The 57,671-nt window shown below is 38.7% G+C and carries 52 protein-coding genes and 1 tRNA gene (1 of these 53 running past the window's edge); 29 read left to right on the top strand and 24 right to left on the bottom strand.

Going from position 1 to position 57,671, the window contains the following annotated elements; genetic code table 11:
* From BUB91_RS18830 to BUB91_RS18805, 6 genes are all read left to right on the top strand, one after another.
* A protein-coding gene (locus BUB91_RS18830) for a hypothetical protein (RefSeq protein ID WP_128759402.1) crosses the window boundary here: on the top strand, nt 1–415 show its 3' portion. The gene continues 125 nt to the left of window position 1, outside the view; 415 of the gene's 540 nt are visible here — the last part of the coding sequence; the start codon falls outside the window, past its left edge; it ends in the stop codon at nt 413–415.
* A 132-nt stretch (nt 416–547) separates the two neighbouring features.
* Complete coding sequence (locus BUB91_RS18825; protein ID WP_073100746.1) at nt 548–808, top strand: DUF4212 domain-containing protein; 261 nt, start codon at nt 548–550, stop codon at nt 806–808.
* A gap of 79 nt (nt 809–887) precedes the next feature.
* A complete protein-coding gene (locus BUB91_RS18820; RefSeq protein WP_073100745.1) occupies nt 888–2,660 on the top strand; it encodes a sodium:solute symporter family protein in 1,773 nt (590 codons plus the stop codon).
* A 111-nt stretch (nt 2,661–2,771) separates the two neighbouring features.
* Complete coding sequence (acs, locus tag BUB91_RS18815; protein WP_073100744.1) at nt 2,772–4,682, top strand: acetate--CoA ligase; 1,911 nt, start codon at nt 2,772–2,774, stop codon at nt 4,680–4,682.
* Between the two features lie 124 nt (nt 4,683–4,806).
* On the top strand, nt 4,807–5,076 hold the full coding sequence (locus BUB91_RS18810) for a CD225/dispanin family protein (protein WP_073100743.1): 270 nt from the start codon (nt 4,807–4,809) through the stop codon (nt 5,074–5,076).
* Nucleotides 5,057–5,446, top strand: coding sequence for a DUF2752 domain-containing protein (locus tag BUB91_RS18805; protein WP_073100742.1), 390 nt, complete (start codon nt 5,057–5,059; stop codon nt 5,444–5,446). The genes BUB91_RS18810 and BUB91_RS18805 overlap by 20 nt, the downstream gene beginning before the upstream one ends.
* A gap of 85 nt (nt 5,447–5,531) precedes the next feature.
* Here BUB91_RS18805 and BUB91_RS18800 read toward each other — a convergent pair whose 3' ends face one another.
* Nucleotides 5,532–5,864, bottom strand: coding sequence for a single-stranded DNA-binding protein (locus BUB91_RS18800; protein ID WP_073100741.1), 333 nt, complete (start codon nt 5,862–5,864; stop codon nt 5,532–5,534).
* A gap of 514 nt (nt 5,865–6,378) precedes the next feature.
* Here BUB91_RS18800 and BUB91_RS18795 point away from each other — a divergent pair.
* The 4 genes from BUB91_RS18795 to BUB91_RS18780 all read left to right on the top strand — a co-directional run bounded on the left by BUB91_RS18795 (nt 6,379) and on the right by BUB91_RS18780 (nt 10,474).
* Nucleotides 6,379–7,653 carry a ribonucleotide-diphosphate reductase subunit beta gene (locus tag BUB91_RS18795; protein ID WP_073100740.1) on the top strand — a complete coding sequence of 425 codons (1,275 nt, stop codon included), beginning with the start codon at nt 6,379–6,381 and terminating at the stop codon, nt 7,651–7,653.
* A gap of 4 nt (nt 7,654–7,657) precedes the next feature.
* On the top strand, nt 7,658–9,454 hold the full coding sequence (locus BUB91_RS18790; protein WP_073100739.1) for a ribonucleoside-diphosphate reductase subunit alpha: 1,797 nt from the start codon (nt 7,658–7,660) through the stop codon (nt 9,452–9,454).
* A gap of 128 nt (nt 9,455–9,582) precedes the next feature.
* Nucleotides 9,583–10,107 carry a YfiT family bacillithiol transferase gene (locus BUB91_RS18785; protein WP_073100738.1) on the top strand — a complete coding sequence of 175 codons (525 nt, stop codon included), beginning with the start codon at nt 9,583–9,585 and terminating at the stop codon, nt 10,105–10,107.
* Nucleotides 10,108–10,126: 19 nt separating this feature from the next.
* The gene (locus BUB91_RS18780; RefSeq protein WP_073100737.1) at nt 10,127–10,474 is read left to right on the top strand and encodes a hypothetical protein; all 348 of its coding nucleotides are present in this window, start codon (nt 10,127–10,129) and stop codon (nt 10,472–10,474) included.
* Between the two features lie 44 nt (nt 10,475–10,518).
* Here BUB91_RS18780 and BUB91_RS18775 read toward each other — a convergent pair whose 3' ends face one another.
* Nucleotides 10,519–10,980 carry a CBS domain-containing protein gene (locus BUB91_RS18775; protein ID WP_073100736.1) on the bottom strand — a complete coding sequence of 154 codons (462 nt, stop codon included), beginning with the start codon at nt 10,978–10,980 and terminating at the stop codon, nt 10,519–10,521.
* A gap of 139 nt (nt 10,981–11,119) precedes the next feature.
* On the opposite strand from BUB91_RS18775, the gene BUB91_RS18770 reads away from it, so the two are divergent.
* Together BUB91_RS18770 and BUB91_RS18765 are read left to right on the top strand one after the other, a co-directional pair.
* Nucleotides 11,120–13,426 (top strand): M20/M25/M40 family metallo-hydrolase, encoded by a 2,307-nt coding sequence (locus tag BUB91_RS18770; RefSeq protein WP_073100735.1) that lies wholly within the window; start codon nt 11,120–11,122, stop codon nt 13,424–13,426.
* Between the two features lie 25 nt (nt 13,427–13,451).
* Nucleotides 13,452–14,252 (top strand): NAD(P)H-binding protein, encoded by an 801-nt coding sequence (locus BUB91_RS18765; RefSeq protein WP_073100734.1) that lies wholly within the window; start codon nt 13,452–13,454, stop codon nt 14,250–14,252.
* Between the two features lie 202 nt (nt 14,253–14,454).
* Here the strand turns inward: BUB91_RS18765 and BUB91_RS18760 are convergent, their stop codons facing one another.
* Nucleotides 14,455–15,780, bottom strand: coding sequence for an aspartate kinase (locus tag BUB91_RS18760; RefSeq protein ID WP_073100733.1), 1,326 nt, complete (start codon nt 15,778–15,780; stop codon nt 14,455–14,457).
* A gap of 100 nt (nt 15,781–15,880) precedes the next feature.
* On the opposite strand from BUB91_RS18760, the gene BUB91_RS18755 reads away from it, so the two are divergent.
* Complete coding sequence (locus BUB91_RS18755; protein WP_073100732.1) at nt 15,881–16,522, top strand: hypothetical protein; 642 nt, start codon at nt 15,881–15,883, stop codon at nt 16,520–16,522.
* Nucleotides 16,523–16,576: 54 nt separating this feature from the next.
* On the opposite strand, the gene BUB91_RS18750 is transcribed toward BUB91_RS18755, so the two are convergent.
* From BUB91_RS18750 to BUB91_RS18730, 5 genes are all read right to left on the bottom strand, one after another.
* On the bottom strand, nt 16,577–18,643 hold the full coding sequence (locus BUB91_RS18750; protein WP_073100731.1) for a M13 family metallopeptidase: 2,067 nt from the start codon (nt 18,641–18,643) through the stop codon (nt 16,577–16,579).
* A 27-nt stretch (nt 18,644–18,670) separates the two neighbouring features.
* A complete protein-coding gene (locus BUB91_RS18745) occupies nt 18,671–19,171 on the bottom strand; it encodes a nuclear transport factor 2 family protein (RefSeq protein ID WP_073100730.1) in 501 nt (166 codons plus the stop codon).
* A 5-nt stretch (nt 19,172–19,176) separates the two neighbouring features.
* Nucleotides 19,177–19,779, bottom strand: a complete 603-nt coding sequence (locus BUB91_RS18740) for a hypothetical protein (protein WP_128759401.1) — start codon at nt 19,777–19,779, stop codon at nt 19,177–19,179.
* A gap of 77 nt (nt 19,780–19,856) precedes the next feature.
* Nucleotides 19,857–20,300, bottom strand: a complete 444-nt coding sequence (locus tag BUB91_RS18735; RefSeq protein WP_073100728.1) for a hypothetical protein — start codon at nt 20,298–20,300, stop codon at nt 19,857–19,859.
* A gap of 180 nt (nt 20,301–20,480) precedes the next feature.
* Complete coding sequence (locus BUB91_RS18730) at nt 20,481–21,080, bottom strand: hypothetical protein (RefSeq protein WP_073100727.1); 600 nt, start codon at nt 21,078–21,080, stop codon at nt 20,481–20,483.
* 224 nt (nt 21,081–21,304) lie between these two features.
* Here BUB91_RS18730 and BUB91_RS18725 point away from each other — a divergent pair, with 224 nt between their 5' ends.
* From BUB91_RS18725 to BUB91_RS18715, 3 genes are all read left to right on the top strand, one after another.
* Nucleotides 21,305–21,598 (top strand): TIGR03643 family protein, encoded by a 294-nt coding sequence (locus BUB91_RS18725; protein WP_073100760.1) that lies wholly within the window; start codon nt 21,305–21,307, stop codon nt 21,596–21,598.
* Nucleotides 21,599–21,888: 290 nt separating this feature from the next.
* Nucleotides 21,889–25,011 (top strand): SusC/RagA family TonB-linked outer membrane protein, encoded by a 3,123-nt coding sequence (locus tag BUB91_RS18720; RefSeq protein WP_073100726.1) that lies wholly within the window; start codon nt 21,889–21,891, stop codon nt 25,009–25,011.
* A gap of 10 nt (nt 25,012–25,021) precedes the next feature.
* A complete protein-coding gene (locus tag BUB91_RS18715; protein ID WP_073100725.1) occupies nt 25,022–26,485 on the top strand; it encodes a SusD/RagB family nutrient-binding outer membrane lipoprotein in 1,464 nt (487 codons plus the stop codon).
* Between the two features lie 188 nt (nt 26,486–26,673).
* On the opposite strand, the gene BUB91_RS18710 is transcribed toward BUB91_RS18715, so the two are convergent.
* On the bottom strand, nt 26,674–27,033 hold the full coding sequence (locus BUB91_RS18710) for a toxin-antitoxin system YwqK family antitoxin (protein ID WP_073100724.1): 360 nt from the start codon (nt 27,031–27,033) through the stop codon (nt 26,674–26,676).
* A 275-nt stretch (nt 27,034–27,308) separates the two neighbouring features.
* Here BUB91_RS18710 and BUB91_RS18705 point away from each other — a divergent pair, with 275 nt between their 5' ends.
* The gene (locus tag BUB91_RS18705; RefSeq protein ID WP_073100723.1) at nt 27,309–29,552 is read left to right on the top strand and encodes an inorganic phosphate transporter; all 2,244 of its coding nucleotides are present in this window, start codon (nt 27,309–27,311) and stop codon (nt 29,550–29,552) included.
* A gap of 66 nt (nt 29,553–29,618) precedes the next feature.
* Here the strand turns inward: BUB91_RS18705 and BUB91_RS18700 are convergent, their stop codons facing one another.
* On the bottom strand, nt 29,619–30,296 hold the full coding sequence (locus BUB91_RS18700; protein WP_073100722.1) for an HD domain-containing protein: 678 nt from the start codon (nt 30,294–30,296) through the stop codon (nt 29,619–29,621).
* Nucleotides 30,297–30,298: 2 nt separating this feature from the next.
* Nucleotides 30,299–31,066, bottom strand: a complete 768-nt coding sequence (locus tag BUB91_RS18695; protein ID WP_073100721.1) for a lysophospholipid acyltransferase family protein — start codon at nt 31,064–31,066, stop codon at nt 30,299–30,301.
* A gap of 151 nt (nt 31,067–31,217) precedes the next feature.
* On the opposite strand from BUB91_RS18695, the gene BUB91_RS18690 reads away from it, so the two are divergent.
* Nucleotides 31,218–31,580 carry a hypothetical protein gene (locus BUB91_RS18690; RefSeq protein ID WP_128759400.1) on the top strand — a complete coding sequence of 121 codons (363 nt, stop codon included), beginning with the start codon at nt 31,218–31,220 and terminating at the stop codon, nt 31,578–31,580.
* Here the strand turns inward: BUB91_RS18690 and BUB91_RS18685 are convergent, their stop codons facing one another.
* The 3 genes from BUB91_RS18685 to BUB91_RS18675 form a co-directional block, all read right to left on the bottom strand.
* Entirely contained in the window at nt 31,581–32,273 is a 693-nt protein-coding gene (locus BUB91_RS18685; protein ID WP_073100719.1) for a TVP38/TMEM64 family protein, read from the bottom strand.
* An 8-nt stretch (nt 32,274–32,281) separates the two neighbouring features.
* Nucleotides 32,282–32,476 (bottom strand): helix-turn-helix transcriptional regulator, encoded by a 195-nt coding sequence (locus BUB91_RS18680; protein WP_073100718.1) that lies wholly within the window; start codon nt 32,474–32,476, stop codon nt 32,282–32,284.
* 70 nt (nt 32,477–32,546) lie between these two features.
* Nucleotides 32,547–32,828 carry a hypothetical protein gene (locus tag BUB91_RS18675; protein ID WP_083558048.1) on the bottom strand — a complete coding sequence of 94 codons (282 nt, stop codon included), beginning with the start codon at nt 32,826–32,828 and terminating at the stop codon, nt 32,547–32,549.
* 219 nt (nt 32,829–33,047) lie between these two features.
* Between BUB91_RS18675 and BUB91_RS18670 the strand changes: the two genes are divergently transcribed.
* Nucleotides 33,048–34,175 (top strand): glycerate kinase family protein, encoded by a 1,128-nt coding sequence (locus BUB91_RS18670; RefSeq protein ID WP_083558046.1) that lies wholly within the window; start codon nt 33,048–33,050, stop codon nt 34,173–34,175.
* A gap of 3 nt (nt 34,176–34,178) precedes the next feature.
* Complete coding sequence (locus BUB91_RS18665; protein WP_073100716.1) at nt 34,179–35,516, top strand: GntP family permease; 1,338 nt, start codon at nt 34,179–34,181, stop codon at nt 35,514–35,516.
* A gap of 113 nt (nt 35,517–35,629) precedes the next feature.
* On the opposite strand, the gene BUB91_RS18660 is transcribed toward BUB91_RS18665, so the two are convergent.
* Both BUB91_RS18660 and rseP read right to left on the bottom strand, forming a co-directional pair.
* Nucleotides 35,630–35,703 (bottom strand) — tRNA-Asn (locus BUB91_RS18660).
* Between the two features lie 177 nt (nt 35,704–35,880).
* Nucleotides 35,881–37,215, bottom strand: coding sequence for an RIP metalloprotease RseP (gene rseP / locus BUB91_RS18655; RefSeq protein ID WP_073100715.1), 1,335 nt, complete (start codon nt 37,213–37,215; stop codon nt 35,881–35,883).
* Nucleotides 37,216–37,453: 238 nt separating this feature from the next.
* On the opposite strand from rseP, the gene BUB91_RS18650 reads away from it, so the two are divergent.
* The 4 genes from BUB91_RS18650 (at nt 37,454) to BUB91_RS21095 (ending at nt 40,840) form a co-directional block, all read left to right on the top strand.
* Nucleotides 37,454–38,134, top strand: coding sequence for an SCO family protein (locus BUB91_RS18650; protein WP_073100714.1), 681 nt, complete (start codon nt 37,454–37,456; stop codon nt 38,132–38,134).
* 184 nt (nt 38,135–38,318) lie between these two features.
* On the top strand, nt 38,319–38,552 hold the full coding sequence (locus BUB91_RS18645; RefSeq protein ID WP_073100759.1) for a FeoA family protein: 234 nt from the start codon (nt 38,319–38,321) through the stop codon (nt 38,550–38,552).
* Complete coding sequence (feoB, locus tag BUB91_RS18640; protein ID WP_073100713.1) at nt 38,549–40,651, top strand: ferrous iron transport protein B; 2,103 nt, start codon at nt 38,549–38,551, stop codon at nt 40,649–40,651. Before BUB91_RS18645 ends, feoB begins: the two co-directional genes overlap by 4 nt.
* Before the next feature lie 48 nt (nt 40,652–40,699).
* Nucleotides 40,700–40,840, top strand: coding sequence for a FeoB-associated Cys-rich membrane protein (locus BUB91_RS21095; RefSeq protein ID WP_164917883.1), 141 nt, complete (start codon nt 40,700–40,702; stop codon nt 40,838–40,840).
* A 1-nt stretch (nt 40,841) separates the two neighbouring features.
* Here BUB91_RS21095 and BUB91_RS18635 read toward each other — a convergent pair whose 3' ends face one another.
* From BUB91_RS18635 to BUB91_RS18620, 4 genes are read right to left on the bottom strand one after another with little or no spacing between them, the layout of a single operon-like run.
* The gene (locus BUB91_RS18635) at nt 40,842–41,273 is read right to left on the bottom strand and encodes a hypothetical protein (protein ID WP_073100712.1); all 432 of its coding nucleotides are present in this window, start codon (nt 41,271–41,273) and stop codon (nt 40,842–40,844) included.
* Nucleotides 41,274–41,332: 59 nt separating this feature from the next.
* Nucleotides 41,333–42,154 carry a ZIP family metal transporter gene (locus tag BUB91_RS18630; protein WP_073100711.1) on the bottom strand — a complete coding sequence of 274 codons (822 nt, stop codon included), beginning with the start codon at nt 42,152–42,154 and terminating at the stop codon, nt 41,333–41,335.
* Between the two features lie 11 nt (nt 42,155–42,165).
* Entirely contained in the window at nt 42,166–44,046 is a 1,881-nt protein-coding gene (locus tag BUB91_RS18625) for an Nramp family divalent metal transporter (protein ID WP_073100710.1), read from the bottom strand.
* A 17-nt stretch (nt 44,047–44,063) separates the two neighbouring features.
* Nucleotides 44,064–44,714 (bottom strand): metal-dependent transcriptional regulator, encoded by a 651-nt coding sequence (locus BUB91_RS18620; RefSeq protein WP_073100709.1) that lies wholly within the window; start codon nt 44,712–44,714, stop codon nt 44,064–44,066.
* A gap of 89 nt (nt 44,715–44,803) precedes the next feature.
* Here BUB91_RS18620 and BUB91_RS18615 point away from each other — a divergent pair, with 89 nt between their 5' ends.
* The 5 genes from BUB91_RS18615 (at nt 44,804) to BUB91_RS18595 (ending at nt 50,732) form a co-directional block, all read left to right on the top strand.
* Entirely contained in the window at nt 44,804–47,164 is a 2,361-nt protein-coding gene (locus BUB91_RS18615) for a TonB-dependent receptor (RefSeq protein WP_073100708.1), read from the top strand.
* 53 nt (nt 47,165–47,217) lie between these two features.
* The gene (locus BUB91_RS18610; protein ID WP_073100707.1) at nt 47,218–47,685 is read left to right on the top strand and encodes a thioredoxin family protein; all 468 of its coding nucleotides are present in this window, start codon (nt 47,218–47,220) and stop codon (nt 47,683–47,685) included.
* Nucleotides 47,686–47,735: 50 nt separating this feature from the next.
* Nucleotides 47,736–48,884 carry a lycopene cyclase family protein gene (locus BUB91_RS18605; RefSeq protein ID WP_073100706.1) on the top strand — a complete coding sequence of 383 codons (1,149 nt, stop codon included), beginning with the start codon at nt 47,736–47,738 and terminating at the stop codon, nt 48,882–48,884.
* 46 nt (nt 48,885–48,930) lie between these two features.
* Entirely contained in the window at nt 48,931–49,866 is a 936-nt protein-coding gene (locus tag BUB91_RS18600) for a helix-turn-helix domain-containing protein (protein ID WP_073100705.1), read from the top strand.
* 101 nt (nt 49,867–49,967) lie between these two features.
* On the top strand, nt 49,968–50,732 hold the full coding sequence (locus BUB91_RS18595; protein ID WP_073100704.1) for an SDR family NAD(P)-dependent oxidoreductase: 765 nt from the start codon (nt 49,968–49,970) through the stop codon (nt 50,730–50,732).
* A gap of 51 nt (nt 50,733–50,783) precedes the next feature.
* On the opposite strand, the gene BUB91_RS18590 is transcribed toward BUB91_RS18595, so the two are convergent.
* The 4 genes from BUB91_RS18590 to BUB91_RS18575 all read right to left on the bottom strand — a co-directional run bounded on the left by BUB91_RS18590 (nt 50,784) and on the right by BUB91_RS18575 (nt 57,661).
* Nucleotides 50,784–51,773 (bottom strand): glycoside hydrolase family 43 protein, encoded by a 990-nt coding sequence (locus tag BUB91_RS18590; RefSeq protein ID WP_073100703.1) that lies wholly within the window; start codon nt 51,771–51,773, stop codon nt 50,784–50,786.
* A gap of 54 nt (nt 51,774–51,827) precedes the next feature.
* Nucleotides 51,828–52,994 carry an efflux RND transporter periplasmic adaptor subunit gene (locus BUB91_RS18585; RefSeq protein ID WP_073100702.1) on the bottom strand — a complete coding sequence of 389 codons (1,167 nt, stop codon included), beginning with the start codon at nt 52,992–52,994 and terminating at the stop codon, nt 51,828–51,830.
* A 10-nt stretch (nt 52,995–53,004) separates the two neighbouring features.
* Nucleotides 53,005–57,333, bottom strand: a complete 4,329-nt coding sequence (locus tag BUB91_RS18580; protein WP_073100701.1) for a CusA/CzcA family heavy metal efflux RND transporter — start codon at nt 57,331–57,333, stop codon at nt 53,005–53,007.
* A gap of 64 nt (nt 57,334–57,397) precedes the next feature.
* Nucleotides 57,398–57,661 carry an IS110 family transposase gene (locus BUB91_RS18575; protein WP_254796114.1) on the bottom strand — a complete coding sequence of 88 codons (264 nt, stop codon included), beginning with the start codon at nt 57,659–57,661 and terminating at the stop codon, nt 57,398–57,400.
* Nucleotides 57,662–57,671 lie beyond the last annotated feature (10 nt).

The raw sequence follows: 57,671 nt of genomic DNA, 5'->3' as shown, positions 1-57,671 counted from the left end.
TATTGCTGAGGGAGAAACCACTTTTTCAGAAAGTGCTTCTATCAGTATAGATGATGATGATGTTCAAGACAACCTTGATAAAATAGAAGACTTACAAATCACAAAACTTACATACGAGATTGTTAGTGTAACTGGCACTGCAGATGTGATCGCATCAGGTAGTTTTACTGCTCAAAGTAGCACTTACCCATGGTTTCAAGCTACTGACGGTACTACGGTTAATTTAACTACTGCTGCTAATGCAGGAACTGTTTATGAGATTGAAGTAGATCAATCTTTAGTTGATGCTTTTGAAGCAGATTTAAAAAGTGGTGCAACGGCAACACTTAGTGCATCAGGAACTGTATCTGCTGCTCCAGTAACTTTTACTGTTCGTGTAACTGCAGATGTTAAAGTAACAGTTGACGCTATCTAAACAATATTCGACTTAAAGTCAGCCCGGTGCTAACGCACCGGGTTTTTTTTCAATAATCACAAATACAGGCAGGTGCAGGTAACTATTTAAGACTTTATCTACTATATTCGTAATCATTTTTAAACAACAAGCATGTCAAAAATCGAAAAACACAAAGCCTACTGGCGCCAAAACATTAAATATCTTAGTATTCTACTCTTCGTATGGTTTGCAGTTTCTTTTGGCTGTGGCATTCTTCTTAAAGACTTTCTCAATCGATATAGTTTAGGCGGATTCAAACTAGGATTTTGGTTTGCCCAGCAAGGAAGCATCTATGTTTTTGTTGTGCTCATCTTTCTCTACATGTATCTAATGAATCGTTTGGATAAAAAATATGGATATATCGACAACTGATTTCATCACAAATACAATCGATTACTATTCTTTTTGTTTTAAACAAATTTGCTTTCTAACTAATTAAATAACCTAAATTATGAGCGTTCAACTCTGGACATGGATTTTAGTAGGCATCTCTTTTGCCCTTTATTTTGGTATTGCTATTTGGGCTCGTGCCGGTTCTACCAAAGAATTTTATGTCGCTGGTGGTGGCGTTTCACCTTTAGCTAATGGTATGGCAACCGCCGCAGACTGGATGAGTGCCGCATCGTTTATCTCCATGGCCGGTATTATTTCTTTTGCAGGTTATGACGGTTCTGTCTATTTGATGGGATGGACCGGAGGTTATGTGTTACTCGCATTATTACTCGCTCCCTATCTGCGCAAGTTTGGCAAGTTCACCGTGCCTGATTTCATTGGCGATCGCTATTACTCCAATACAGCACGTACCGTTGCGGTGATCTGTGCGCTCATTGTTTCATTTACCTATGTTGCCGGGCAAATGCGCGGTGTGGGTATTGTCTTCTCCCAATTTCTTCAGGTTGAAATTACAACCGGTGTGATCATCGGGATGGCAGTGGTTCTTGTTTTTGCTTTTTTAGGCGGAATGAAAGGTATCACGTATACACAAGTTGCTCAGTATTGTGTGTTGATCTTTGCTTTTATGGTGCCCGCTATTTTTATTTCGATACAAATGACCGGGAGTATTATCCCACAAATTGGGATGGGAGGACGCGTGGAAGACGGCACCTATCTTCTTGAAAAGCTAGACAATCTGCATACACAACTGGGATTTAAAGAATATACTGAAGGATCAAAATCCACTTGGGATGTATTTGCAATTACCCTTGCATTGATGGCAGGTACCGCTGGTTTACCTCACGTGATTGTTCGGTTTTTTACCGTTCCTAATGTAAAAGATGCGCGTAAATCTGCAGGATACGCCTTATTGCTTATTGCTATTTTATATACCACAGCCCCGGCCGTTTCGGTATTTGCGCGTACCAATTTAATTGAGACAGTTAGTAATCAGGAATATTCTACCATGCCAGAATGGTTTAAGAACTGGGAAAACATGGGACTCATCGCCTGGTCTGATAAAAATGAAGATGGAAAAATTCAATATGTAAATGGAGAAGCCACTACCGGTAAGCCTGAGTTTACAGAAGAACGCGGCGCAAATGGCGAACGCATTATTGTAAATGCTTCAACCGAAACTAACGAACTTTACGTGGACCGCGATATTATGGTACTTGCAAACCCTGAAATAGCACAGCTTCCTGCTTGGGTAATTGCACTTGTTGCGGCTGGCGGTCTGGCTGCTGCGCTATCTACTGCTGCAGGCTTGCTGCTTGTGATTTCAACTTCTGTATCTCACGATTTGATCAAAAAACAATTGAAACCCGATATTTCTGATAAAGGAGAATTATTAGCCGCCCGTCTAAGTATCTTAGTTGCGGTTATCGTTGCAGGTCTTTTTGGTATTTATCCACCAGGGTTTGTTGCAGCTGTTGTGGCGCTAGCTTTTGGACTTGCTGCTGCATCCTTTTTTCCTGCTATAGTTCTGGGAATTTTTGATAAACGAATGAATAAACAAGGTGCCATTAGCGGAATGGTAGTAGGTATTATTTTGATGCTCTTTTATATGATTCGATTTAAAACCGGATTGATTGGTGTTTTAGAACCACTCCCGGAATCAAAATGGTGGTTTGGCACTTCGCCTGAAGGTTTTGGTACGGTTGCTATGTTTATCAACGTCATTATTTCAGTAATTATATCGAGATTAACTCCTGCCCCACCAAAAAGTGTTCTAAAAATTGTAGAAAGCATACGTATACCCAGTGGAGCCGGTGAAGCACAGAGTCATTAATGTGATAGAAGTTTAACAAAAAAATTAATTCAAATGCAGAATTGTTCAAATGCAAACCGATAACGATTTAGTAATTTTATAGAAGATTATAAGAACAATCCTAATTCAACTATGAGTAATTACCATATAAAACACTTAGAAGAATATTTTCAAGTATATCGTAAATCTGTAAGAAATCCTGAAAGCTACTGGGAAGAAATTGCTGAAGAGCATTTTATGTGGCACAAACGCTGGGATAACGTATTGAGTTACGACTTTGACAAACCCGAATTTAAATGGTTTGAAGGCGCAAAACTCAACATTACCGAAAACTGTATTGACCGCCATCTGCGTACGCGTGGTGATAAAACGGCTATACTTTTTGAACCCAACGATCCTAAAGAAAAAGCAGTACACATAACCTATAACGAACTCCACGATCGAGTTTGTAAAATGGCAAATGTGCTTAAATCCCAAGGCATAAAAAAAGGAGACCGTGTTTGTATCTACTTACCTATGATCCCAGAACTTGCGGTTTCAGTGTTGGCTTGTGCGCGTATTGGAGCCATACATTCTGTAGTATTTGCAGGGTTTTCTTCAACTGCTCTTGCAACGCGAATTAATGATTCAGACTGCAAAATGGTTATCACGAGCGACGGTTCTTTCCGCGGAAGCAAAACAATAGACCTTAAAGGTATTGTAGATGAAGGTCTCAAAAAATGCGATTGTGTAGAACATGTACTGGTTGTAAAACGCATCAATTCTGATATTAAACTACAAGAAGGTCGCGACAAATGGTTGCAACCTTTGCTCGATAATGCTGAAGCTTTTTGCGATCCAGAAATTATGGACGCTGAAGATCCTTTATTCATCTTATATACTTCTGGTTCTACCGGCACACCAAAAGGTATGGTACACACCACTGCCGGCTATATGGTGTATTCTGCATTTACGTTCAAGAACGTATTTCAATATCGAGAAGATGATGTCTATTGGTGTACAGCAGACATCGGTTGGATCACCGGCCACAGTTACATAGTTTATGGGCCGTTAGCTAACGGCGCTACAACAGTAATGTTTGAAGGTGTTCCCAGTTATCCTGATTACGGGCGTTTTTGGGAAATTGTAGAAAAGCACAAAGTAACTCAGTTTTATACAGCACCTACTGCAATACGCGCTTTAGGAAAAGAAAAACTGGAGTATGTAGAAAAATATGACCTGTCTTCTTTAAAAGTTTTAGGAACCGTAGGTGAACCTATTAATGAGGAAGCATGGCATTGGTATGACGAAAATATAGGAAAGAGAAATTGTCCTATCGTAGATACTTGGTGGCAAACCGAAACCGGAGGAATCATGATATCTCCTATTCCTTACTCGACTCCTGCAATACCCACTTTTGCAACGCTTCCGCTACCGGGAATTCAACCGGCTCTAATGGATGAAGAAGGTAAAGAGATTAAAGGTAATCAGGTAGATGGTAGATTGTGCATCAAATTTCCGTGGCCTTCAATGGCAAGAACCATTTGGGGAAATCATCAGCGTTATAAAGACACCTATTTTTCAGCATTTAAAAATATGTACTTCACCGGTGACGGTGCTTTAAGAGACAGTGTCGGTTATTACAGGATTACCGGTCGTGTGGATGATGTGGTTATTGTAAGTGGTCATAACCTAGGTACCGCTCCAATTGAAGATGCTATTAACGAGCACCCTGCTGTAGCAGAAAGTGCTATTGTTGGGTATCCTCACGATGTGAAAGGAAACGCGCTTTACGGTTATGTGATTCTAAAAGAAACCGGCGAAAGCAGAAATCAAGACAATTTGAGAAAAGAGATCAATCAGTTGATTTCAGACCGAATTGGTCCTATTGCTAAGCTTGATAAAATTCAGTTTACAAGCGGACTTCCTAAAACACGAAGTGGTAAAATTATGCGTCGTATTCTGCGTAAAATTGCTTCTAATGACACGTCAAACCTTGGAGACACCAGCACCTTATTGAATCCTGAAATTGTTCAGGAAGTGATGGATAATGTGATTAAATAAAGCATTCTTCATTTTTTAAGCTTTAAAAGTCCTTTGGTATCACACTAAAGGACTTTTTGTGTTAGTCTATATTTATATGAAGTAAAATGAATAATTTTAAAAATTAATCTAAATCAATAAAATCTTGGAAAATTTAAACAACCAAAGACCTCCTAAGACTTGGCTCGTTGAATCTATTTTAGCTACTGTTTTGTGCTGCTTGCCTTTTGGCATTGCAGGTATTGTTAACGCTGCTAAAGTTGAGTCTCGTTTTTATGCAGGCGATATTGAAGGCGCAGAACGTGCTTCAAAAGAAGCCAAAAAATGGACAATTGTAAGCGCTGTAGTAGCTCTAAGCTTTGCATTCTTATATGTAATTCTAATTGTTGTAGGTGTTGCCAGTAGTCAGTTTTAAGCAATTAATCTATATAGGCAGTGCATTTTTAATAGTATCTGCCGCCTATATTTACAAAACATACAATCCGCTGGAAGTAGGCTTTTTCCCCAAATGCCCTTTTCACACATTAACTGGGTTTTTATGTCCCGGCTGTGGCTCCCAAAGAGCGCTACATCATTTGCTAAATGGAAATATAGCACTTGCGCTTGACAAAAACGCATTGTTTTTGATTGCTTTACCTTACATAGGCTTTGGCGCTTTTTTAGATTTAAAGAATAATTGTAATAGCAAGCTTATTCAAATTCGAAAAACACTGTATGGAACATCAGCCATTTGGATTGTTTTGTCTATAATAATCATCTTCTGGCTTGTTCGAAATTTGCTTTAAAATCTCTTTTCTTTGAACCTCTATAAAAAACAAAATGCCACGATATAAAAACATCGTGGCATTTTTAATTACAATTGTGAGAATTCTACTTCCCCAACATCAGCAACTCGTCACATAAAACTTCTGTGATGTAGCGTTTTTCTCCTTGTTTGGTTTCATAAGAGCGCGAAGTCAGCTTCCCTTCAATTGCTACTTCTTTACCTTTGGTCACATAGTTCTCAATGATATCTGCGATTTTTCCCCAGGCAACTACATTATGCCATTGTGTATCGGTCACACGCTCACCTTTATTATTCTTATAGGTTTCATTAGTTGCAATACTAAATTTCGCCAGCTTGGTACCTGATTCAAGGTTTACGATTTCAGGATCATTTCCTAAGTTTCCAATCAACTGTACTTTGTTTCTTAATGTGCTCATGATTTTTGTCTTTACGTTAAACAGTTACTAATTATTTACAAGGCAAAGATGCTAGGAATCACAAATAATAATCGGTTGCGAAACAGTTACTTTCATTTATAGTCGTTTGTAAACGTTTAAAATTAGATATTACTCAAAAAAGGATAATCGAATAACGAAGAGAATTCCTTTAAAATTTCAACTGAATTTATCCACAATTTTATGAGTTATGAACGTTCATAAGATTAACCTCACTTTTAAAGTTAAGTACTTCGTTCAGAGCCTTTGCAAGCTTTTGACCCAAAACACAAAAATTAATTTAAAATTAAATTTCTGTAAACTTTTTCAATTTTTAAAAAACATTAAATATTCATTATCAGTATTTTAAATGTATTTTTTTGATAACTTTTAGCCTGTTCAAAAATGCAATGTTGATAACAATGTTGAAAAAGTTAGTAGCACCACTCCCCATGCAAGCCATTAAAATTTCAACTTTATACTTCTCAAAAGCTATCATTTTTTAACGTCTACTTGTATGGAAATTACCGAGGTAATAAAAAGGGATTTTACGACAAAAACCTTTCATTTACACAAAATCACAAACGCTATTTTAAAGGCCATGACCGCAGTTGAACACGGTGGCCCAGCCGATGCAGAAGAAATCTCTCAAAATGTTTATGCAGCTCTTCTAGAGCGTAAAAATGCAGATGCAGCCTACAAACCTACGGTAGAAGAGGTTCAGGATTTTGTTGAAAACAAACTCATGGAAGGCGGCTTTTTTGACGTTGCTAAAGGTTATATTCTATATAGAAACGAGCAGGCTCAAAAAAGAAAGTCTAACATTTTTGAAAAACGAATCAATCTAAAACCATACGATTATCCTGCGCTTTATGAATATGTGCCTGCAATTAGACACTCGTATTGGATTCATACTGAATTTAATTTCACAAGCGACATACAAGATTTTAAAACCCGCCTTTCCGATACAGAACGTAGCGCTATAAAAAACACCATGCTTGCTATTTCTCAAATCGAAGTAGCTGTAAAAAGCTTTTGGGGAGATATTTATCACAAAATGCCCAAACCAGAAATTGGTTCTGTAGGTGCAACGTTTGCAGAAAGTGAAGTAAGACACCATGACGCTTACTCACATCTTCTAGAAATTTTAGGTCTTAACCAAGAGTTTAAAAATCTAAAGAAGAAGCCGGTGATTATGAAGCGTGTTCACTATCTAGAAACCGCTTTAAAAAATGCAAAAAGTGATGACAACAAAGAATATGCTGAGTCAGTTTTATTGTTCTCTCTGTTTATAGAGCATGTATCATTGTTCTCGCAGTTCTTGATCATCATGGCTTTCAACAAGCACAGAAACGTCTTAAAAGGTATTTCTAATGTGGTAGAGGCTACTTCTAAAGAAGAACAAATTCACGGAGATTTTGGTATCGATATCATCAATATTATTAAAGATGAGAATCCAGAATGGTTTGACGAGGCCTATCACAAGATGATTCAAGACATGTGTAAAGACGCCTTTGTAGCAGAGAGCGATATTATAGACTGGATCTTTGAAGCAGGCGAAATAGATTTCTTACCCAAAGTCTTAGTTAAAGAATTTATCAAAAAGAGATTCAACGATTCACTAGAAAGTATAGGAATCGAAAAAATATTTGAGGTTGATGAAAAACTTCTCGCAGAAACCGAATGGTTTGACGATGAGATTATAGGCACCAAACACGGAGACTTTTTTGTAAAACGCTCCATCAACTACAGCAAAAGAACACAAAGTATAACCAGCGACGACTTATTTTAAGAACATGAACGAATCAAAATTACACCCAGGAGAAGATTTACAACAAAAGACAACTACAAGTACGACTGATACCCTTGCTCAAGCAAGAAAAGAAGCGCTTAAAAATTCATCTGAAAAGAAAGAACAAAAGTTTGAATGGTTAAATGATTTCAGTAGAAACTTTTTAGCTTCAGGCTACCTTACAAAAGGAGCCACGCCAGAAGGACGTATCCGTGAGATTGCAGATCACGCTGAAAACATCTTAGGAATCGAAGGTTTCTCAGATAAGTTCTATGGCTATATGAGCGAAGGTTTTTACTCGCTGGCTTCTCCGGTTTGGTCAAACTTTGGTAAAAAACGCGGTCTGCCAATTAGCTGCTTTGGTTCTCATATAGACGATGACATGGGGAATATTTTATACACCCAGTCTGAAGTTGGTATGATGTCAAAACTAGGTGGTGGTACTTCTGGATATTTCGGTAAAATAAGACATCGCGGTGCCGATGTAAAAAATAACGGCCAGGCTTCTGGAGCTGTACATATTATGCAGCTTTTTGAATCTATGGTTGATGTTGTAAGCCAAGGTTCTGTACGTCGTGGTCGCTTTTCTCCCTACTTACCGGTTGAACACCCGGACATTGAAGAGTTCTTAGAAATAGGTACCGAAGGGAATCCTATTCAAGAATTAACTCACGGCGTAACGGTAACCAACCAGTGGATGGAAGATATGGTTGCCGGTGACGACAAAAAACGCTCTATCTGGGCTAAAGTATTGCAACGTCGCGGAGAGATGGGATATCCTTATATCTTCTTCAAAGACAATGCAAACAATGGTGCTGCAGATGTGTTTAGAGACAATAACCATACGATCTACGCCAGCAACCTGTGTACAGAGATCATGTTACCTTCTAACGAAAACTGGTCGTTTGTTTGTGTACTTTCTTCAGTTAATGTTTTACACTACGATAAGTGGAAAGACACAGATGCTGTAGAAACTATGGTTCAATTTTTAGATGCTGTTATTACAGAATTCTGTGAAAAACTTGAAGTTTATCGCGATTCTGAAAGCCGTGAAGATCGCCAGACTTTCTTATTTATGGAAAGAGCCTATAATTTTGCTAAGGAAAACCGTGCATTAGGATTAGGTGTTCTAGGATGGCACTCGCTATTACAATCTAAAATGTTACCGTTTAACAGTCAGGAAGCATATGATTTAAACAGTGAAATCTTTAGAACTATTAAAGAGAAATCGTACGAGGCTTCAGCTGATTTAGCAGATCGTTTTGGAGAACCGGAAGCTTTAAAGGGCTACGGAAGACGTAATGCCACTTTAAATGCAATTGCACCTACAACCTCATCTGCATTTATATTAGGCCAAGTTTCACAAGGTATAGAACCTATCTGGTCTAACACTTATGTAAAAGATATTGCTAAGGTAAAAACCACCATTAGAAACCCGTTTTTAGTTGATTTACTAGAAGAGAAAGGTAAGAACACTACAGAAGTTTGGAGAAGCATCAGAGAGTTTGATGGTTCGGTACAACATCTAGACTTCTTATCAGACTTAGAAAAAGATGTGTTTAAAACCTATTCTGAAATTGATCAGTTAGACATCATCTATCAAGCTGCAAACAGACAAAATCATATAGATCAGGGACAATCTGTAAACATCATTGTTCACCCGGATATGCCGGTTAAAGAAATCAACAAAATTCATATTACTGCCTGGAAACTAGGATTAAAATCTCTGTATTACCAGCACAGTATGAATGCTGCTCAAAAATTCAAGCAGAAAAAAGCCTGCGTAAGTTGTGAGGCTTAATCAATAGAATTTTTTATTTAAGTAAGTGTTGCAAGGGCTGGTATTTCTACCAGCCCTTGCTTTTAATACAGAACTAATTTTCAATTTAAATTATCACTTAACTTTAGGTACACAAACAGGACAGAACTATGAACCTTCAAGAACTAAAATATCCAATCGGAATTTTTGAAAAACCCGAAACCATCACAGCATCCCATATTGCAGAATGGACTCACACGATTAAAGATTTTCCAGCATTAATTACTCAATTAACCGAAAACCTTTCCGAAGAAAGTCTAGCTAAAACCTATCGCCCCGATGGTTGGAATATCAAGCAGCTTGTGCACCACTGTGCCGACAGTCATATGAATGCTTTTATAAGATTTAAACTGGCATTAACCGAAGAAACTCCTAAAATTAAACCCTATTTCGAAGATAAATGGGCTGAGCTACCTGATACTGTAACTACACCTATAAAAGCTTCCCTTAAACTTATTGAAGGCTTACACACGCGCTGGGCGATTCTGATTCAATTATTGCACTCTGAAGATCTCGAACGCATTTACATTCACCCGGAACATGCTAAGCAGTTTACCCTAGCAGAAACTATTGGGATGTATGACTGGCACTGCAGGCATCATCTGGCACATATTAAAAATGCGCTCAACTCCTAGAAAATCATTATTTTAGACTATGCAAAAGACTTGTCCGGAATGTGGTGATAAAATTATAGGCCGCGCAGATAAAAAATACTGCAGCGATTCGTGTAGAAATGCTGCAAATAATAAACTTAACAGTGACCGAAAGAATCTGATACGAAATACCAATAACAAACTGCGCAAAAATTACCGTATCCTCGAATCTTTAAACCCTGATGACAAAACCAAAACCACAAAAAGTAAATTAGTTTTAGCTGGTTTTGATTTCAATTTATTTACCAGCATTTATACAACTAAAGCCGGTACGGTTTATTATTTTATTTATGATCAAGGCTATCTTCCACTAGACAATGATTTTTATGCGCTGGTAAGACGCAAGTAGGTCACTTCAGTCAAGTTGAAACTTCAAAACACAAAAAACAAACCCTACTTCCAGGTTGCTCCTTTTAGCTTTAAAGCAGCTTTAATCACATCCATCTGACTGATTTGCCCTACTAGTTTTCCATTTTCAACAATAGGGAAACGGCGGTGTTTACGCTCAATAAAAAAACGCGCAGCGTCCAGCACATTCATATTTCCGTCTATAGTTTCTACATCAATTGCCATATTTTGCCCCACAGTTGCATTGAGCATCGGCAGGTTATGATACCGGCTGTCTGATATGTGTTTGATACAATCCCCTTCAGAAATAACACCTAACAGTTCGTTGTTTTCATTAACAACCGGCGCGCCAGAAATACGATGCTTAATCAGTTTTTGCATGACATCCATAATCGATTCTTCAGGTGTAAATGTGATAAGCCTTGTTGTCATGTAATCTGAAACTTTAATATTTACCTCTTCGGCAACAACCTTAGATCGTTTGCCCATAAAACTCTTGATTCCCATACGCTTATATTTTTAGAATCTTTAAATTAGACAAAATATTCGAGATATCGAAAACGTTTTCTTTATCAAATTTTCAAATCTACTCAAGCTTGTACATAACAGCGATTCCCACTACCTTTAACCGAATCTTGACCTGCCTATGAAAACGCATTACTCCGCCGTACTTTCTTTTTTGTTCATTTTGGGACTTATTTATTTTAGTTTCTACACACACAAACCACAAAACGTTTCTGATGCCAGCACTCCGCTAACAGCATTTTCTGCTGCCCGTGCCCAAGAGTATGTAAACAGTATAGCTCAAGAAGCACATGGAGTAGGAATGCCTGCACATCTCACTACACAAAACTATATTGTAAAAACGCTACAAGGTTTTGGCCTTGAGACGGAAATACAAAGTGATTTTGCATACAAACCGGGCTGGGGTGCTTTAAGCAGAGCCGAAAATATAATAACCCGTATTCCCGGTACAGGTTCTGGTCAGACGCTTTTGCTGATGTCTCATTATGATAGTGCGCCACACACAGCTTCACACGGTGCGAGTGATGCAGGGAGTGGTGTTGCTTCGATTTTAGAGACCATCAGGGCCTATTTAGCCAAAGGCGAAAAGGCTAAAAATGATATCATTATTTTGTTTACAGATGCTGAAGAATTGGGGCTTAATGGTGCCTCGGTTTTTGTGAATAAGCATCCTTGGGCAAAAGATGTAGACCTGGCTTTAAATTTTGAAGCACGAGGGAGCGGCGGCCCTTCTAATATGATTGTAGAAACCAATGGCGGTAACGGCAAATTGATTAAAGCTTTTGCCGAGGCTAACCCTTCTCATCCTTATGCAAACTCGCTGATGTATAGCGTTTATAAGTTATTGCCTAACGACACAGACTCTACTGTTTTGAGAGAAGATGGTGATATTGATGGATTTTTCTTTGCATTTATTGGCGACCACTTTGATTATCACACCGCAAATGATATCCCCAGTCGTTTAGACCCGGAGTCTTTGGAGCATCAGGGCCGGTATCTAACTGCCCTTTTAGACTATTTTAAAGATGCCAATCTCAACTTAAAAGCAGACGAGGATTATGTGTATTTTAATGTTCCGCTACTGAAAATGGTTTATTATCCATTCAGTTGGATTATTCCGATGTTGATAGGTGCCTGGATCTTGTTTTTTGTGGTACTCATTTATGGGTTGCGTAAAAAACAACTGACTATTTCAGGAGCATTACGCGGATTTCTTCCGTTGCTAATTTCGCTTGTTTTAGCTTATGTAGTTAGTCTGGGCTGGAATGCAATTTTAGCGCTAAATCCTGCACAAGCTGATATTTTACAGGGATTCCCGTATAACGGCTACGAACTCTTGGCTGGTTTTGTTGCGCTTGTTTTAGCACTTACGTTTTTCATTTACAAACTCTTTTACAAACCCAACACAGCGGCTTCGTTGAGTTTTGCACCCTTATTCTTCTGGTTACTTATTGCGACCGGAGTAGGCCTATATTTAGAAGGCGCTTCTTTTTTTGTAATTCCTATTTATTTTGGATTGTTAAGCATTTTTTTAATTCTCAGAAACGGTAAACCCAATTTATTTTTACTCACCCTTCTTTGTGCACCTGCTCTCTTTATAATTACACATTACATCAAAGAATTTCCGGTAGGTTTAGGGCTTAAAATGCTGGTTGCAGCAACCGTGCTTACGGTACTTCTTTTTGGCTTATTGCTTCCGGTGATGGGTTATTATAAGATGAAGGGCAAACTGGCAATCTTATTTTTACTCGTGAGTATTGGCGCTTTTATTTCAGCGTATGCTAAATCAGACTTTACCAAAGAAAGACGCTTTCCTACCAGTTTAAACTACATTTACGATGCAGATACTGAAGAAGCATTTTTTGCCACTTACAACACGCAGCTAGATGATTGGTTGAAAACCATTCTGGGAGAAGACATGCAAACAGCAGAAGAAGCCGGTAAAAATCCGGAATCCGGTAAATACGGTAGCCGGTATTCTTATGTCTCAAAAGCACCGATGACTTTTATAGCACCTTCACAGGTCTACACGTCCCAAGACACTATAATCAACGGTGAGCGTCGATTGGATTTCACCGTATTCCCGCAACGCAACGTAGGAGATATGCTCTTGTTATGTCCTAAAGGCACCCGTTTTAGCCGTTTAAGCTTCAATGGTCAGGAAGTTTTACCGAGAGCGGGTGAGGCATTTCCGTTAGCAAACCGGTCTACCGATTATCTATTGAGCTACAGGCTCGTGGACAGAGAACCGCTTGAAGTACATCTGACCATCGCAGAAGGTATGCCGTTACAGTTTACACTATTTGATTATAGCTATGATCTTTTAGAAAACACCAGCTTTAACCTACCTTCGCGGCCTTTAAATGCTATGCCAATGCCTTTTGTAAATACCGATGCGCTGATCACCAAACAGCAAATCGAATTTTAATTGCATTGCTGAAAATTGAATCATTATGAGCAGAATTGCTATTGCAGGATTAGGATGGCTGGGGCTACCTCTGGCTGCGCAATTACAAGAATTGGGACATACCGTAAAAGGTTCGGTTACTTCTAAAACCAAACAAGCAGAATTGAAAACCTACGGCGTTGATGTCTATCAGGTCGAAATCGCAGAAGACGAAGTACGTGGCGAGATCAATTCGTTTCTAGCAGATTCTGAAATTCTAATCATTCTTATTCCACCTGGATTACGCAGAAATACGGGACATAACCACGCCTTGCGCATGGCACAACTGCTGGATACTGTTGAAAAATCTTCCATACAAAAAGTGATTTTAATAAGCAGTACAGGCGTTTATGATGATTCTCAAGGAAAAGTTACCGAAGCTGACCTACCCACACCTCAGGATAACAAAGGCAAACAATTACTAGAAGTTGAACAGATTTTCTTTAAGTCTACTGCTTTTGAAACTACAGTTATACGCTTTGGTGGTCTCTTTGGCAGCACCCGAAACCCGGTAAAATACCTTGCCGGTCGCACCGGATTGAGCAATGGTGACGCGCCTGTAAATCTTATTCACCGCCAAGATTGTATAGGTATCATTTTAGGAGTGATTTATAAAAATGCTTTTGGGCATATCATAAACGCTGTGCATCCAGATCATCCTTCAAAAGCGGTTTACTACAAAAAACAGGCAGAAGCTTTAGACCTGGAGCCACCAGTTTACGATACCGATGCAGACCAGACTTTTAAACAAATAGACTCCATTACTTTAAAGCCTTTATTGGGCTATACGTTTCAAAAAAGCTTGTAAAGCTGAAAACTCATTTCTGAGTAAATTATCTGAATACAAGCCTACGAGTCATTCGTTAAAAACAAATTATACATTTTGAAACAAGCTTGGGGATATTAAATCCTTTGGCGGTGCCAATAAAAAAACCCGGCAAGCACATACCGGGTTTCCATGTTAATCTTCTGGTTGGTCAGAAGAAAGGCTAACACTAACTAACAAAAGTCTAAGCTATTGCTCCTTCTAGTTGAAACAATTGCGCGTTTAAGTATTGTAAGGCACTTATCTTTTCTCGCGTTGGAACAAGAAGAGAAATATTGTTGTTACTACCTCCATATGCAATCATACGCACCGGGATAGAATTGAGAATACCAAATGCTTTATACGACTCGTGGTCTGCAATAAGGTTCTCCCCTACAATACAAATAATACTGTGATCTTCTTCGACTGTAACCTCTGCAATTACCGAAAGTTCAGTCATTATAGCTTTTAAGTGAGACGTATCATCAATAGTTAATGAGATAGCCACCTCAGAAGTAGTAATCATATCAATTGAGGTCTCGTGACGGTCAAATACTTCAAAAATCGTTCTTAGGAAACCGTGAGCACCTAGCATACGATTCGATTTAATTTTTATAGCGGTAATCCCATCTTTTGCCGAAATCGCTTTTAAACCACGGTTATGATACTCATTAGAAATCTTAGTTCCGGGAGCAGAAGGCTCAAAAGTATTTTTCAACCAAACCGGAATATCACGATCTATTACCGGAGCAACAGTTTGTGGGTGCAAAATTTTTGCACCAAAATAAGCAAGCTCCGCCGCCTCGTTATAGGTTAAATGCTCTATAGGCTGTGTTTCTTGAACATAACGAGGATCGTTATTATGCAACCCGTCAATATCTGTCCAGATCTGAACACCGGCAGCAGAAACAGCTGCTGCGATAATTGTTGCGCTAAAGTCGCTTCCACCGCGCTTTAATGTCGCTAGAGAACCACGCTCGTCACGACACACAAAACCTTGTGTGATGTATAATTGAGAAGGGTTTTGCTCCAACTGTGGCAATAAAGCTTCAGAAACCGTATCAATATTTGGGTTTTCAACAGTGCCTACATTCATAAACGTACTTGCGTTTAAAAGCACATTTTCTACCTGCTCTTGGTCTAAGAATTTTGAGAACATCCAGGTAAGCATGGTTTCACCATAAGTTACCAACTCAGCATACGTGGTTAACGTACGTCCACCAGTTGCAATTTCTTTTAAAGCAGCTACAAACGTCTCAATTTGAGCTTTTGTTTCTGGCTGATTTTCTGCGGTGAACAGATCCTCTATTGCTTCAAAGTGTTTAGCCTGAAGCTGCTCCAGCACATTGGTGATTTGTGCAGAATCTTTATCTATACTTGCCTGATTAAGGCTTACCAATAAATTAGTAACACCAGACATTGCAGACAGCACTACAATCTTTGGCTTTTCAGTAACAGAAAGAATTTCTACTACTTTTCTGATATTTTGAGCACTTCCTACAGAAGTTCCTCCAAATTTTAAAACATTCATCTTCATCGTATTAATGCTGCATAGTTAAGCTGAAAAAAAGAAGCTTGAAAAAAATTCAACAATTTTATATAAATTTGTACAAATTGTTAAATATATAACATTGAAAACTATAACCTCTGTTGTCGAACAACTCATCAAACACCAGCCGTATACCGAAGATGCGCTGATGCGGAAGATTATCAATTACAGCGCTTTAGCCGAAGATTTTAAACCCAGAATTGAAAAAGAACTGGGCAAGCCTGTAAATGTGGGCTCTATTGTAATGGCATTGCGACGTTATTATCCGCAGAAACGCGTTGATGAAAAAATGATGCGCGATTTGGGAGACATTGTAGTACGCAGCGGTATTACAGACTTTACCTTTCTCAATTCAAACACTATTTTGGCAAGTCAGTCGCAATTGTTAGAGCAGACTAAAAGTATTCCTAAGGCTTATTTAACCTATTCAAGCACCTTTCACGAAAGCAATATTTTAGTTTCAAACGACCTGACCGAACTCGTAGAACGTTGTTTTGAGAAGGAAACTTGCGTTATGGTTAAGCACGATTTATCTTCCTTATCTATTGCGCTTCCTGTGAATAACTCAAAAACCGTTGGACTTTACTTTTACATCTTTAAGCTGCTTGCCTACGAAGGAATCCCGATTTTTGAAGCGATTTCCACCTCAAACTACTTTACCCTTTTTCTTGAAAAAGAATATGTGAATCAAGCTTTTGCCTTGGTTAACGAAATTAAAAACTAAAAAAGCCCGAAAGCAAATAGCTTTCGGGCTTTTGATTTTAAAAATCTATTTTTCTTACCAGATGCGTACACGCTTTTCAGCAGGTACAAACATAGGGTCGCCTTCTTTGATATCAAATGCATCATAAAAAGCATCAATATTTTGAAGCGGTACATATGCACGGTACATTCCAGGAGAATGCGGATCTGTTTTTATACGTGTACGCAATGCATCATCACGCATTTTTGTACGCCAGATCGTCGCCCAACTGATAAAGAAACGTTGATCTGGTGTAAAACCGTCTATTTCTTCAGGCTTTCCATTTTTCTCATAGAATTTTTGTAAACCTGTGTGAGCAGCCAGAAGTCCGCCTAAATCACCAATATTTTCACCTAAAGTAAATTTACCATTGATAAACAAACTGTCTGCAACTTCAATATTACTGTATTGCTCAGCAAGCGCACCACTACGTTCTGTAAATGCATCTAGATCTGCATCACTCCACCAATTTTTTAAGTTACCATTACCATCGTAACGCGCGCCACTATCATCAAATGCGTGTGAAATTTCGTGACCAATCACAGCTCCTATTCCACCATAATTCACAGCTTCATCAGCCTGATAGTTGTAAAACGGAGGTTGTAAAATAGCCGCCGGAAATACAATCTCGTTAAAAGAAGGATTGAAATAAGCATTTACCGTTTGTGGAGACATACCCCATTTTGTTTTATCAACCGGCTCTTTATATTCTGCATTATTCTCATCAATAGACCAAGCACCTGCAGCTAATAGATTATCAAAATAACCTTTATCAGCACTAATTTCTAGTTTAGAATAATCTTCCCACTTATCAGGATAACCAATCTTCACCGTGAATTTATTCAGTTTATCAATGGCTTGCATCTTAGTAGAATCTGTCATCCACTCCAGATTGTTAATACGATCTCTAAAAGCCTCTTTGATATTTGCAATCATGGTTTCAGCTTTAGCTTTCGCCTCTGGCGGAAACACTTTGTCAACATATAATTTACCTAAAGCTTCACCTAACGTATTATCTACAGTTGCAAGTGCACGCTCATCGGCTGGTTTTTGCTTTGGTGTACCATTCAACGTTTTACTGTAAAACTCCCAGTTTGCATATTCCAGGTCTGTTGTAAGTGCATCTGACCATGAATTAAGTGTCGCCCATCTCATCAATAATTTTAAATCTTCAACAGGAGTTGTAGTCAATACATTTTGCAAAGCTTTCATGTATTTAGGCTGAAGCACGATAACCGTGTCAACTTCTTTTTCTAAGCCTTGATTGTCAAAATAACCTGCCCAGTCTATCGCCGGAGTCAACTTTTGCAGTTGCGCTACGCTCTTTGGATTATTTAGGTTACGTGCATCGCGCTGCTCTACTTTGTCTAGTTTTGGCTCTGCTAGCTTAGTTTCTAGAGCTAGAATACGAGCTGCTTCATCATCAGCAATAGATTTTTCGTCACCGGCATACTCAAGAACCCAGCTGACATACGCTTTGTATTGCTCACGTATTTCTTTTGATTTTGCATCCTGCTCGATATAATAATCCCGATCTGGAAGCCCTAATCTTCCCGGCGTAATGTAACCGGCATTCATCTTACTGTTTGAGAAATCTGAAAATACTCTAAAGCTAAAATACGGCGTTCCGGTTCCGTTGCGCATTTGTCCAACACGTGCAATATCATTTACCGAAGTTATTGCCGCAATACTTTCTAAAGCTGGTTTAAGAGGAGTTAAACCTGCTTCATTACGCGCAACTGTATCCAATTCACTTTCAAAAAGCGCTAAAGCTTTAGCCTGGTCAGAACCTGCTGCATACGTGTTTTCTTTGCGAGCATCTTCTATTATGGTCAAAACATCTTCACGCGTTTTCTTACGTAAAACACTAAAACCTCCCCAAACTGACTCTTCTTCAGGGATCTCTGTATTTTGCATCCAGTTGCCGTTTACAAACTTGTAAAAATCATCTTGTGGCTTAACCAGCGTATCCATATTAGTAAGGTCTAACGCCGGAATTTTAACCGTTGCAACAGCAGCATCTTTTTTTGCTTCTTCTTTGCAAGCGGTTAAACTTAAAATCCCGATAGAAACCGGAATCATCATTTTAAACATTGAATTCATAAATTATAATAAAGAGATTATTTTAAATTAATTGGCACGCAGTTTTGCCATCAGCAAACTATCGTGTTCTTTTTTTATCTGCGTTACTTCTGAAACATTTTCATTAGGAACAGCAATAGATAACACATAATGCTGCACCTTCCACTCTTTACCATCTAGGCGCATAACACCAGATCCACGACAGATTCCCATTTGAGTATCTAGCAATTCATCAAACCACGCTATTTTTGACTTTTTAGGATGATAAATAGTACGTTCAAGTGTTGTAAAACTCCAAGCCTTACCCTTATCAAAATAAGGTTTTGCATAAGCCTTAAACTGGTCTAGTTGCCAATTTTCATCAGCATCTGTACCTATAAAGACAGCATCTTCTGTCATTAAATCATAATACGCGTCAAAATCTGCATCTGCCGCAGCTTCATGCCACTTTTCGAGTTGACTGTTTATTGCCATTTCTGCTTTATCACGCTGTTGCGCAAGTGCGGCTGTACTACATATTATAAATAAAAAAGCGAGTAAATTTTTCATTGTTTCTAGTTTTGAACAGGAACGTTATTGGCTCTTAATAAGCTATCGCGACGTGTTTGTGTTGAATCTTTAACTGCGGAAAGCGAATCTGCCTCAACCTCGTATTGCTCCAGTAATTCTTCTATAGATTTCTGATGCTTTAGATTGATCTGAAGTTTTAAGTTTTGAAACGTATTGTATAGTTCTGTAGCTTCTTTATTGACTGCTGCCGTATCTACCTCAAGTTTTGAAGCTTCTTGAACAAGCGTATTTGTCTTCGTAAATAAAACGGTTAATCGAGATTCTATAGCTGTATTAGCAAAACTATCTCTTACTTTAGTTTGTGCCAAAGCAGCATTACTAATCCAGTCTTTACCATTTGCTCTTATGTAGCCTATACGAACCGTGTCTATAGCTTTAATTTGCGCTACTAACTCAGGATAATTTTCCCAACCTTCCGTTGCATTTTTTGCAGAAGGAGTTAAAACAATCTCTTGTTTTTTATTAGACTGATAGGCTATCTGCAACGTATCTGTTGCATCTCTCGGGTCAGCGATTACCTCTTGTTTTTCTTTGCAAGAACTCAAACCTAAAAACAGTATAAGCAAAAGATAAAATGTGATTTTCATAAGATCAAATGTACACAAAGCTACGCATAAAAAAAGCCTCCTTAAAAAGGAGACCTTGACATTATATTTTTCTTTTCTTATAAAATACTATTGAGTTCTTTATTTAGTGTATCAAAGGCGTTTACAATAGTTTCAATATGATTCTCTACAACACGTTCTCTAATCTCGTTGCGATTTACCTCGCTGTAGAACTCATTGATTCTAGAATCAACTTTATTGATTTGTTCTTTAATTTCGGGTTTTTTCAATTCTTGCGGGATTTGTATAATCATCGCATTGCAATTGTGTGCCAACTTATCCATAAACTCAATCGCGTTTAAAGGATTTGTATTTTCAATCATTGCAATGTTTCGTTTTAAGGCCCAATAACCATCCCAGTTCTTTACAAGCTCTTCAACTTCAGGATTCAACTGTTCCACATGAGCTTTCATGGCAGTTTTAGATGAAGCTGAATCTAAATTGTTTTTACAACTTAAAAATAACATCATTAGTAATACTACTTGAAGCAGGTGCCGTTTCATCACATTGGGTTTTTAACTTTGCAAAGTTATGAGAATCAGTTGTTTTTCAACTTCCCCGCTTTTATAAAGTATTGCTAAATATTTTTGCAAAAAGCTAAATCCTTAATTTCCTTTTAATTAACTAAAATAAAAAAAGGCCTTCAACGTGAAGACCTTTTCTCTTATGCTATATATTTTAACCTATTGGTTATCGTCTAAAATACTCTTCTCAGATTTAGAAACAGTCTCTTTAATCTCTTCATTAAGATCATCGTATGCTTCTTTTAATTCTTCTACTTGATTTGCAATTTTAGATTCATTCACTCCTGCTTTAGCAGTAATTGATTTTAAATCTGCAATTTCCTCCTGAATATCCTTTATATCCTCCTGAATTTCTTCAGTCATTATAGATTGTGGAATTGTATTTTCAAGATTCATTGCTTCTTGCTCTAATTGTGTGATATAGTCTTTGATTTCTGCTTCTGGTACTTTTTTCAATTCTAAATCACTTAAAGATCCAGAGAAGGTTCTGTAATCATCCCAAGCCTCAAAATCTGTTTTCATAGCAGGATCTGCCTGAACCTCATCCCAGTTAATCCCATAGTTTTTTGGCATTACTGGTCTTTCGGCCTCAATCTTTGCTTCGGCATAACGTACTTTTTCTGCGGCTGTGCTATCTTTTACAGTATGTACCTCTTGAGTATCTTCTTCTACTTGAGCCTCTTTTTCACCGGCATTTTTACACGATGTAAAAGAAGTTGCCAATATAAGTCCTGCTGCCGCAATTTGAATATATTTCATAATTAAGTAATTTAATAGTTAAAGTGTAAATGTAATTGACAGAAGAATCTCTTTTTAAATTGTCTCGCTAAAAAATACTTAAACTTTAAGGTACGAATTAACGAAGACTGAGGCTGATGTTAAGCAATTTATCAAAAACGTTAATTATCTCTAAAAAACTGAAATTCAACACACAATGGCTTTGGGGTTTTAGCTCACAAAGTTATCTTTCACAAAAATTGTTTATGGAGAACTCAGAAAATAAATCAAAATTCACTGATAGAGAACTAGACCGTATCATTGAAATGGCATGGGAAGACCGCACCACTTTTGACGCTATAGCATTTCAATTTGATCTAAAGGAGCAAGAAGTGATAGCGCTTATGCGCAGAGAGATGAAGCCTTCTAGTTTTAAAATGTGGCGCGCACGTGTGCAAGGAAGAAGCACCAAACATGCTGCAAAAAGAAATTTTGAAAAAGGCACTTTTAAAAGCACGAGACAAAAGCAAATAACACATAATAAAATAAGCAAGCGTTAACAACTCGCTTCAGTATAACTAAAACTAAAAAGTCATCAAAAATCGATGGCTTTTTTAATTTTTAAGAATTAATTCTCATATAATCAACCATAATGATAACGATATCGTACTAAAATATGTTAAAATAATACTAATTACCAGCAAGAATAGTATAACAAAAAGATAATATTTACATAACAGAGGTGATTTAGTAAGGGTATTTTCGATAGATGTTAACAAAAGGGATGTTGACATTAGTAAAACGATAAAACGTTTTGCTATTTAAAATACACATTAACTAAATCACTAACATGAAAATCAAAACAAAAGGATTTCTAATGCTATTTTTTGCATTAGTTGTGCAGTTAGCTCTTGCTCAAACGCAAACAATCACCGGTACCGTCGTTGACGATACTGGCTTACCCCTACCCGGAGCGTCTGTCATTATTAAAGGAACCAGCACAGGTACCTCTACAGACTTTGATGGAAATTTTAGCATTAATGCAACTATAGGAGATATTCTAATTGTAAGCTATATGGGCTTCAACGATCAAGAAATCACTGTTAATCAAGAAAATAAGTACGCAATAACCTTAAAATCTGGTGAAAGTTTAGATGAAGTCGTTGTAACTGCATTAGGTATTAAACGTGAGAAAAAGAGTCTTGGTTTTGCTCAGCAATCTGTAAAAGGAGAGAATGTAGTTCAGGCAAAAGACACTGATATTAACAGTGCATTAGCCGGTAAAATTGCAGGTGTACAGCTGATAGGCTCTCCCAGTTCTAGTTTTGACAATGCATTAATACGATTAAGAGGAGAGACTGGTGTTTTATATGTTGTAGATGGTGTTAAAATCTACTCGTCTTCAGACATTAACATGGAAGACGTTGCAGATATTTCTGTATTAAAAGGCGTAGCCGGTACTGCATTATACGGTACAGAAGCACGAAATGGTGCAGTAATCATCACGACCAAAACAGCTAAAAATGGTGAAGCGCGTATAACGATTGACGAAGCACTCTCTATGTCTTCTTTATATTTGCTGCCTGAGTATCAAAATCAATACGGAGGGGGATATGATCAAAACTTCCTAACATACGAAGGTCAATTACATCCTAACTTTTCTGCAGATGAATCTTGGGGACCTGCATTAGATGGAACTCTAGTAAGACATTGGGACAGCTTTATTCCCAATTCAGATACTTTTGGAGAACTAAGACCCTGGTCTGCTAATCCTGATAATATTAGAGATTTTTATGAGACAGCAACCACAAACAACTTAACCTTCTCTTTATTAAAAGGTGGTGACGATTATAGCATCAAGACTACAATTAATAACATCAAGACTTCTCTAATTGTACCCAATACCAATAGAGAACAAACTACAATTTCATTTAAAGGATCATACAATGTATCTGATAAATTAAAGTTTAACGGAAACTTCAACTACCAATACAGAATCACAGATAATTTTCCCGGACAAGGATATGGTGGCTTAGGTTCTAATTTTAACCAATGGTGGCAACGCCAATTAGATGTGAATCGTTTGAAAAATTACAAACAAAACGGTCAGATTTATTCTTGGAACATGAAGTCTGCTTCAGACCCAACGCCACTGTACTGGAATTCTCCATATTTTGAAGTTTATGAGAACACAAACTCACAGATTAAAAATGCCGTGTACGGCAGCATAGGTTTAGAGTACGAGTATAATGATCACCTAAGTGGTTTAGTAGACATCAGACGTACCTTTAATAGCTTTGAGTATAACAGTCAGACCGGCTGGTACGGTCTTGCTCAACCAGGTTATTCTGAAGAAACTATTACTAACGAATTTAATGAGTTGTATACTCAATTAAATTATGATAATAAGTTTGGAGCTTTTGATGTTGTTGCCAACATTGGAGCGCAATGGAACCAAAGAAATTATTCTTACATAAATGCCGCTACAACCGGTGGTCTTCAAATACCAGATTATTACAGCATCAGGACTTCTTTAGGCAACATCAACTACAGCAGAGACCATGTACGTCTTAAGAACTACTCTATGTTTGCAACAGCATCTGTAGGCTATGACAATTTCATCTATTTAGATGGATCATACCGTAAAGAGTGGAGCTCTACAGCTGATTTAGATAACAATAGTGTTGATGTTTATGGATTATCTGCTAGTTTTATTTTTTCAAAATTTATTGAGAATAGCGATATTTTGAGTTTTGGTAAAATACGAGCAGGTATTGCTCAAGCTCCTTCGTTTCCTGGGCATTATACATTAAACAATACCTATTCTATTCAAAATTCATATCAGGATAAACTGAGCGTTTCTACACCTAACACACTTGCTAACCTTCAGTTAAAAGGAGGTATTAGAGAGGAAAAAGAATTGGGTACAGAGCTCAAGTTTTTACAAAATAAAATAGGACTAGACTTCACCTATTTCCACAGAACTGATAGTGAACTTCCATCATCCTTAACCATTAACGGAGCTACAGGATACACTGCGACTACCGGTAATGAATCTATCAATAAAACAAATGGTTGGGAACTAGGTATCACAGCAACGCCTTTTTCTAATGATGATTTTAGATGGGATGTAGCGTTTAACATTGCTAAATACCGAAAGAAAGTTATCAAAATAAATGACTTGACCGATCAAACTACACTTGCAGGTGTATGGAATGCATCGTTACGCGCTGACGAAGGAGATGATTGGGGAAATATTTACGGTACAAAATGGCAAAGAGATGATAATGGCAATATTCTTCTTGATGAGTCAGGTACACCACAATACACCAATACAATAGAGAAAGTTGCTAACATTCAGCCTGACTTTACAGGGGGGCTTAACAATATGCTTACTTATAAAAACTTCAATTTGAACTTCTCTATGGACTTTCAAAAGGGAGGTAATTTTTATTCTGTTACCAAAATGTTTAACGCCAGTTCTGGTAACGGCGCCCAAACCGTGGGAACAAATGATCTAGGCAACCCAATACGAGATTTAGTAATTGATAATGCAGGAAACGAAGTTACTTCTGCTAATGTAAATAATGTACAGCCTTCTTCTGGTGGTATTCGTGTAGACGGTGCTGATATGACTACAGGTCAAGAAGTTTCTTACTACGTAAATCCTCGTACGTACTTTAACAATCTTTATGGGGTTGCGGAAGAATGGGTTTACGATGCTTCTTATATCAAGTTGAGACAAGTTTCTTTAGGCTACACATTTCCTAAACCAGTAATGGAGAAACTTCCATTTGATAGTATGAAATTAAGTGTTTATGCTAACAACCTCTGGTTAATCTACTCTAAGGTAAATGGCATCGATCCTTCTGAAATTGAAGATTACTTCTCAAGCGGAGACGCAAGATGGGTAGAGGCAGGCCAAAGCCCAAGTCAAAGAACTATAGGTGTAGATCTTAAATTAAGCTTCTAAAAAAATAATTATGAAAAATAACATACTCAAAATAACATTTTTAGCAACATTATTGCTCGAAATCACTTCTTGTGAGACAGTTGATTTTGGAGACACTAATGTTGATCCTGATGCAACAACTCAAGTAATTAGCAGCGGACTTCTAACCTACGCAGAAGCTCAACTAGGAAATGCAGTTACTTCAGACATAGGAAATTTTTATGTACAATATGTTTCTGCAATTACCTACACTGAAGCTTCTAGATATGGTACAAGAAACTTTGACATAGATTATCTATATTATAATCCATTGATTAATCTTGAAAAGATAATTGAAGTAAATTCTAGTGAAGAAACTGCTTTAACTCAATCTGCCTATGGTTTTAATGACAATCAGATTGCAGTTGCAAAACTACTAAAAGCATACTTTTTTCAGTTTGCAACTGACAGATGGGGAATGCTCCCTTACTCTGAAGCTTTACAAGGTTTAGAAAACACAACTCCTGTTTTTGATTCTCAAGAACAAATTTACTTATCTCTTTTTGATGAGATTGATGATGCCTTAACTCTTATAAATGAGAGCGAAGCAGGTCCTACCGGTGATCTAATTTTTGATGGAGATATGGCTCGTTGGAAACAATTTGCTAATACCTTAAAACTTACGATGGCACTACGTTTGTCTAATGTTTACCCAGAAGCAAATGGAGTTGCTGCTACAAAATTTAAGGAAGCGATGAGTGGCACAATCACTTCTGTAGCAGAAAATCTTCTATACCCATTTATTGCTGATCAATCTTATGATAATCCTTGGGAAGACCGATTCGAAACACGTGAAGATTATGCAGTGAGCAAGCCTTTAGTAGATCGCTTACTTGCAGACAATGATAACCGTATTGATGTTTATGCAGAATACAGCAGATCATCTGTTACCGCAGAAGATCCACAATATGTAGGTATGCCTTACGGCTTAACGACTTCTAGTTTTGCTGCAAGTGATGTATCGTTTATCACAAGTGACATCATCTACAATCAAACAGCACCGGGTGTAATCTATAATTATTCTCAGGTTTTATTTTCTTATGCAGAAGCTGTACAGTTGGGCTGGATTAATGGTAGTGCTAGTGATTATTACAAGGAAGCAATTATTGCTTCTTTTGATCAATGGGGTGCAACAGATGGTGCAGCATATGCCGCGACAGTTGCATTAAGCACTAATCCTACAACAGCAATGCAGCAAATTGCAGAAGAAAAATGGAAAGCTCTTTTCTTGCAAGGTTATGAAGCCTGGGCAGAATACAGAAGATTAGGCTATCCTGAACTCACTCCTCCCGCAGAACCGCTTAATGGAAATGATATACCTGTACGCCAAGCTTACGATCTTGACTGGTCTCAATCTAACACAGCTAATTACGAAGCAGCTATTAATGCTCAGGGTACAGACAATCTTAATACTAATTTATGGTGGGATGCACCGCATCCTATAACAAATAAATAGATTTCATAACTATTTGTTTTAGTCGAAAGAGGCTGTCTGAAAAGGCAGTCTTTTTTTTATTTACAACCTGTTTCCAGAATACAATGTTCTAACCTATTGCTAACCCAAACAGCATCAACGAAAAATCCCGCTGATTGCTCAACGGGATTTATAGTTTTTAAAATTTACTTTGTTCCTAAAAAGGACGTTTACTCATTGCTCACTACACGCTCACCTTCAATTTTCCAAGTATTTACACTTGTTACTTGAGACTGACTGTAATCAACTTCTTTTAAAGTGTCATCATTCCAGAAAAACCATTTACCGGTCTTTTCTCCGTTTTCATAATTAGCAGCTGCAGTTTTTACTCCATCTTTATCATAGCTAATCCACTCACCTTGAAGTTTTCCTTCTTCTGTGTAGTAACCCTTTTGACTAATTTGCCCATTATCGTGAAACAAAGTTGCTTTAATTAGATTGCCCTCTTTTACGTAAACATTCTTTTTCTCTTGAGCTGAAGCAAAGCTAACAACTCCGATAAGGGCTGCGGCAACTAGTAACTTTTTCATAATAATAGTATTTGGGTTAAACTTAACTTTACAAATATATAAAAATCTTAATCATAATGTTACGTTTTGGTAACATTAAATTTACATTAAACCATTAAATAATTGTTTAACAGCTATTTAATGGTTTCTAAAAACATGTGCACAGCTAATAAATAGAAGACTAATGTGTAACATGAAGAGTTTATACAGCTATTTTTGGTGTACTTATAACCTTCACATAACATTCAGCATTAAAATAAATATCAAATTTGCAGATTTAAAAGAAATACCTTTTTATGGATAATATATACTTGATTATGCTTATCGCTCTGGCCATCTTAGCCATTGCAGATTTAGTTGTTGGAGTAAGTAACGATGCCGTAAACTTTTTAAACTCAGCTATAGGTTCTAAAGCCGTGAGTTTTAAAACTATTATGATTGTTGCCAGTGTAGGAATAGCTTTTGGAGCCCTTTCCTCTAGCGGAATGATGGAAGTTGCCCGTAAAGGTATATTTGTTCCTGAAAAGTTCTATTTTGATGAAATCATGATCATTTTCATGGCGGTTATGCTTACCGATATTTTGCTTCTTGATTTCTTCAATACCCTAGGATTACCTACCTCAACTACTGTTTCTATCGTATTTGAACTTCTGGGAGCTGCCTTTTGTATGACATTTATAAAATTATCTGGCAGCTCTGACACCCTTCTTCATCTGGGAGAATACATCAATTCAGATAAAGCAATCGAAATTATCATGGGTATTCTGCTCTCGGTAGTCATCGCATTTAGCGTAGGTGCTCTGGTTCAGTTTTTTACCAGACTCTTAATTACCTTCAATTTTGATAAACGTCCTACTTGGAATGCAGCAATTTTTAGTGGTATTTCTACCGCTGCAATCACGTATTTCATCATCATAAAAGGATTAAAAAGTGCAGATTTTATTCAAGGTGCTTATTTAGATTGGGCTAACACTAACGTTTTGGCTTTTTTAGGTCTTAGCTTCGTTGTCTGGTTTATTGTTTCTTATATATTGATCCAAACATTCAAATTGAATGTTTACGTGATGATTATTGTCCTCGGGACATTTGCATTAGCAATGGCCTTTGCGGGTAATGATCTGGTAAACTTTATAGGTGTACCTATGGCTGCTTATAATTCTTATGAAATTTGGCAAGCTAGTGGTGAAGCTGCTAATACTTTCACAATGGAATCACTAGCACAAAAAGTACCCACACAGCCGCTTTTACTATTATCTGCGGGAATTGTAATGATTCTAACCTTATTCTTTTCAAAGAAGGCGCGTCGCGTTGTTAAGACTTCTGTAGATCTTTCTCGTCAAGATGAGGGACAAGAGCGTTTTAAAGCAAATGCTTTGTCTCGATCTTTAGTAAGAGGTGCTATGACCCTAAATAAAGGGTTTACGGCGATACTTCCACACGGTGTCAAAAAACATATTGAACACAAGTTCACGAAACCAAAAATTACTACTCGCGTTGCCGCTATAGATATGCCGGCATTTGATCTCGTTCGTGCTGCAGTAAATCTAATGATTGCCAGTGTACTTATATCAGCTGCAACCTCTTTAAAATTACCACTTTCTACTACCTATGTTACCTTTATGGTAGCGATGGGTACTTCTCTCGCAGATAGAGCTTGGGGCAGCGAAAGCGCAGTTTATAGAGTCGCCGGAGTGCTTAATGTAATTGGGGGTTGGTTTATGACCGCCATTAGCGCATTTACAGCAGCAGCTGTTATGGCCTTTATACTTTATAAAGGAGGAAGCATTGCACTATTTTTATTATTCGCAACAGCAATAGCGATATTAGTGCGCAATTACATGAACCATAAAAAACGCTCTGAAGCCGAAGCTGAAGAAGGTCGTTTAATGCGTGCTGTGAGTAATTCTATACAAGGAATTATTAATGAAAGTACAACCAATATCGCCTCTGCATTTAAACGCGGAAGCAAAGTATATGTAGGTACTATAGAAGGTCTGGCAAAGGTAGATCTTGGCAAACTAAAGAAAAGTAAAAAAGGTATTGCAAAACTAAATGCCGAAGTAGAAGAACTTCGTAACAGCTTGTATTACTTCATTAAAAATCTAGATGAAACACACGTACAGGCGAGTCGCTTTTACATTGATGTATTGGGCTATTTACAAGACGTGACGCAATCTATTGATTTTGTGACTACGTCAAGTTACAATCATCTCAACAACAATCATAAAGGTTTAAAATTTACACAGCTAAAAGATCTTAAAGAGATTGAAGAAAAACTAGATAAACTTTTCTCTAGAATTGAAGACACGTTTAAGGCTAAGAATTTTGATGATTTGCTATTTATTCTAGAGGAAAAACAAAACCTACTAGATAGCGTATCACAGAAAATAGAAAAACAAGTCGAACGCACCCGTGCTGCAGACTCTAGCCCTAAAAACACGATGCTTTACTTTAGTATTCTTCAAGAAACCGAAGATCTTATAAAAGCGACAATGAATCTCTTAGAGCATTATTACATAGAGCATAAAAAGCATATGTAATCTTTAAAAACAAAAGGGCTGGACTTAAATACTCAGCCCTTTTGTTTTGCTAGAATCCCAGCAGAATCAACTACTCCCCTCCCATTCTGCATAAAACTGATCAAGAAAATCTTGCATATAGTTATGCCGCTTTTCAGCAATCTCTAAAGCGGTTTTAGTATGCATAGTGTCTTTTAACAAGAGTAATTTCTCGTAGAAGTGATTAATAGTAGGAGCATCAGATTTTTTATATTCTTCTGCAGTCATATCCATTTTTGGTTCAATTGCAGGGTCATAAAGTTTTCTGTTTTTAAAACCTCCGTAATTGAAAGTACGGGCAATACCTATTGCGCCAATGGCATCAAGACGATCAGCATCTTGTACAATCTGCAACTCAATAGGATTGTAATTTGTTTTTTTATTTCCACCGCGATAAGAAACATTTTCTACAATCTTTACCACCGCCTCTATACGAGAAAAAGATGCATTTTGCTTCTGCAAAAACTCACGAGCCATTCTAGGCCCCACAGTCTCATCCCCAGCATAAAATTTAGAATCTGCTATATCATGTAAAAGAGCTCCTAAAGCAATAATAACAACATCAGCCTCTTCTCCCTTAGCAATATTCAAAGCGTTTTTATAAACCCTAAGTGTATGATACCAATCATGACCACCTTCTGCATTAGACAATGTGTTTTTTACAAAATCACTGGTTTTTTCTATGATCTCAATATCTTCTGTATGAAGTTTTAAAAACACCGACATATTTATAAAGAATTAAATCTTGATTTATGGGTACGTATTTCTGAGAAATCTGCCAGCACAATATCTTGAACTTGCCCTACTAACTCTTCAGGGTTCTTACCAGCAACTGTAATAGGCTCATGAACGGTGTGACTTACATTAACGCCTATATCCTGTGGAAAACCTCCCCAGCGCATTAATTTCCACGAATTATGTATTGTAACCGGTACTATAATCGCATCTGGCATAAACTTAAAAAGCGTAATCAAACCTCCGGTAGCAAATTCTTTAGGAACCCCATTTTTACTACGCGTGCCTTCCGGAAAAATAACTACAGAACGCTTTGTTGCATTTAAGGTTTTAGTTAAGTCCCGTATTGCCATTATAGACTGTCTTTTATCTTTTCGATCTATTAAAGCAGAACCGCCTTTTCTAAGATTGTAGGAGATACTGGGAATTCCTTTTCCTAATTCTATTTTACTTATGAACTTAGGATGCAACCTACGCATGTGCCATATAATAGGAGAAATATCCCACTGCCCTTGATGATTAGCCACTATAATTATAGGCTGATCTCTTTTTATTTTATGTGGATTATTAAAAGTAAAGCGCGTGCCTAAAAGGTTAAGACATCGCATTATGGTAAAATTTAAATAATCTACACTCTTCTTATGTGCCTGATAACCAAACCAATTATAACACACCCATTGTACGGGATGAAACGCAACAATGGTCAAACCAAAAGCCAGATAAAAAATAACGCTTAACGGATAAGCAAAAAACTTTCTCATTATTATAATACTTACTCAGCAAAGAAAAGACAATGCCTTGAGCTTGCAAATTTAATCTATCTGTTAATTTATACTGCTTCCTATCTATTTGGGGGAAAACCCCCTTATTCCATAGACTTTACACTCCTACATTTGTGCTGAATGACAAACCATGAGAAAAGCACTCAAAATCAGGCTATCTATACTTTTGCTAGGATTAAATATCATGGCATTTGGTGTGAATTACTACGGTTTTTCTCCTAAAATACAAGCGATAGCTGAGCATGAGTCTTTTGAAATATATTTTTTTACAGATTTAGAAACAGGTATAAATCCCTCGTTGCAACAAGTTGGGGAATTCGTGCAAAATCCAGATGGTTTCTGGCCTTTTGAAGCTTTTTATGTAAACACTTCAGTTGGTACAGATGAATATACCGGAAGATTTAGAGGGTTTTTTACCGGTTTTGAAAGTCAAGAATTTATATTTTACAACCTCCTGATTTTAGGAATTATGCTGTTTTTCAAATTCTATTAATCAAGGCCTTTTCTTCTTCTGCCTTTTGCTCCAGTAAACATACAAGCAAAAGATAACCAGACTTATCACAGAGCCCCATAATAAGCCGCTCTCCAGTCCTGAAGTACTTTGACCCATAATCGCTATAAAGAGCGTTAGTGGCGCAATACCCGCCAAGGTTGCGGCGAGAAATTTAAAATAATTCATTTTTAAAATTCCGCCTACAAAACTGATAGCATCATTAGATAAAAATGGATTGAGCCTCGTGATGGCGATAGCCCAAAACCCGTAATCCTCTATAAAATCTTCCAGTTTCGTTTCGGTACTAGAGCCTATAAGATTATTTATTAAGCCGGAACCCAGTTTTTTTCCTAGAATATAACCAACGCTTGATGCGCTGCTTACGGCAACCAGTACTAATAAACTGCCCCAAACAGGACCATAGGCCAAAATACAAACCACCATAAGTGCTACCGAAGGAATCACAATTAGAAACATCTGAGCGATCATTGCTAAGATCAAAACCACAGGACCAGCCCAACCAAATGAAGAAACCCAATTCTCAATCTTTTGCTCATCACCACTACTGAGAACAGACCAGGCCTCGTTCATAAAGTCTCTCATTACCGGAACAAAAAAATAACCCAGTACAACACCTAGCAGAATTACTATTGAAACTATTTTAGGAAGATGCTTTACCAGGATTTTTTGCATAAAAATTATTAAGATTCGTAAATAAAAAGTTCTCCAATTGTACAGTTAAAAACAGCTGCTAACCTAAATGCAGTTGGCAAACTGGGGTCAAATTTACCTTTTTCAATCGCATTTATTGTTTGTCTGGAGACTTCTATACGTTCCGCCAGATCTCCTTGCGTTAATTTAATTGCATTGCGCAACTCTTTGATGTTATTTTTCATGAGTACTTACGCGCATTAAAAAAAAACACAAAATATAGGTAAGTCCCATAAATAAGATCAGAAAACTAATTTATGCATCCTGAGCGATTAAATCTGTGGTGTCTAATTGAGCGTACGCGATACCCACAACAACACTAAGTCCTAAAGTCAGCCCCATAGACTCTAATTGTATTTTGCGTTGCAACTCATCCCCCTCGTTCACAAAATTTAGGTTTGCCATCACCATCCCTACTCCAACTGCAAGGCTCAAGATAATAGTCAAAACTGTAATGATTTGGGATTCCCATAAAAACTGAGAACCAAACGTCACCAAAGCTGTAGTTAACACCCAAGCGACAGACCATTTTGCCAAACGATTTCTAGATTCAATTTATATTGATTTCATACTATTTGATTTTTGATTAATGTAAAGCAAACTTTACAAAATAATTTTTTCAATCATAAAATTCAATATGCAATTAGCAGAAAAGAGTAAATTACTTTTGAGTAAATTCTTGTAAACTAAAAATCAACTCGTGCCAGGCATCAGAACTTGAATGCTTGCCACTTGAATTAACCACCAAAATGAAATATTCTGAAAATTCTAATTGCACCAGATTCATTTAAAGAAAGCCTTACAGCAACACAAGTTTGTGAAGCCATTGCTGAAGGAATTCAGTCAGTAAATCCATACTCAGCTATTGATATTCTTCCGTTTTCTGATGGTGGCGAAGGTGCTTTTGAGTTGTTTGATGCTCTAAAATTAGGAGCGAAAATCGAATGTGATACGTTTGATCCATTAAGGCGATCTTTAAAAGCTTCCTATTATGGATTTGAAGATGGTAAAACCGCATGGATTGAACTTTCACAAGCCTCAGGACTTGCTTTGCTTAAAGATTCTGAAAAAAATCCGTTGCTTACTTCAACCTACGGCACCGGTTTGCAAATCAATCACGCGCTTGAAAATGGTTTTACAACTATCATCTTAGGTATTGGCGGTAGTGCAACACATGATCTGGGCACTGGTATTTTTGAAGCTTTAGGCGGAAAATTATTAGATTACAATAAAAATAGCTTACACGCTAAAGGTGAGCATCTCGCACTGTGTACTGAACTCGATTTTGAAACTTTAAACACAAATCTCAGAAACGCAACTAGTATTGTTGCGTGTGATGTTACCAATACGCTATTGGGTAAAACAGGAGCAGCTTACACCTATGCCCCGCAAAAAGGTGCATCTCCAGCAGTTGTAGAACAACTTGAAGAAGGCGCCAAACACTTTGCAAAATTGGTTCAGCAGAAAAGAAATAAAGACCTAACAGAAATTAAAGGCGGTGGCGCAGCAGGAGGCACTGCAGCAGGAATGTTTGGGTTATTTGATAGTGATCTCAAACCAGGTTTTGATCTGTTAAGCGACCTGACTGCTCTTGAAGAAAGGGTTAGAGAAGCAGACCTTTTGATTACAGGAGAAGGTAAAACAGATAATCAAAGTCAGTATGGGAAAGTGCCTTTCAAATTAGCCGAACTGGCTAAAAAATATCATAAACCGCTACTGCTTTTTGCCGGAAGTGTTTCGGCTACGCCGGAAATTTTAACTCGTGCCGGAATCACTGCCGCCTACGCTATTAAAACCGAAACGATGACGCTAGACTATGCAAAAACCTATGCCTATTCATTGCTGAAAGATTCTGTACTAAAAAATCTCAAAAACCACATTTAAACTATGGGTATTGATTTACTTTTTATTGTAGCCGTAGTTATCTGGATTATTGTTGGCACCAGTTACCTGCGCTGGCATCCTTTTTTTGTATTGCTTATAAGTGCCCTAGGTCTCGCCTTTTTATTGCAAATACCCATTGCACAAATCCCTGAAACCATAAGTACAGGCTTTGGGAATATGTTTAAAAACATAGGTCTTTTGATTCTTTTTGGTGCGTGGATTGGTATTGCTCTTGAAGCAACAAATGCAACAACCTCGATCGCAAAAGGAATTATCAAAAAGCTAACCCTGCTCCCGCTTCCGTTTGTTATCAGTGCTTTGGGCTATCTGGTTTCTATTCCGGTTTTTTGTGATGCCGCTTTTGTTATTTTAGCTCCGCTAACAAAAAAACTTTCAGCAAACAATACCGTTAGGCGTAATGCGCTCACTGTAGCACTTTCTACCGGCTTGTTTTCTGCTCATGTTTTGGTGCCGCCAACTCCGGGTCCGCTGGCTGCTGCCGGAAATCTTCAATTAGCAAACTTATCTCTGCTCTTACTTGCAGGTGGAATTTTTGGAATTGTACTTATGCTCATCGGTGCGTTTTATGCCTATTATTTTTTCAGAAAGAGTAATCTGAATGACACCTTTGACACCGGTAACTTGATTGAACACTTTAATGAGGAAAAAAACTTGCCTTCTTTTTCAGAAGCTATTTGGCCCTTGGCATTACCCATTCTATTGATGGCAACCGCTTCTATAATCCCCTTATTTCTAACTGAAGGTCCATTTTTCACAGACCTTATTTTATTTGTGGGAGATCCTGTTATTGCTTTATTATTAGGAATGCTCGCAGCATTTTACAATTGCAAGAAGCGTAAAAAAGATATGGGCGAAATCATCAAAAAAGGAATTCAGCAGGCAGCACCCATTCTTTTAATAACTGCGATGGGCGGTGCTTTGGGCGCTGTAATTCAGTCTGCAAATCTCACTGAAGGATTGCGTCTGGATTCTTTTAACAACAGTCTGGGACTTACCATTCCATTTTTACTCGCTGCTTTGCTAAAATCTGCTCAGGGTTCTTCTACCGTGGCTATAATTACTATTAGTTCTATTATGCTTCCCTTATTGCCTGCACTTGGACTAGATAGCGAAATGGGAAAAGTATGGGTAATTCTCGCAATTGGTGCCGGCTCATTAACTGTATCCCACGCCAACGACTCGTATTTCTGGATTGTAAGTCAAATGGGAGAAATGAGCGTAAAAGAGGCTTATAGAAAACACACTATAGGAACCTTATTACAAGGCGTAATCGGCATTTGTGTACTGCTTGCAGTCTATAGTATATTCAATGCGCTATAAGATTTGAATATTTCGTCAAATAGTTACGACAAACCCAAAAGAAGCCTATAGGCTGTTATAAAATGCTTAAAAACAAAAAAGCCCCAACTAGAATTAGTTAAGGCTTAATTTTGCTCCCCCTCTTGGGCTCGAACCAAGGACCCTTTGATTAACAGTCAAATGCTCTAACCAACTGAGCTAAGGAGGAATTTAATCTTTATATTTTTAAAGTCACTCTGGCATATCTCAATACGACCAATTGTTGTGCTTTAAAGAACGTTCCGCTTATTTGCTGAAAGCGGATGCAAATATACACAACTATTTAAACCCACAAAATAAAATTAAAAAAATATTTAGTGTTTTTTAGCTGTTTTGTTATTTGCCATTATCCACCCGTAATCCAGCGGTAAATATCATTTCCGTTAGCATATAATACTAAGGCGATTAGCACGAAAAACCCTATCATCTGGGCGTATTCTAAAAACTTATCACTCGGTTTTCTTCCGGTAACCATTTCATATAATAAAAACATTACGTGACCTCCATCTAATGCAGGTATAGGCAGAATGTTCATAAAAGCTAAAATAATAGAGATAAACGCTGTGGTTTCCCAGAACGATAACCAGTTCCACGTATCCGGAAACAAGCCTGCAATGGCTCCAAAACCTCCAACCTGAGAAGCTCCTTTTTTTGTAAATACATATTTAAATTGTGTCGCATAATCGTGCAATACCCAATATCCGTAACTAATCCCTTCGGTTATACTTTCGCCAAAACCATATTCTCGCTTGTGACGCTTAGGCATTTTATAATCTTCATCTAAAAAGCTAAAACCTACTCCTACAAATTCTTCACCGCCAAGATTAACGTCAAACTGACGCGCTGCTCCATCACGCAAAACGGTAATTGTTGCAACCGTATCTTTTTCCTTTTGCAAAGCATAGGTAGCATCACTCTTATATTTAATAGGATAATCATTGATGCTCACCAACTCATCTGTCTCTAAAACACCTGCTTTTTTAGCGCCCCCGAAAACAGAATCAAGCTTAACCGGAGTACGAGGAACATTCACCCCAAACATCTCGCCGGCTTTAAACAACTCCATCCCTATATCTTCAGGAAGCGTCAATTCTTCTTCAGTACCATTTTCATGCAATACCGTCACCTTAGACACATCACGCATCATTAACATCTGCGGAAAATCCATTTGATCTTCTAATGGGTCACCGTTTACAGAAAGCACTTTATCTCCCTGCTCAAAACCGTACTGCTCCATAGTAGGCGCAAAACCAAAACCGTATTTTAAATCATCTGCAGTAGAATACTCTTCACCATAAATAGCAATAATCATGATGTAGATAAAAAAGCCCAATACAATGTTTACCGTCACACCACCTACCATTACAATAAGTCGCTGCCAGGCCGGTTTAGAGCGGAACTCCCACTCTTTAGGCTCTTGAGCCATCGCCTCTTTATCCATACTCTCATCAATCATTCCGGCGATCTTAACATAACCACCCAAGGGCAACCAGCCAATACCATAAACCGTCTCTCCTATCTTTTTCTTAAAGAGGGAAAATTTGACATCAAAAAATAAAAAGAATTTTTCTACGCGTATTTTAAAAAGTCTGGCCGGTATAAAATGCCCAAACTCGTGAAGTACTATCAATATTGAAAGGCTCAAAAATAACTGAGCTCCTTTTACAAAAAATGGATCCATAAATTTAATTAACTAGTGGTCAATCCCATTACGTGTCATAAGGGTTAAATCCCTTAAAAAACAGAAATTAAGAAAAAATTAAAAGGCATTATACCTTAAAAAGTGCACAAAAGTAACCTTTTACATTTGCATACAAAAGTATTTGCATCAAGCCACTATTGAGTTTTAAAAACTTAATACGCTAATACTTTTTATAAGCGGCTGTTGCATTGTAATTTTGCAATCTAAAATGCAGGTTATGCTTCAGTTTTTTGCTAGGTACAAAAAGTTTGCCATCGTGATGGCGGTTCTCTCCATCATCATTCTTTACACCTTCTACACCTTGATGAAGCCTGCGCCTAGTTTACCTATTTACCAGCCCGATATGGTTGACCGATCTCTAGTAGACAGCACCGTTCAGTTTGTAAAGAAATATCATAAAATAGCAGACTTCAAACTCGTGAATCAAAATGGAGATACCATTACTCAGGACGACTATCCCGGTATTTATGTAGCTGATTTCTTTTTCACCACCTGCCAGACGATTTGCCCCATAATGACCGAGCATATGGTACAAATTCAGGAAAAGCTTAAAGACGATCCCTCAGTTAAATTGTTATCGCACACCGTCATCCCTGCAACAGACACGGTGGCTCAACTCAAACGCTATGCTTTAGAAAAAGGGGTTGACGATTCCAGATGGAATTTAGTCACCGGTCCCAAAAAAGAGATTTATGAACTCGCGCGAAAAAGCTATCTCGCAGTCAAAACTCAGGGGAACGGAGATAAATATGATATGATTCACACCGAAAACTTTATGCTTATCGATTCTAAGAAGCGCATTAGAGGTTTTTATGACGGTACAGACCCCGAAGCTATAGAACAACTTTTAGAAGACATCAAAATTTTAAAAGCGATTGAAAAGCGTTCTGACGATTAAGCCTTCATTTTAAGCATACTTTTATAAACGACCTTGGGGTAAAGCCCACATGTCCTTAAAAAGGAACCAGCTTTTGACTTCGAGGCAAGCCTTGGAAGATTTAAATCTCGATTATCGAGTAAAATCTTTTCACATCTGTTGCATTTCCTTTACTTTTGCCTTGTTTAAATTCAATCTAAATAAATTGACTACTTCATTAGATCTTTTAAAGCGTGGCGAAAAAGCCATCATCGTAGAATTTACCCTAGACATGGTTCCTCTGAAGCTTTTAGAAATGGGCTGTTTGCCCGGCAACGAAGTAGAGCTGGTACAGATTGCGCCTTTTAAAGACCCCATGTACCTAAACATAAACGGCAGTCATCTTGCGATACGCAAAGAGACCGCTAGTCATATCACCGTAGAAAAGCTGTCCCAATGAGTAAACAGCTCAATGTAGCCCTTATAGGAAATCCCAACACTGGTAAAACTTCAGTTTTCAACCAACTAACCGGTTTAAAACAACAGGTAGGTAACTATCCGGGTATTACTGTTGAAAAAAAAGAAGGTATTTGCAAACTGCCTAGAGGCGTTAAAGCACATATTCTAGATCTTCCCGGAACGTATAGTCTTAATGCAAGTTCGCTAGATGAGAATGTTGTTATAGAACTGCTCCTTAACAAAAATGATAAAGATTATCCTGATGTTGCCGTTGTGGTTTCTGATGTTGAAAACTTAAAGCGAAACCTGCTTCTTTTTACACAGATTAAAGATTTACACATCCCCACGATTCTGGTTATCAATATGGCAGACCGCATGAAGCGCAAAGCCATTAGTCTTGATATTGAAAAACTTGAAGAACGCCTTGAGACTAAGATCGCTTTGGTAAGTTCGCGTAAAAACACAGGTTTTGATAAGCTGAAAGAACTCATAAGCAATTACAAAACACTCTCTATTGAGCCTTGTGTAAATGCTTCTGTGATAGCTCCGGATTATTTTAACAGACTACGAAAAGCCTTCCCTAAGCAGGATTTATACAAACTCTGGCTAGTAATTACTCAGGATGTAAACTTTGGTAAATTAGACCGAAATGAGATGCAAAGCATCAATACGTTTCAAACTGAAAGTAAATCTAACCTGAAGCGTTTACAACAAAAAGAAACCATTGTCAGGTATCAATTTATTAATGGTGTTTTAAAAGAAACTTTAAGCATAGATCATCTTGCAGCTAAAGATCTGCGCAGTCGTCTAGACCGCGTACTTACGCATAAAGTATGGGGATACCTTATTTTCTTTGCAATATTATTGCTCATATTTCAGGCGATCTACGACTGGTCTTCTTACCCGATGGATCTTATTGACGAAGCATTTGCCGCAATGGGAGAATGGGTGCGCACAACAATGCCAGCAGGGGCCTTTACAAATCTTATTGCCGAAGGAATTATTCCCGGTCTGGGCGGGATTGTAATTTTTATTCCACAGATAGCCTTTTTATTTTTATTTATATCGCTACTCGAAGAAAGTGGCTATATGAGCCGTGTGGTCTTTTTGATGGACCGTATTATGCGGCGTTTTGGACTGAGCGGCAAAAGTGTTGTTCCACTTGTTTCAGGTACTGCTTGCGCCATTCCGGCAATTATGGCTACCCGAAATATCGAAAATTGGAAAGAACGCCTCATCACTATTTTAGTAACGCCATTTACTACCTGTAGTGCGCGCTTACCCGTTTACCTTATTATCATTTCACTGGTCATTCCTGATGAACGCGTGCTGTATATTTTCAACTTGCAAAGTCTGGTATTGATGCTGTTATATCTTATTGGTTTTGGTACAGCAATCTTGTCTGCCTGGCTTTTAGATCGAATTCTAAAAATTAAAAGTCGTACGTTCTTTGTGATTGAAATGCCTAATTATAAGCTTCCATTATTTAAAAATGTGGCATATAATGTGATTGAAAAAACAAAGTCTTTCATTTTAGGAGCCGGTAAAATCATCCTTGCAATTTCTATTGTGCTTTGGGTTTTAGCTTCAAATGGCCCGGGAGATCAATTTACAAATGCAGAAGAAAACGCAATTGCCCGTATGGATTCCGGAGCGTTTCCTCAGGAAGAATTAGACAAACACATTGCAGCAGAAAAGTTAGAATATAGCTACATTGGTTATATGGGTAAAGCGATAGAACCCGTAGTAAGACCACTGGGTTACGACTGGAAAATAGGTATCGCTATCGTGAGTTCATTCGCTGCTCGTGAAGTTTTTGTGGGTACACTCGCTACAATTTATAGCGTGGGTAGCGACGAAGAAGAAACCATAAAAAACAGAATGGCCGGTGAAGTCAATCCTATTTTAGGCGGGCCATTGTTTAATCTGGCCAGTGGTATTTCACTCTTACTATTTTATGCCTTTGCTATGCAATGTATGAGTACATTAGCAATTGTAAAACGAGAGACGAACACTTGGAAATGGCCGGTATTGCAACTTGTAATTATGAGTGGTTTTGCTTATGTTGTTGCTTTAGTGGCATACCAATTGTTGATTTAAAAGCATATTTGTTACGCTTTCGCGGAAGTGAATTTTAAAAATACGATTATGATACAGAATATATTAGTACTGTTTATTTTTTTAATCGCTGTAGGATATTTGGTTACCAAATACATCTGGAAACCTGCCTTCTTAAGCGGGAAATCTAATGATAAATCCTGCGGAAGCGACAATTGTGGGTGTCATTAATTTAAAACTGATTGCAAACCACATTCAATACATAATCTTCCTGTTTGATTTTATCTTTGGTTACATCCGGGTAGGGCAAAACAGAATATTTAAACATTTCTTCTTTTTCAGAACTTAAAAAAGCACTGTTATTAGCATCTAAATTAAGTGTGCGCTCTTCAATAAATTTTCCGTCTATATAAATGGAAGCTTTAACGATAACTTCACCGGCCCATACACAAGTCACATTTTTAGGGCAACGAGAATCAATGATTTCATTTATTTCAAGCTCAACGTCACCAAAAGCAACTCGCTTTCCAAATGGTACTTTAATCACTAGCTGAGGTACAGCTACAGGTTCTGTTACCGCGGTACTGTCTCCGGGTGTAGAATTATTTTGGCCATACACCGAAATGCTTAAAATCAATAAAAAGAGAACTAGAAGTGATTTCATACTAAGTAAGTTACGCGTTCTCATATAAAGACTTGTATAATATAAAATGTTGCAAACGCTTACCCCAGACCAACGTCAAGCGTCATCATGAGGATAAATCCACCTATAAAGCCCATCGTAGCAATATCTGTATTCTTGCCTTGTTGCGATTCGGGTACTACTTCTTCAACAACCACAAAGATCATCGCACCTGCAGCAAAAGCTAAAGCATACGGTAAAATAGGTTGAAAAGTCATTACCGCATACGCGCCAATTACCGCAGCTACTGGTTCTACAATGGCTGAAAGCTGACCGTAATGAAAACTTTTCCAACGGCTAAAACCTTGTCTGCGCAACGGCATTGCTACCGCAAAACCCTCCGGAAAATTTTGTAAACCAATACCTATCGCCAGTGCAACGGCACCACCTATAGTCGCTCCATCAAAACCGGCGGCAACTCCACCAAATAAAACACCTACCGCTAAGCCTTCAGGGATGTTGTGCAACGTGATTGCTAAGGTCAATAATACCGATTTATGCCACGGGCTACGCACCCCTTCTTTATCTTCCTCTTTAAAATTGACGTGTAGATGAGGCAAAACTTTGTCTAAACCAAACAAAAATGCAGCTCCTAGGGCAAAACCTATTGCTGCCGGAATTACTTTTTGAAATCCTTCTCCCGGACTCATTTCGATACCGGGAGCTAGTAAACTCCAGAAACTAGCAGCAACCATAACTCCACCGGCAAAACCCAGCATCGCATCAAAGACTTTACGATTCATTCCTTTAAAGAAAAAAACCAACGCAGCCCCTAAGGCTGTTACACCCCAGGTAAATAAAGTGGCTAGAAATGCACCCATTACCGGGTCTAACTTTTCAAAATAGTCAATAATATCATTCATAAATTATATGTTTAAGCTATAAATACAGGTATGGTTACTTTATGTCTAACACTATCTACAGTGGTTCCAAAAATTAGATCTTTGAAAAAAGTATGACCGTGAGCTCCCAATATGAGCAGATCATAATTTCCTTCATTTATTATCTTAGGAAGGCTTTTCTTAGGTGAGCCGTAACCCAATTGAGTCATCACTTCATAGCCCTGCTCACGCATTTGAGAAGCATAAACTTCTAACAAAGCTTGATCACTTTCGGTCTCAAGATCGTTTATAGAGCTCCCATAAACAAGTGCCCCCGGAGATTCTACACTATGTATAAGGGTGTATTGCGCTTCGGTTTTACCCAGTTGAACAGCAGAAGCAATACTTTTTCGATCTGCGGAAGAAAAATCTAGGGCGATTGCTATATTCTTATAGCGCTTTAGCGTTTCCAATTCAGATAAATCAATTTGAATATGTGGCGTATGCGATTTATTGAATTCTTTACGCTTCAGTAAAACAGGATGAACCGAGATATAAATAAGTAAAATACCAGCACCTGCGATCAAAGGCACTACACTAATCCAGATATACACCGGATTTGCTACTTCGGACATAAACTTTGAAACTTCATCTATAACCAGTTGTGCATTAAGTGCTACAATCACAATCGTAATCAGCCACGATGCGATGCGCATAGGCCATTTTATGGCGTAGCCTTTCATCTTCTTTTTATCACTCACAAAATGAATAAGCGGAATCATCGCAAAACCCAATTGTAAACTAAGCACTACCTGACTCAACACCAGTAATTCTCCCAAGCCATGTTCTCCATAATATGCTACAGTAATCAATGCCGGCACGATTGCAATCAGTCGGGTTGCGAGACGTCTAACCCAAGGTTGTATACGTAAATTGAGATAACCTTCCATCACAATCTGGCCGGCAAGAGTTCCGGTTAGCGTACTGCTTTGACCGGCCGCAATAAGTGCCACAGCAAACAAAATAGGTGCCCACTGTGTTCCTAAAAGTCCATGGAGTAATTCGTGTGCATCATTAATATCTGCAACCTCATACAAACCGTTCTTATAAAAAACCGAAGCCGCCAGAATCAGAATTGCCGCATTTACAAAAAAAGCAAGATTGAGTGCGATCGCAGAATCTATAAAATTGAATTTTAAAGCGCGCCGTATTCCCTTTTTGGTGTGTGTGATTTTTCGGGTCTGTACTAATGAGGAATGCAAATACAAATTATGCGGCATCACCGTAGCTCCTATAATCCCTATAGCGATATACAAAGCTGCATTATTAGGTATACTAGGTACTAATCCTGCTGCAACTTCAGCCAGGTCAGGTTTAGCAAAAAACATTTCCAAAAAAAACGATAAACCTATGATGAATATGAGCGAAACGATAAACGCTTCCATTTTTCTAATTCCCTTATTGATGAGAAAAAGCAAAATAAAACTGTCTAAAACCGTGATACAAACTCCCCAAAAAATAGGCAGACCAAAAAGCAAATTAAGTCCTATCGCCATTCCGATTACTTCGGCGAGATCACAAGCAGCGATAGCAATTTCGGCTAAAACCCAAAGCACAAAATTTACAAATTGAGGATAAGTTTCTCGTGAAGCTTGCGCCAGATCAACGCCACGCACAATACCTAATCTAGAACATAAACTCTGCAGCAATAATGCCATAATATTTGACATTAGCAACACCCAAAGTAATGAATACCCAAACTGACTACCGCCGGCAATATCTGTCGCCCAGTTACCCGGATCCATATATCCCACACTCACGAGATACGCAGGTCCTAAGAAAGCTAAGATACGCTTCCACCCTTTTTTGCCGGTTGCCGTAGCTACAGACCCGTGAACTTCCTCGAGTGATTTATTTGCAGAATTGGTTTTCATCAAGCAAACTTTTTCAATTAGATACGCACATAAATATTCTCTGTGGCAATCTGAGATAAAATCAGCTCCCGGTCTTCAATACGCACCGTCATACTTTTATCAAAATCCTGGAAATTTATAATCTGTATCACGCTACCTAATATGATGTTTTGCTGTTCTAAAAACTGAAGAAAAGAAGACGAGGTATCGTTAACCCCAATACAAGTCCCTGTATCACCGGGTTGTAATTGAGAAACCCGTTTCTTCTCCATTTTTACAACATGACCGTGCTCATCAGGAATAGGGTCTCCGTGCGGATCGTGCTTGGGATAGCCTAAAAATCGATCCAGTTCATGTATCAATTTATCAGATTTTATATGCTCTAATTGCTCAGCCACATCGTGAATCTCATCCCAGCTAAAATCGAGCTTCTGTGCCAAAAAAGTTTCCCACAAGCGATGTTTTCTAATGATTTTTAATGCCGAAATCTCACCGGATTCATTCAATAAAACTCCTTGGTAAGGCTGATAACGCACCAAACCTTTCTCATCTAGTTTTTTAATCATTTCCGTAGCCGAAGCAGGCTTAGCTCCTAAATACTTAGACAATACATTAGTACTAACTCCTTTACCGTGCTCTCGCTGCAGCGAATAAATGGATTTTAAGTAGTTCTCTTCAGATAACGTCATGCTGTTATTTAATTATACCACAATAATACACCAAATATATCAAATATATTTTTTAGGTTTGCCTAAACTTTATTTTAAATAATCCATACATGTCTACTAAATACGCTTTTATAATACTTGTTTTAGGGTTATCTATGAGTGTATTTGCTCAGGAAAGCTTTAAAATAACAGGACAGGTCTCTGACGGAGACAATCCAATACCGTTTGCAAACATCCTGATTAACAACACGAGCTCCGGATTTTCAGCAAACAGGGAAGGAAATTTCGAGCTGGACTTACCCAATAAACCCGTTGAATTAATCATTCAGGCAATAGGATTTAAAACACTTCGGAAAACACTAATTCCTTCTGAATACCAGAATACTCCTTTAAATTTTACACTAAAACCTGATCTTCTGGGTCTTGAAGAAGTGGTAGTAAGCGCCACCCGAAATCGGCTTAGTAAAAAGAAATCCCCGGTAATCGTCAATGTTTTGAGTCCGAAGCTTTTTAAGGCGACGCAATCTATTTCCTTAGCAGACGGACTCAACTACCAGCCCGGAGTTCGGGTAGAAACCAACTGCCAGAATTGTGGATTTACACAGGTACGCCTCAACGGACTCGGCGGGCAGTATACGCAGGTCTTGCTCAATAGCCGGCCGGTTTTTAGTGCGCTCAACGGCGTTTACGGGCTGGAGCAAATACCGGTAAGCATCATAGACCGTGTTGAAGTGGTGCGTAGTGGTGGCTCTGCGCTTTTTGGCTCCAGCGCCATTGCAGGAACCATCAACATCATCACCAAAGAACCGGTAACTAACAGCTGGGAAGTAAACAGCAATCTGGGACTTATTGACGGGACAACCCTCGACCGAAGCCTTAATCTTAACGCATCTATTGTGAGTGAAGATCTCAGCACGGGTGTAACGCTTTACGGTATGTACCGCAACCGCGATGCTTATGATGCTAATGATGATGGTTTTAGCGAAATCACAAAACTGACTAACAATTCACTAGGTGCTAAAGCATTTTATCGCCCTAACGACAACAGTAAATTAGGCTTTGACTTTACTGCGATTAAAGAATACCGTCGCGGCGGGGATCGTATTGACCTCGCTCCGCAGTTTACAGACATCACCGAAGAACTGGACCACAACACCATCTTCACAGGTGTCGATTATGATTTATTCAACGACGATCGAACCAATAATTTAACCGCGTATGCTTCGGTGCAACATACCGATCGCGATAGTTATTACGGCGGTTTAGGCGGTGGACGCACCCGTTCCGACTCAACTGCAGCCAATAATGCCTTTGGAAAAACAACAGATCTGGCTTTTGTTTCCGGAGTGAAATTCACGCGGAATTTTAAGAATAACGATGTGCTTACTTCAGGATTTGAGTACCAATTGAACGATACCGAAGATGCCATTCCCGGTTACAACCGCATCGTAGATCAAAACGTGAATAGCTTTGGGCTATATAGCCAATACGAATGGAAACCTTTAGAACGTTTTACAGCACTGATAGGAGCTCGTCTCGATCACATCGACGTAGATGGTTTTTACCAGATACAAGATATCAACAGAACTTCAGACGTCACGCAAACAGTTTTGAGTCCGCGGTTGACATTGCTGTATAATTTTACAGAAGACTTGCAGTTCCGGGGTGGTTACGCTCGCGGATTTAGAGCTCCGCAGGCTTTTAATGAAGATTTACACATCAGTTCTGTAGGCGGCGAGCAACGGTTTGTGATTCTCTCTGACGATTTAGAAAGTGAGTTTTCTAACGCTTATACCGCCTCCCTAAATTACAGCAAGGAATTTAATAAAATACAAACCAGTTTGCTTGTAGAAGGTTTTTATACCACACTCGAGAATCCGTTTACGTTGGTGAGTACAGGTACTTCTTTACCGAATGGTTCTATTCTTGAAGAATCCCGAAACGGTAGCGGCGCTTACGTTGCCGGGACCAATATTGAGTTCAACCTTTCGCCAAGTAAAGCCTTATTATTTCAGGCAGGAATCACGTATCAACGTTCTATTTATGACGAAGATCAGCTTCTTTTTGAAGCCGATGGCACGAATCCTTCGGAAACCGATGTGGTGACCAATCAGTTTGTACGCTCTCCGAATGTGTATGGCTTTTTCAATACCAATTGGGCGGTAAGTGAGTCTTTTAACGTGGATCTTACCGGAAGCTATACGGGAACAATGCTTGCTCCACACGTAATTAGTGATACGGGTTTTATGAAACTTGAAGAAACTCCTGATTTTATGGATGTGACTGCAAAACTTACCTATCATCTGGATCTGGATGAACACCTTCACGTGGAGTTTAGCGGTGGGGTTCAGAATCTATTTGACAGTTATCAGCAAGATTTTGATTTGGGGGCTTTACGGGATTCTGATTACATCTACGGACCCAATCGTCCGCGCTCGTTTTTCTTCGGAATTCGCTTCGGCGACTTCTAGGTGCGAGCCGCACCGGCAAAAAATGCGGGCTTCACGGGCTAAAATGGATTACTATGAAAAAAACACTCCTATTTCTCTTTCTTACTTGCGGAAGCCTTGCAGCTCAGGACCGGGAACAAATCAACTGGCTGAGCTGGGAGCAACTGGAAGCGGCATTCAATGAAAAGCCTAAAAAGACACTCGTGTTTTTCCATGCAGACTGGTGTGCCTATTGTAAAAAAATAGACCGCGTCGTGTTTACAAAACCCGAAGTGATCAAAAAAATTAATGCCGAATATTACGCCGTTCGTATGGACGCCGAAACGACAGACACCATTCGGTTTGACGGGCAAACCTTTACAAACCGGCAGGCATTAACCAAACGCAACGGCGTTCACGACTTGGCTTTGCTTTTAGGCTCCCGATCTGAAAAATCCTTTTCCCTGCCGGTAACCGTTTTTTTTGATGAACAATTTGCACTAAAACAGCGTGTTTTTGAGTACTATACTTCTTCTGAGCTCTTAAAAATTTTGGAACAATAAACACCTTTGGTTTTGCGGTATCGTTGAATAAGTTCTAGCTTTAAACCGCTATGCAAAACACGTCTTTAGACTACGATTATATCATACTAGGCGCCGGCCTCTCGGGATTGATGCTGGCCAAAGCACTCGTTAGTGATCCCTACTTTAAGGATAAGTCTATTTTAATTCTGGATAAAAGCGAAAAGAACACCAACGACCGTACCTGGTGTTTTTGGAGCGAAAACACGCAGGATTGGGATGCGATTATTTCTAAAAAATGGGAATCGATTTTGTTTAAAGGCGAAAACGTTAAGGTTGAAATTCCGCTTAAAAATTACAGCTACAACAGAATAGAAGGCTTCGATTTTTACGAGTCCGTTTTTAAAATACTTTCGGCTTCCAAGCAAGTTACTTTTAAAACGGAAGCATTCCAAAACCTGACGGAAACAGAAAGCGGAGTCGAAGTCACCACTTCACAAAAAACCTATACGGCGACCCAAGTATTCAGCAGTATTCTTCCGCCGGAACGGCTAAAAAATCAAACACAATTCCCGGTTTTGCAGCAGCATTTTATCGGTTGGGAAGTGCGCACGCAAGAGTCGGTTTTTAATCCTGAGGTGGCAACATTTATGGATTTTAGTATTCCGCAAAGCGGAAATACCCGTTTTATGTATGTCTTACCAACAGCGGTAAATAAAGCATTGGTAGAATACACGCTATTCTCTGAAAAACTCTTACCCAAAGCGGAGTATGAAGCTGCTATTAAAGACTATATGGAAGCTTTGGGCGCTTCTGAATACGAAGTTACCGCAACGGAGCAAGGCTGCATCCCGATGACCGCCTACTCCTTTGAACAACACAATTCAACAAATCTAATGCACATTGGTACGGCCGGTGGCTGGACGCGTGGAAGCACAGGGTATACCTTTACTTATACGCTAAAACGTACAACAGAACTCATCGATTTTTTAAAACGAGAAACCGACCTGCGTAAATTCAACATCAACGATCGCTACCGCTGGTACGACAAGCTTTTTCTGGACGTCCTATACCGTAACAATGAGCAGGGCGCTGCCTTATTTACGCACATGTTTCAGAAAAATGATATCGCTAAAATATTTCGGTTTTTAGACGGAACGAGTAGTCTTAAAGAGGACTTTCAAATCATCTGGAGCCTTCCTAAGAAAGAGTTTATCAAGTCTTTTTTTCATATCAAATAACTATTGCGTATTTGCTTATCTTTGATTTTTACAACTAAGCTAAGTGATGGATATTAAGAATATCAGTCTTGAGGATTTCTACAAAGAAGCTGCGGCTTTTACCGGGAAAGACATCAACAGTATTTTACCACCTAAGATTCATAAGGAAATTGGGCACTTCAACATTTTTGATATCGCAGAAACCATCAGCGAAGTCAAGAAGAAAAACCAGATGCCATACAACCGGCGTGCGTATTACAAGATAAGTCTTATTCGTGGGAAAAACAGGGCGGAATATGCAGATAAGGTCATCGAGATCAACGCAAATGCGTTGCTTTTTGCCACTCCAAAAGTGCCCTATCACTGGGTACCGCTTGATGAAAATCAGCAAGGCCATTTTTGCGTTTTTACCGATGCTTTTTTGATGCAAAGCAAAAGTGGAATCAATCTGGATCAACTCCCCATTTTTAAGCCCGGAAGCCTTCCTGTATTTGAAATTACTGATGAACAGGCCAAAGAAATTGCTGTGATTTTTGAGAAAATGAAAGCGGAGATAAACTCAGATTATGAGTTTAAATACGATTTGCTACGCACCTATTTAATCGAACTCATTCATTACGGTCAAAAATTAAAACCGGGTCACCAAATCAATGAAGGGCAAAACGCCGCAAAGCGCATTATCTCTCTGTTTATAGAATTATTAGAGCGTCAGTTTCCTATAGAATCACCCAGCCAAAGACTTAGCTTACGCTCTGCAAAAGAATATGCTGAACGGCTTGCCATTCATGTAAATCACCTCAACAAAGTTTTAAAAGACAATCTGGGAAACACGACCACAGAGATCATTACAAAACGTATGCTTCAGGAAGCAAAAATCCTGCTTAAACAAACCGATTGGACGGTTTCTGAAATTGCTTTTAGTTTAGGTTTTGAAGAAGTGGCGCATTTTTCCAACTTCTTTAAAAAACAAACCAGCCTTTCTCCACTCCATTTCAGAAATTAAGCGTTTATGATTTGAATTTTGTAAACAATACTTTGATGTTTGCAAATAGGGTAGTCTGGTTTCTAAGACCTTTGTACTGTACTTTTAATTAATAAATACATATGGAAACCAGAAACAAAATAGCAGTAATAACCGGTGCAAGTCGCGGTTTAGGAAGGGATATGGCGTTAAGCCTTGCCAAAAAAGAAACTGATATCATCTTTACCTACCACAGTAATAAAGAAGCTGCAGACGAAGTAACAGAAGAGATCACTAATCTGGGTCAAAAAGCATTGGCGCTACAGTTAGACACGGCAAAAGTGGCAAGCTTTGATAACTTTATAGCTGAAGTTACAACGCATTTAAAAGAAGAAACAGGCAGCTCTAATTTTGATTTTCTCATCAACAATGCCGGTACCGCCTTGTATGCCCCGTTTATGGAAACTACCGAAGAGCAGTTTGATGAGATGGTAAACATTCACCATAAAGGGGTGTTTTTTCTGACTCAAAAAGCCTTGCCTTTTATGAATGACGGTGGCCGTATTATAACTATTTCTTCAGGTCTGGCACGTTTTAGTTTGCCGGGTTCTTCAACGTACGCTTCTATGAAAGGCGCTGTTGAAGTACTTACGCGCTATTTGGCGAAAGAATTAGGAGGTCGAAAAATCACCGCTAATGTGGTTGCTCCGGGAGCTATAGAAACCGATTTTGGAAACGGTCGTGTAAGAGATGATGAAAAAGCCAATGAGATGGTAGCAAACATCACCGCTCTGGGTCGTGCGGGATTGCCTGAAGATATAGGTGGCATTGTAGCCTTTTTATGTTCTCCAGAAGCCCGATGGATAAACGGTCAACGCATTGAAGCTTCAGGAGGAATGATGCTTTAAATTATTAAAAGTTAAAAGAGGGTGTTGATTAGGTCAACACCCTCTTTTAATTTAAGGTTTATAAGGCGCAACGACCTTTAATTTATCTCCGGACAGATCTACTTCAAACAAGTGCGGGACCCGATGGTAATTGCCGTTTACAACTTCGTGACTGTGCACAGCCATTAAAGTCTTTCCTTCAAAAGAGGTGAATAACATACCGTGTCCAAAATTACGCGGCGTAATGGGTTCTTCTTCCTGAATCCACGGGCCGTCTAGCGTACCGCTTTTAGAATAGGCCACACCTTGCACGTATTCATCATAAATCCAGCTGGTCCAAATCATCCCCAGTTTTCCGGTTTCGGTTTTAAATAAAAAAGGACCGTCAGTCACTTTACTGTTCTTGTCGTTTCCGTTCTTATCTTTTTCACGGCTCCACGGTGAATCACTTGCTTTAAAAAGCAATTCTCCTGCTCCAATAGAACCACTTAAATCAGGTTTTAGTTCTATTTTCTCCATCGTACCGTTACCCTTTTCTAACCATTCACCGCAGTAAATCATATAGGGTTTTCCATCTTTATCCACCCAAAATGTACCGTCAAGTGTTGGTCTATCTGCAGGTAGATAAATCTCGTCTTCCATCGGTTTGTATGGGCCTTCCGGCGTATTGCTAACCAAAACGTGGCTGGCACGACGTTCTATAACGTTTCCATCTACAGTATCAATCTTTACAGCACGATTCGTAAAGGTAGCAAAGTCGTAATAGTTGCCCTTGTATTGGTGCAGTTCTGCCGCCCAAATCATAGGTCTTGGTCCCATCCATGAATCGGGGTCGGTATCTGTTACTTTAAATGCTCCTTCCCAATACTTAAGGTCTTTACTCTTCCAAAGTCTTCCTCCGGTACCCGTCATATAATAGGTTTGTGAAGCTTCATCCGCTAAAATATAGGGATCACTCAACCGAATAGAATCTAAGGGAATATTCTTTTTTGCTGTAAATCGCTGCGTAAAACCTATTGCAGTCACAAAAAGCGACACAATCAGTACAAAACTTTTTTCCATATCAAAAACTGTATTAAAAACCCCTGAAACTTACTGATTTTAATTGAGATAGAATTAATGTGAGTGCCCCTCTGAACCCTCTTTAATAAGCTCAAAAGCACCTTTCCCTAAGAATTGAGCTCCCTTAGAAAAATCAGCAGTATTTTTAATTTCAGTATAGCCATTGCGTGTTTTACCTATTTCGACTTGAACTTGATTGAAAAAATAATCTCCTCCTTCTTGCTGCTGCAATTGCAAAAGATAATAGGCATCCCCCATGTCTACAACTGACTCCTGTGCAATACCCATTGCAGTGGTTTCTCCGGTTTCAATTTGCGCTTCAATAAACATCCCTACCGCAAAATTTGGTGTTCTGCCTTCATGTTCTAAATGACCGTGAACGGTAACCGTTCTACCTTCTTGATTCAACGAATTTCCTATTAAATGAACTTCTCCTTCGTAAAATTCATCGGAAGACTCGGGGATTCTAAACTTAATTTTCTGACCTTTTTTTACCTTTAGCATATCTTGCTCAAAAACTTCAAGTTCCAGATGAATATGAGCTACATCTACGATTTCCATAATAGGATCTGCAGATGAAACGTAGCTACCCTTACTCACAAAAGTCTCTGCGATCGTGCCGGTAATTGGCGCGTAAATACTCGCCTGAGAAGTGTAATCACCCTGCAGAACCCGCTCCGGATTGATGTGCAGCATTTGTAATTTTTTACGCAAACCGGTATAGGTCGCAACGCTGCGTTTATATTCACTTTCTGCCTTTAAGAAATTCTTTTTAGAAGTGATGTTCTCTGCTACTAAAGCCTGCTGACGCTCGTACTCAGATTTAAGGTAATTGAGCTGTTCTGCCAATTCTTGAAACTGCTGCTGAATTTCTACAAACTCCGGGTTCTCTAGCGTGATCAAAACCTGACCTTTTTTTACGGCATCGCCAATAAGCAACGGATTATTTTTAATATAACCACCCATAAATGCCGTTATAACCGCTCTATTTTCTGGCGGAACATCAATCATCCCGCTGGCTTCAACCCAGTCTGGAAAAGAACTTTCTTTGATGCTTCCCAAAGTCATACCTTCATTTTTAAATTGGGCCTGAGTTACTGTAACATCTGTCAGACGCTCATGAGTTTCTTCTTTAGAATCGGACTTATTTTCTTTAGTTCCGCAGCTTATCAGCAAGACCAATAGACTTATCTGCGCGAGTATTTTTATTGAATTTTTCATCATTATGCTTTTAAAGTAGAATGTAGTTGAGTTGAATAACGGTTTGGTTGTACTGATGCAAACTCTCTAAATACGCGAGTTTAATATCATACGCCTGCTGTAAAATCTGAATGTATTCAAAGAAATTTACCTCCCCGCTTTTATAGCTTGAGATTGCCGTTTTCTCAAGCTCGTCTGCCAGCGCTTTACCTTCGGTATCGTAATAATTGAGGCTTTCTGTATATTTATTAAGTTGGCTTTTAAGACTTGTAATTCGCGCCTGAAGCTGAATTTTATAATTCGCAGCTTCCTGACCGGCAGCTTCAGCTTCTATTTTTGCCGTTTTTATACGACTTGATGCTCCGGAAAAGAACAAAGGGATTTTCACCCCAAACTGATATCCAATCAGGTTTTTATCTAGTCCGTCATTAGATCCCTGAAAATAATTTACCGTCAAATCGGGTAAAAGTTCTTGTGCGCTGAGCTTTTTTTGCGCTTCTGCCAAGTCAATTTTAGAATCATAAAAAGCGTTAGCAACAGCAGTATTTTCTTGTGTAGTTGTGGGTAAAAGGCGCTCCATTGATTCCGGATTGACCACAAGTGTATCTACCTGTACTAATTGTTTTAAGTGTATTTGAGCAGCCTCAAGTTCTTCTACAACTTGTTTGCGTTTCGTTTCTATTTCTTTTTGTTTGGCTTGCGCTGAAATTTTCTCGAGGTAATTGCTTTCACCCAACTCAAATCTGCGCTTTGCTGCGTAAGCAAAATTCTGATAAATACTGTCTAAACCTCGATACAGTCGAAGCTTTTCATTTACATACTGCAAGGTGTAATACGCATTAGCTAAACTGCGCTCGAGTTCCAGTTTTACGAGTTCAGATTGTGTTGTGGCGACCCTATAACTGGCCTTATTTGCTTTTGCCTGTGCAAAATAAACCGTAGGAAACGCAAACGTCTGGCTGACTCCAAAAACATCAATAGGCCTGTTGTTAGAAGCCAAATTGTTTTCGTCATAATGATAATATACTTCGGTTTTATCAAAAGAAAACGCGCTGCCTATCGCTGCGCTTGCTGCCTCACTGCGTAAACCGGCAGCTTTGATACCGGCGTTGTTTTCATAAGCCAGCTCTTTGACTTGCTCAAAATTACTTACCTCCTGTGCCTGTGCAAAACCACCCATCAAAATCAGAATAAGCAGCATTGATGTTCCTTTATTTGTAAAATGCATATCGCTTTCCTTTTTTAAATCTTTATCAAACCACGATACCAAAACCGGCAAGACCACCAGCGTAAGCAAAGTCGCAGAGATCAAACCACCAATAACTACTGTAGCCAACGGGCGTTGTACTTCAGCACCGGCATTAGTAGAAATTGCCATAGGCAGAAAACCCAAAGCCGCTGCAGTAGCTGTTAATAATACGGCCCTTAGACGATCTGTTGCGCCACGCGTTATGAGTTCACGCATATCGGTTATTCCTTCTTTTTTTAATGCTTTAAAATGCTCGAGCATTACGATACCGTTGAGCACAGCAATACCAAAAAGGGCAATAAAACCAACACCGGCAGAAATACTAAACGGCATATCACGCAACCACAACAAGAAGATTCCGCCCACAGCAGCAAGTGGAATCGCCGTAAAAATCAGCAAGGCTTCTTTAACCGATTTGAAAGCAAAATACAGCATAATGAATATGAGTAAAAGCGCCACCGGCACTGCAATTTGAAGCCGGGAAGTTGCGCTCTGCAAATTCTCAAACTGCCCACCATAATCTATACTGTACCCCACCGGAAGTTTGACATTGTTTTTTACAATCCCCTGAATCTCATCTACCACAGATTGCAAATCACGGTTACGCACATTGACACCAACCACAATACGCCGCCGCGTGTCATCTCTTGATATTTTAGCCGCTCCTTTTGTATAATGTATCGTTGCCAGTTCGCTCAGGCGAACCTTGTTCCCCATAGGCGTATCTACATACAGATTTTGGAGATTATCTATATCCTGTCGTTGTGCTTCTTCAAGACGTACAACCAGATCAAAACGCTTCTCCCCTTCAAAAATATTCCCAACAGTTTCCCCGGAGAAACCCATCTTAATAAGATCATTGAGATCAGAAATATTCAATCCGTAGCGGGCTATTTTAGCCCGGTTATAGTTCACACTCATCTGAGGCAGACCGGTTACTTTTTCTACCGAAATATCTGCTGCGCCCTCAACATCAGCGATGAGATCCCGTATTTGATTCCCTTTTTGATTGAGCACCTCCAGATCTTCACCAAAAATCTTGATGGCAATATCTGCCCGAACCCCGGTAATCAACTCATTAAAACGCATTTCGATAGGCTGTGTGAATTCAATTCCCATTCCGGGAATGATACTCAGCGCTTCCTTAAAACGCGCTGCAAGTTCGTCTTTAGAATCCGCAGACACCCATTCGCTTTTATCTTTAAGCGTGATGATCACGTCGCTGTCTTCCATAGACATAGGATCTGTAGGAACCTCAGCAGCACCTATACGACTAACTACCTGTTTGACTTCGGGGAATTTATCTAGGAGTATTTTTTCGATCTGGGTGGTTTTTGCTATCGTACCACTCAATGAAGTTCCCGTTTTTAAAATAGGCTGAATCACAAAATCCCCTTCATCTAATTGCGGCACAAACTCACCACCCATCGTTGTGAAAAGGTAAACCGCGATTGCCATAAGACCTACCGAAAGGCCAACAACCAATTTTCTGGAGTCTAGAGCCCAATGAATAACGCGCTCGTATTTCTGCTTTAAAAAATTGACCAAGCGTACTGAAATATTTCGGTCTGAAGGTGTTTCGGCTTTTAAAAATAAAGAAGCTGTTACCGGCACATAGGTAAAACACAACAACATCGCGCCTATTACAGCAAAGCTGAATACCAGCGCCATCGGTATAAACATTTTACCTTCTACCCCACTTAATGAAAGAATAGGAATAAAAACGATAAGAATAATCAACTGACCAAATACTGCCGAATTCATCATCGTAGCAGCAGCGTCTCGGGTGATTTCATTCTTAATAGCCTGTGTTTCTTTAGCCGAAAGATTGTTGATGCTTTGCTGACTCTGCGCCATTTTATAGGCTATAAATTCTACGATGATCACAGCACCGTCTATAATAATCCCAAAGTCAATAGCTCCCAGACTCAGCAGGTTTGCATCTACATCAAAAATATGCATCATTCCCAGTGCGAAAAGCAAACATAAGGGAATGACCGAAGCGACTATGAGTCCACTGCGCCAGTTTCCTAAAAGAAGAATAACGACAAAGATCACAATGAGAAATCCTAAGATTAGGTTCTCACTTATGGTAAAAGTGGTTTTAGCAATGAGTTCACTTCGATCTAAAAAAGCATTGATATAAACCCCTTCCGGGAGTGAAGATTCAATCTCACTAACCCGCTCTTTTACCGCTTTAATAACGTCGTTAGAGCTAGCGCCTTTAAGCATCATGATTTGCCCTAAGACCTTTTCCCCTTCTCCATTACCGGTAATTGCACCAAAACGTGTAGCGTGACCAAAACCTACCGAAGCAACATCTTTTATATAAACGGGAATGCCGTTATGATTGGCGACGACACTATTCTCAATATCGTCCAAACTAGTCGCCAGACCTTCTCCTCTAATAAAATAAGCCCGATTGCTTTTTTCAATATAACCTCCGCCGGCGATACTGTTGTTTTTCTCTAAAGCTTCAAAAACCTGAGCCGCTGTGATTTGCATCGCGTTCAGTTTTTGCGTATTGATGGCAACCTCATATTGCTTGAGATATCCACCCCAAGAATTGATCTCTACCACTCCGGGAATACCCGAAAGCTGGCGTTTTACAACCCAGTCTTGTATCGTGCGCAAATCTGTAGCTGAGTATTTATTTTCATAACCCGGCTTTACATCAAGTACATATTGATAGATCTCACCAAGACCTGTTGTGATAGGTCCCATTTGCGGTGTTCCAAAACTGGAAGGGATTTTTTCAGAAGCAGACTGAATTTTTTCAGCTAAAAGCTGACGAGGCAAGTAGGTTCCCATATCGTCTTCAAACACAACAGTAACAACTGAAAGTCCAAACTTTGATACCGAACGAATTTCTTTCACCCCCGGTAAATTGGCCATCTCCAGCTCAACCGGATAGGTGATGAATTGCTCCATATCTACAGTAGAAAGATTGTCTGAAGTGGTAATAACCTGCACCTGATTGTTCGTTACATCAGGAACAGCTCCCAAAGAAATTTGAGAAAGCGAATACAGCCCAAAAGCAACGATCGCGGCGGTTAGCAACAGGATAATCAACTTATTCCTGATGCTAAAATTTATAATAGCATTAAGCATGATAATAATATAAAAACGTGAAATAAGATTTCCATGTTAAAACCAAGAAAAAATGCAAAAAGGTTTAGGCTACATTTTTGACATAGGGTTGCTCTCTTTTAACGACGGCACATATCCTATGTACAAGTTTGTTTCTAACATTATTTATAATCAGCATTTTGTTTTTTCCTTCCTCAACTTTCCGCAAATAATACGCTCTGATATCGGGATCATGATTGATAGCGGCCAAGGCACTCATATGCAGATGTTTTTTAAGCGTCCTGTTGGCCATTGGATGTATTCTGGACTTTCTATGAATACTGGTCCCAGAAGTGTATTCAAAAGGCACTACGCCACTA

The sequence above is a fragment of the Leeuwenhoekiella marinoflava DSM 3653 genome, from assembly GCF_900129005.1.
Classification (GTDB): domain Bacteria; phylum Bacteroidota; class Bacteroidia; order Flavobacteriales; family Flavobacteriaceae; genus Leeuwenhoekiella; species Leeuwenhoekiella marinoflava.
Note: the sequence above shows the minus strand (reverse complement) of the source record. Positions and strands in the feature narration are given on the sequence as shown.

Bases quoted from the DNA above. Each gene is read 5' to 3' on its own strand.
- BUB91_RS18690 (WP_128759400.1), top strand. From the start codon at position 31,218: ATGAGAAAAGCACTCAAAATCAGGCTATCTATACTTTTGCTAGGATTA.
- BUB91_RS18650 (WP_073100714.1), top strand. From the start codon at position 37,454: ATGCTTCAGTTTTTTGCTAGGTACAAAAAGTTTGCCATCGTGATGGCG.
- BUB91_RS18740 (WP_128759401.1), bottom strand. From the start codon at position 19,779: ATGAAAATCACATTTTATCTTTTGCTTATACTGTTTTTAGGTTTGAGT.
- BUB91_RS18765 (WP_073100734.1), top strand. From the start codon at position 13,452: ATGAGCAGAATTGCTATTGCAGGATTAGGATGGCTGGGGCTACCTCTG.
- BUB91_RS18715 (WP_073100725.1), top strand. From the start codon at position 25,022: ATGAAAAATAACATACTCAAAATAACATTTTTAGCAACATTATTGCTC.
- BUB91_RS18680 (WP_073100718.1), bottom strand. From the start codon at position 32,476: ATGAAAAATAACATCAAAGAGTTGCGCAATGCAATTAAATTAACGCAA.
- BUB91_RS18745 (WP_073100730.1), bottom strand. From the start codon at position 19,171: ATGAAAAATTTACTCGCTTTTTTATTTATAATATGTAGTACAGCCGCA.
- BUB91_RS18695 (WP_073100721.1), bottom strand. From the start codon at position 31,066: ATGAGAAAGTTTTTTGCTTATCCGTTAAGCGTTATTTTTTATCTGGCT.
- BUB91_RS21095 (WP_164917883.1), top strand. From the start codon at position 40,700: ATGATACAGAATATATTAGTACTGTTTATTTTTTTAATCGCTGTAGGA.
- acs (WP_073100744.1), top strand. From the start codon at position 2,772: ATGAGTAATTACCATATAAAACACTTAGAAGAATATTTTCAAGTATAT.
- BUB91_RS18825 (WP_073100746.1), top strand. From the start codon at position 548: ATGTCAAAAATCGAAAAACACAAAGCCTACTGGCGCCAAAACATTAAA.
- BUB91_RS18795 (WP_073100740.1), top strand. From the start codon at position 6,379: ATGGAAATTACCGAGGTAATAAAAAGGGATTTTACGACAAAAACCTTT.
- BUB91_RS18710 (WP_073100724.1), bottom strand. From the start codon at position 27,033: ATGAAAAAGTTACTAGTTGCCGCAGCCCTTATCGGAGTTGTTAGCTTT.
- BUB91_RS18610 (WP_073100707.1), top strand. From the start codon at position 47,218: ATGAAAAAAACACTCCTATTTCTCTTTCTTACTTGCGGAAGCCTTGCA.
- BUB91_RS18665 (WP_073100716.1), top strand. From the start codon at position 34,179: ATGGGTATTGATTTACTTTTTATTGTAGCCGTAGTTATCTGGATTATT.
- BUB91_RS18775 (WP_073100736.1), bottom strand. From the start codon at position 10,980: ATGGGAATCAAGAGTTTTATGGGCAAACGATCTAAGGTTGTTGCCGAA.
- BUB91_RS18820 (WP_073100745.1), top strand. From the start codon at position 888: ATGAGCGTTCAACTCTGGACATGGATTTTAGTAGGCATCTCTTTTGCC.
- BUB91_RS18580 (WP_073100701.1), bottom strand. From the start codon at position 57,333: ATGCTTAATGCTATTATAAATTTTAGCATCAGGAATAAGTTGATTATC.
- BUB91_RS18590 (WP_073100703.1), bottom strand. From the start codon at position 51,773: ATGGAAAAAAGTTTTGTACTGATTGTGTCGCTTTTTGTGACTGCAATA.
- BUB91_RS18770 (WP_073100735.1), top strand. From the start codon at position 11,120: ATGAAAACGCATTACTCCGCCGTACTTTCTTTTTTGTTCATTTTGGGA.
- BUB91_RS18760 (WP_073100733.1), bottom strand. From the start codon at position 15,780: ATGAATGTTTTAAAATTTGGAGGAACTTCTGTAGGAAGTGCTCAAAAT.
- BUB91_RS18595 (WP_073100704.1), top strand. From the start codon at position 49,968: ATGGAAACCAGAAACAAAATAGCAGTAATAACCGGTGCAAGTCGCGGT.
- BUB91_RS18585 (WP_073100702.1), bottom strand. From the start codon at position 52,994: ATGAAAAATTCAATAAAAATACTCGCGCAGATAAGTCTATTGGTCTTG.
- BUB91_RS18605 (WP_073100706.1), top strand. From the start codon at position 47,736: ATGCAAAACACGTCTTTAGACTACGATTATATCATACTAGGCGCCGGC.
- feoB (WP_073100713.1), top strand. From the start codon at position 38,549: ATGAGTAAACAGCTCAATGTAGCCCTTATAGGAAATCCCAACACTGGT.
- BUB91_RS18625 (WP_073100710.1), bottom strand. From the start codon at position 44,046: ATGAAAACCAATTCTGCAAATAAATCACTCGAGGAAGTTCACGGGTCT.
- BUB91_RS18685 (WP_073100719.1), bottom strand. From the start codon at position 32,273: ATGCAAAAAATCCTGGTAAAGCATCTTCCTAAAATAGTTTCAATAGTA.
- BUB91_RS18700 (WP_073100722.1), bottom strand. From the start codon at position 30,296: ATGTCGGTGTTTTTAAAACTTCATACAGAAGATATTGAGATCATAGAA.
- BUB91_RS18790 (WP_073100739.1), top strand. From the start codon at position 7,658: ATGAACGAATCAAAATTACACCCAGGAGAAGATTTACAACAAAAGACA.
- BUB91_RS18800 (WP_073100741.1), bottom strand. From the start codon at position 5,864: ATGAGCACATTAAGAAACAAAGTACAGTTGATTGGAAACTTAGGAAAT.
- BUB91_RS18615 (WP_073100708.1), top strand. From the start codon at position 44,804: ATGTCTACTAAATACGCTTTTATAATACTTGTTTTAGGGTTATCTATG.
- BUB91_RS18735 (WP_073100728.1), bottom strand. From the start codon at position 20,300: ATGAAACGGCACCTGCTTCAAGTAGTATTACTAATGATGTTATTTTTA.
- BUB91_RS18630 (WP_073100711.1), bottom strand. From the start codon at position 42,154: ATGAATGATATTATTGACTATTTTGAAAAGTTAGACCCGGTAATGGGT.
- BUB91_RS18750 (WP_073100731.1), bottom strand. From the start codon at position 18,643: ATGAATTCAATGTTTAAAATGATGATTCCGGTTTCTATCGGGATTTTA.
- BUB91_RS18600 (WP_073100705.1), top strand. From the start codon at position 48,931: ATGGATATTAAGAATATCAGTCTTGAGGATTTCTACAAAGAAGCTGCG.
- rseP (WP_073100715.1), bottom strand. From the start codon at position 37,215: ATGGATCCATTTTTTGTAAAAGGAGCTCAGTTATTTTTGAGCCTTTCA.
- BUB91_RS18730 (WP_073100727.1), bottom strand. From the start codon at position 21,080: ATGAAATATATTCAAATTGCGGCAGCAGGACTTATATTGGCAACTTCT.
- BUB91_RS18705 (WP_073100723.1), top strand. From the start codon at position 27,309: ATGGATAATATATACTTGATTATGCTTATCGCTCTGGCCATCTTAGCC.
- BUB91_RS18620 (WP_073100709.1), bottom strand. From the start codon at position 44,714: ATGACGTTATCTGAAGAGAACTACTTAAAATCCATTTATTCGCTGCAG.
- BUB91_RS18780 (WP_073100737.1), top strand. From the start codon at position 10,127: ATGCAAAAGACTTGTCCGGAATGTGGTGATAAAATTATAGGCCGCGCA.
- BUB91_RS18725 (WP_073100760.1), top strand. From the start codon at position 21,305: ATGGAGAACTCAGAAAATAAATCAAAATTCACTGATAGAGAACTAGAC.
- BUB91_RS18635 (WP_073100712.1), bottom strand. From the start codon at position 41,273: ATGAAATCACTTCTAGTTCTCTTTTTATTGATTTTAAGCATTTCGGTG.
- BUB91_RS18785 (WP_073100738.1), top strand. From the start codon at position 9,583: ATGAACCTTCAAGAACTAAAATATCCAATCGGAATTTTTGAAAAACCC.
- BUB91_RS18720 (WP_073100726.1), top strand. From the start codon at position 21,889: ATGAAAATCAAAACAAAAGGATTTCTAATGCTATTTTTTGCATTAGTT.